General features: G+C 70.3%; 51 protein-coding genes (1 of these 51 running past the window's edge). 29 read left to right on the top strand and 22 right to left on the bottom strand.

The features are described from left to right. From AB0H87_RS00830 to AB0H87_RS00840, 3 genes are all read right to left on the bottom strand, one after another. Positions 1 to 337: VOC family protein (locus AB0H87_RS00830; protein ID WP_360137375.1), on the bottom strand; the 337-nt coding region annotated here is incomplete at its 3' end. A gap of 33 nt (positions 338 to 370) precedes the next feature. Then, positions 371 to 1,102, bottom strand: coding sequence for a dienelactone hydrolase family protein (locus AB0H87_RS00835; RefSeq protein WP_360137378.1), 732 nt, complete (start codon positions 1,100 to 1,102; stop codon positions 371 to 373). Between the two features lie 35 nt (positions 1,103 to 1,137). Next, on the bottom strand, positions 1,138 to 1,632 hold the full coding sequence (locus tag AB0H87_RS00840; protein ID WP_360137381.1) for a MarR family transcriptional regulator: 495 nt from the start codon (positions 1,630 to 1,632) through the stop codon (positions 1,138 to 1,140). Positions 1,633 to 1,733: 101 nt separating this feature from the next. Here AB0H87_RS00840 and AB0H87_RS00845 point away from each other — a divergent pair, with 101 nt between their 5' ends. Together AB0H87_RS00845 and AB0H87_RS00850 are read left to right on the top strand one after the other, a co-directional pair. Then, positions 1,734 to 2,303, top strand: coding sequence for an NAD(P)H-dependent oxidoreductase (locus AB0H87_RS00845; RefSeq protein WP_360137384.1), 570 nt, complete (start codon positions 1,734 to 1,736; stop codon positions 2,301 to 2,303). A 145-nt stretch (positions 2,304 to 2,448) separates the two neighbouring features. Then, positions 2,449 to 2,808 carry an STAS domain-containing protein gene (locus AB0H87_RS00850; protein WP_360137387.1) on the top strand — a complete coding sequence of 120 codons (360 nt, stop codon included), beginning with the start codon at positions 2,449 to 2,451 and terminating at the stop codon, positions 2,806 to 2,808. Here the strand turns inward: AB0H87_RS00850 and AB0H87_RS00855 are convergent. Continuing rightward, positions 2,805 to 4,121 (bottom strand): MFS transporter, encoded by a 1,317-nt coding sequence (locus AB0H87_RS00855; RefSeq protein WP_360137391.1) that lies wholly within the window; start codon positions 4,119 to 4,121, stop codon positions 2,805 to 2,807. The two genes, AB0H87_RS00850 and AB0H87_RS00855, sit on opposite strands and share 4 nt — an antisense overlap. Before the next feature lie 50 nt (positions 4,122 to 4,171). On the opposite strand from AB0H87_RS00855, the gene AB0H87_RS00860 reads away from it, so the two are divergent. From AB0H87_RS00860 to AB0H87_RS00870, 3 genes are read left to right on the top strand one after another with little or no spacing between them, the layout of a single operon-like run. Further along, entirely contained in the window at positions 4,172 to 4,834 is a 663-nt protein-coding gene (locus tag AB0H87_RS00860) for a FadR/GntR family transcriptional regulator (RefSeq protein ID WP_360137394.1), read from the top strand. 8 nt (positions 4,835 to 4,842) lie between these two features. Next, complete coding sequence (gene mscL, locus AB0H87_RS00865; protein WP_360137397.1) at positions 4,843 to 5,292, top strand: large conductance mechanosensitive channel protein MscL; 450 nt, start codon at positions 4,843 to 4,845, stop codon at positions 5,290 to 5,292. A gap of 28 nt (positions 5,293 to 5,320) precedes the next feature. Continuing rightward, positions 5,321 to 5,551 carry a hypothetical protein gene (locus AB0H87_RS00870; RefSeq protein WP_360137400.1) on the top strand — a complete coding sequence of 77 codons (231 nt, stop codon included), beginning with the start codon at positions 5,321 to 5,323 and terminating at the stop codon, positions 5,549 to 5,551. Here the strand turns inward: AB0H87_RS00870 and AB0H87_RS00875 are convergent. Next, on the bottom strand, positions 5,548 to 6,480 hold the full coding sequence (locus AB0H87_RS00875; RefSeq protein ID WP_360137403.1) for an SCO2521 family protein: 933 nt from the start codon (positions 6,478 to 6,480) through the stop codon (positions 5,548 to 5,550). The genes AB0H87_RS00870 and AB0H87_RS00875 overlap by 4 nt on opposite strands. 183 nt (positions 6,481 to 6,663) lie before the next feature. On the opposite strand from AB0H87_RS00875, the gene AB0H87_RS00880 reads away from it, so the two are divergent. Next, complete coding sequence (locus AB0H87_RS00880) at positions 6,664 to 11,001, top strand: HEAT repeat domain-containing protein (RefSeq protein ID WP_360137406.1); 4,338 nt, start codon at positions 6,664 to 6,666, stop codon at positions 10,999 to 11,001. A 25-nt stretch (positions 11,002 to 11,026) separates the two neighbouring features. On the opposite strand, the gene AB0H87_RS00885 is transcribed toward AB0H87_RS00880, so the two are convergent. The 3 genes from AB0H87_RS00885 to AB0H87_RS00895 are packed head-to-tail and all read right to left on the bottom strand — an operon-like array spanning position 11,027 to position 14,741. Continuing rightward, on the bottom strand, positions 11,027 to 11,977 hold the full coding sequence (locus tag AB0H87_RS00885) for an SCO2522 family protein (protein WP_360137409.1): 951 nt from the start codon (positions 11,975 to 11,977) through the stop codon (positions 11,027 to 11,029). After that, positions 11,974 to 12,891 (bottom strand): SCO2523 family variant P-loop protein, encoded by a 918-nt coding sequence (locus AB0H87_RS00890; RefSeq protein WP_360137412.1) that lies wholly within the window; start codon positions 12,889 to 12,891, stop codon positions 11,974 to 11,976. Before AB0H87_RS00890 ends, AB0H87_RS00885 begins: the two co-directional genes overlap by 4 nt. 5 nt (positions 12,892 to 12,896) lie before the next feature. Beyond that, positions 12,897 to 14,741, bottom strand: coding sequence for an SCO2524 family protein (locus AB0H87_RS00895; RefSeq protein WP_360137415.1), 1,845 nt, complete (start codon positions 14,739 to 14,741; stop codon positions 12,897 to 12,899). A gap of 513 nt (positions 14,742 to 15,254) precedes the next feature. Here AB0H87_RS00895 and AB0H87_RS00900 point away from each other — a divergent pair. Then, entirely contained in the window at positions 15,255 to 17,183 is a 1,929-nt protein-coding gene (locus AB0H87_RS00900) for a DVUA0089 family protein (protein WP_360137418.1), read from the top strand. Between the two features lie 49 nt (positions 17,184 to 17,232). Here AB0H87_RS00900 and AB0H87_RS00905 read toward each other — a convergent pair whose 3' ends face one another. The 4 genes from AB0H87_RS00905 to AB0H87_RS00920 all read right to left on the bottom strand — a co-directional run bounded on the left by AB0H87_RS00905 (position 17,233) and on the right by AB0H87_RS00920 (position 20,857). Further along, positions 17,233 to 18,807, bottom strand: a complete 1,575-nt coding sequence (locus AB0H87_RS00905) for an FMN-binding glutamate synthase family protein (protein WP_360137421.1) — start codon at positions 18,805 to 18,807, stop codon at positions 17,233 to 17,235. A gap of 39 nt (positions 18,808 to 18,846) precedes the next feature. Then, positions 18,847 to 19,476, bottom strand: a complete 630-nt coding sequence (locus AB0H87_RS00910) for a hypothetical protein (protein WP_360137424.1) — start codon at positions 19,474 to 19,476, stop codon at positions 18,847 to 18,849. A gap of 80 nt (positions 19,477 to 19,556) precedes the next feature. Next, a complete protein-coding gene (locus AB0H87_RS00915) occupies positions 19,557 to 20,354 on the bottom strand; it encodes a hypothetical protein (RefSeq protein ID WP_360137427.1) in 798 nt (265 codons plus the stop codon). Next, the gene (locus AB0H87_RS00920; RefSeq protein WP_360137430.1) at positions 20,351 to 20,857 is read right to left on the bottom strand and encodes a SigE family RNA polymerase sigma factor; all 507 of its coding nucleotides are present in this window, start codon (positions 20,855 to 20,857) and stop codon (positions 20,351 to 20,353) included. Before AB0H87_RS00920 ends, AB0H87_RS00915 begins: the two co-directional genes overlap by 4 nt. A gap of 106 nt (positions 20,858 to 20,963) precedes the next feature. Here AB0H87_RS00920 and AB0H87_RS00925 point away from each other — a divergent pair, with 106 nt between their 5' ends. Beyond that, positions 20,964 to 21,485, top strand: coding sequence for a SigE family RNA polymerase sigma factor (locus AB0H87_RS00925; RefSeq protein WP_360137433.1), 522 nt, complete (start codon positions 20,964 to 20,966; stop codon positions 21,483 to 21,485). Beyond that, a complete protein-coding gene (locus tag AB0H87_RS00930) occupies positions 21,482 to 22,441 on the top strand; it encodes a hypothetical protein (RefSeq protein ID WP_360137436.1) in 960 nt (319 codons plus the stop codon). The genes AB0H87_RS00925 and AB0H87_RS00930 overlap by 4 nt, the downstream gene beginning before the upstream one ends. Before the next feature lie 2 nt (positions 22,442 to 22,443). Here AB0H87_RS00930 and AB0H87_RS00935 read toward each other — a convergent pair whose 3' ends face one another. Both AB0H87_RS00935 and AB0H87_RS00940 read right to left on the bottom strand, forming a co-directional pair. Continuing rightward, complete coding sequence (locus tag AB0H87_RS00935; RefSeq protein ID WP_360137439.1) at positions 22,444 to 23,067, bottom strand: response regulator transcription factor; 624 nt, start codon at positions 23,065 to 23,067, stop codon at positions 22,444 to 22,446. Next, complete coding sequence (locus tag AB0H87_RS00940) at positions 23,060 to 24,172, bottom strand: GAF domain-containing sensor histidine kinase (protein ID WP_360137442.1); 1,113 nt, start codon at positions 24,170 to 24,172, stop codon at positions 23,060 to 23,062. The genes AB0H87_RS00935 and AB0H87_RS00940 overlap by 8 nt, the downstream gene beginning before the upstream one ends. Before the next feature lie 115 nt (positions 24,173 to 24,287). Here AB0H87_RS00940 and AB0H87_RS00945 point away from each other — a divergent pair, with 115 nt between their 5' ends. From AB0H87_RS00945 to AB0H87_RS00965, 5 genes are all read left to right on the top strand, one after another. Continuing rightward, complete coding sequence (locus AB0H87_RS00945; RefSeq protein ID WP_360137445.1) at positions 24,288 to 24,956, top strand: SDR family oxidoreductase; 669 nt, start codon at positions 24,288 to 24,290, stop codon at positions 24,954 to 24,956. Continuing rightward, positions 24,953 to 25,969 carry an S-adenosylmethionine:tRNA ribosyltransferase-isomerase gene (locus AB0H87_RS00950; RefSeq protein WP_360137448.1) on the top strand — a complete coding sequence of 339 codons (1,017 nt, stop codon included), beginning with the start codon at positions 24,953 to 24,955 and terminating at the stop codon, positions 25,967 to 25,969. The genes AB0H87_RS00945 and AB0H87_RS00950 overlap by 4 nt, the downstream gene beginning before the upstream one ends. Positions 25,970 to 26,012: 43 nt before the next feature. Continuing rightward, the gene (locus AB0H87_RS00955; RefSeq protein ID WP_360137451.1) at positions 26,013 to 27,179 is read left to right on the top strand and encodes a DivIVA domain-containing protein; all 1,167 of its coding nucleotides are present in this window, start codon (positions 26,013 to 26,015) and stop codon (positions 27,177 to 27,179) included. Between the two features lie 33 nt (positions 27,180 to 27,212). Next, entirely contained in the window at positions 27,213 to 27,737 is a 525-nt protein-coding gene (locus tag AB0H87_RS00960; RefSeq protein WP_360137454.1) for a hypothetical protein, read from the top strand. Positions 27,738 to 27,835: 98 nt separating this feature from the next. Continuing rightward, positions 27,836 to 28,708: an alpha/beta fold hydrolase gene (locus AB0H87_RS00965; RefSeq protein ID WP_360137457.1), complete on the top strand. Its 873-nt coding sequence runs from the start codon at positions 27,836 to 27,838 to the stop codon at positions 28,706 to 28,708. Positions 28,709 to 28,769: 61 nt separating this feature from the next. Here the strand turns inward: AB0H87_RS00965 and AB0H87_RS00970 are convergent, their stop codons facing one another. Next, on the bottom strand, positions 28,770 to 29,348 hold the full coding sequence (locus AB0H87_RS00970; RefSeq protein WP_360137460.1) for a TetR/AcrR family transcriptional regulator: 579 nt from the start codon (positions 29,346 to 29,348) through the stop codon (positions 28,770 to 28,772). A 49-nt stretch (positions 29,349 to 29,397) separates the two neighbouring features. Here AB0H87_RS00970 and AB0H87_RS00975 point away from each other — a divergent pair, with 49 nt between their 5' ends. Beyond that, positions 29,398 to 29,742 carry a DoxX family protein gene (locus AB0H87_RS00975; protein WP_360137463.1) on the top strand — a complete coding sequence of 115 codons (345 nt, stop codon included), beginning with the start codon at positions 29,398 to 29,400 and terminating at the stop codon, positions 29,740 to 29,742. Between the two features lie 83 nt (positions 29,743 to 29,825). Here the strand turns inward: AB0H87_RS00975 and AB0H87_RS00980 are convergent, their stop codons facing one another. Next, positions 29,826 to 30,539: a helix-turn-helix domain-containing protein gene (locus tag AB0H87_RS00980; protein ID WP_360137466.1), complete on the bottom strand. Its 714-nt coding sequence runs from the start codon at positions 30,537 to 30,539 to the stop codon at positions 29,826 to 29,828. Positions 30,540 to 30,637: 98 nt separating this feature from the next. On the opposite strand from AB0H87_RS00980, the gene AB0H87_RS00985 reads away from it, so the two are divergent. Further along, entirely contained in the window at positions 30,638 to 31,645 is a 1,008-nt protein-coding gene (locus AB0H87_RS00985) for a class I SAM-dependent methyltransferase (RefSeq protein WP_360137469.1), read from the top strand. A gap of 67 nt (positions 31,646 to 31,712) precedes the next feature. Next, positions 31,713 to 33,029 (top strand): alpha/beta hydrolase, encoded by a 1,317-nt coding sequence (locus AB0H87_RS00990; protein ID WP_360137472.1) that lies wholly within the window; start codon positions 31,713 to 31,715, stop codon positions 33,027 to 33,029. A 15-nt stretch (positions 33,030 to 33,044) separates the two neighbouring features. On the opposite strand, the gene AB0H87_RS00995 is transcribed toward AB0H87_RS00990, so the two are convergent. Next, positions 33,045 to 33,701: a TetR/AcrR family transcriptional regulator C-terminal domain-containing protein gene (locus AB0H87_RS00995; RefSeq protein WP_360137475.1), complete on the bottom strand. Its 657-nt coding sequence runs from the start codon at positions 33,699 to 33,701 to the stop codon at positions 33,045 to 33,047. Positions 33,702 to 33,778: 77 nt separating this feature from the next. Between AB0H87_RS00995 and AB0H87_RS01000 the strand changes: the two genes are divergently transcribed. Further along, positions 33,779 to 34,252, top strand: coding sequence for a hypothetical protein (locus AB0H87_RS01000; RefSeq protein ID WP_360137478.1), 474 nt, complete (start codon positions 33,779 to 33,781; stop codon positions 34,250 to 34,252). Here AB0H87_RS01000 and AB0H87_RS01005 read toward each other — a convergent pair. After that, entirely contained in the window at positions 34,249 to 35,292 is a 1,044-nt protein-coding gene (locus AB0H87_RS01005; protein ID WP_360137481.1) for a LacI family DNA-binding transcriptional regulator, read from the bottom strand. The two genes, AB0H87_RS01000 and AB0H87_RS01005, sit on opposite strands and share 4 nt — an antisense overlap. 145 nt (positions 35,293 to 35,437) lie before the next feature. Here AB0H87_RS01005 and AB0H87_RS01010 point away from each other — a divergent pair, with 145 nt between their 5' ends. The 8 genes from AB0H87_RS01010 (at position 35,438) to AB0H87_RS01045 (ending at position 49,123) form a co-directional block, all read left to right on the top strand. Then, a complete protein-coding gene (locus AB0H87_RS01010; protein WP_360137484.1) occupies positions 35,438 to 37,366 on the top strand; it encodes a beta-L-arabinofuranosidase domain-containing protein in 1,929 nt (642 codons plus the stop codon). After that, positions 37,359 to 38,651 carry a sugar ABC transporter substrate-binding protein gene (locus AB0H87_RS01015; protein WP_360137487.1) on the top strand — a complete coding sequence of 431 codons (1,293 nt, stop codon included), beginning with the start codon at positions 37,359 to 37,361 and terminating at the stop codon, positions 38,649 to 38,651. Before AB0H87_RS01010 ends, AB0H87_RS01015 begins: the two co-directional genes overlap by 8 nt. A 60-nt stretch (positions 38,652 to 38,711) precedes the next feature. Then, positions 38,712 to 39,662, top strand: coding sequence for a sugar ABC transporter permease (locus tag AB0H87_RS01020; RefSeq protein WP_360137490.1), 951 nt, complete (start codon positions 38,712 to 38,714; stop codon positions 39,660 to 39,662). 10 nt (positions 39,663 to 39,672) lie between these two features. Further along, the gene (locus AB0H87_RS01025; protein ID WP_360137493.1) at positions 39,673 to 40,470 is read left to right on the top strand and encodes a carbohydrate ABC transporter permease; all 798 of its coding nucleotides are present in this window, start codon (positions 39,673 to 39,675) and stop codon (positions 40,468 to 40,470) included. A gap of 81 nt (positions 40,471 to 40,551) precedes the next feature. Continuing rightward, positions 40,552 to 41,844, top strand: a complete 1,293-nt coding sequence (locus tag AB0H87_RS01030) for a cellulose-binding protein (RefSeq protein WP_360137496.1) — start codon at positions 40,552 to 40,554, stop codon at positions 41,842 to 41,844. A 22-nt stretch (positions 41,845 to 41,866) separates the two neighbouring features. After that, on the top strand, positions 41,867 to 44,350 hold the full coding sequence (locus AB0H87_RS01035) for a beta-L-arabinofuranosidase domain-containing protein (protein ID WP_360137499.1): 2,484 nt from the start codon (positions 41,867 to 41,869) through the stop codon (positions 44,348 to 44,350). Between the two features lie 14 nt (positions 44,351 to 44,364). Continuing rightward, complete coding sequence (locus AB0H87_RS01040) at positions 44,365 to 45,789, top strand: glycoside hydrolase family 43 protein (protein ID WP_360137502.1); 1,425 nt, start codon at positions 44,365 to 44,367, stop codon at positions 45,787 to 45,789. Between the two features lie 22 nt (positions 45,790 to 45,811). After that, the gene (locus AB0H87_RS01045; RefSeq protein WP_360137505.1) at positions 45,812 to 49,123 is read left to right on the top strand and encodes a discoidin domain-containing protein; all 3,312 of its coding nucleotides are present in this window, start codon (positions 45,812 to 45,814) and stop codon (positions 49,121 to 49,123) included. A gap of 42 nt (positions 49,124 to 49,165) precedes the next feature. Here the strand turns inward: AB0H87_RS01045 and AB0H87_RS01050 are convergent, their stop codons facing one another. After that, positions 49,166 to 49,828 (bottom strand): TetR/AcrR family transcriptional regulator, encoded by a 663-nt coding sequence (locus AB0H87_RS01050; protein WP_360137508.1) that lies wholly within the window; start codon positions 49,826 to 49,828, stop codon positions 49,166 to 49,168. A gap of 135 nt (positions 49,829 to 49,963) precedes the next feature. Between AB0H87_RS01050 and AB0H87_RS01055 the strand changes: the two genes are divergently transcribed. Continuing rightward, the gene (locus AB0H87_RS01055) at positions 49,964 to 51,457 is read left to right on the top strand and encodes an MFS transporter (protein ID WP_360137511.1); all 1,494 of its coding nucleotides are present in this window, start codon (positions 49,964 to 49,966) and stop codon (positions 51,455 to 51,457) included. 57 nt (positions 51,458 to 51,514) lie between these two features. Here AB0H87_RS01055 and AB0H87_RS01060 read toward each other — a convergent pair whose 3' ends face one another. From AB0H87_RS01060 to AB0H87_RS01070, 3 genes are all read right to left on the bottom strand, one after another. Continuing rightward, positions 51,515 to 53,227, bottom strand: a complete 1,713-nt coding sequence (locus tag AB0H87_RS01060; protein WP_360137514.1) for an insulinase family protein — start codon at positions 53,225 to 53,227, stop codon at positions 51,515 to 51,517. Next, positions 53,224 to 54,129 (bottom strand): hypothetical protein, encoded by a 906-nt coding sequence (locus tag AB0H87_RS01065; protein ID WP_360137517.1) that lies wholly within the window; start codon positions 54,127 to 54,129, stop codon positions 53,224 to 53,226. Before AB0H87_RS01065 ends, AB0H87_RS01060 begins: the two co-directional genes overlap by 4 nt. 143 nt (positions 54,130 to 54,272) lie before the next feature. Beyond that, positions 54,273 to 55,298, bottom strand: coding sequence for a LacI family DNA-binding transcriptional regulator (locus AB0H87_RS01070; protein WP_360137520.1), 1,026 nt, complete (start codon positions 55,296 to 55,298; stop codon positions 54,273 to 54,275). Positions 55,299 to 55,450: 152 nt separating this feature from the next. Between AB0H87_RS01070 and AB0H87_RS01075 the strand changes: the two genes are divergently transcribed. After that, positions 55,451 to 56,452, top strand: coding sequence for an ABC transporter substrate-binding protein (locus AB0H87_RS01075; protein ID WP_360137523.1), 1,002 nt, complete (start codon positions 55,451 to 55,453; stop codon positions 56,450 to 56,452). Between the two features lie 64 nt (positions 56,453 to 56,516). After that, positions 56,517 to 57,146, top strand: the 5' end (the start) of a protein-coding gene (locus tag AB0H87_RS01080; protein ID WP_360137526.1) for a sugar ABC transporter ATP-binding protein. It continues 897 nt past the right edge of the window; 630 of the gene's 1,527 nt are visible here — the first part of the coding sequence; it begins with the start codon at positions 56,517 to 56,519; its stop codon lies off the right edge, out of view.

Genomic DNA, 57,146 nt, shown 5'->3' on the forward strand with positions numbered 1-57,146 from the left:
CGCAGAACTCGTTGCCGTCGGGGTCGGCGAGCACTGTCCAGCCGAACCCCTGCGGCATCGTCTGATGGTCGACCACCGTGGCGCCGAGGTCCAGAAGGCGCTGTATCTCGGCGTCGGCGTCGCCGTCGCTGCTCCAGTCCAGGTGGACCCGGTTCTTGACCGTCTTCGGCTCGGGCACGCGTTGGAAGCCCAGGCACAAACCCGGCGTCTCACCGAGAATCAGAAAGTCGTTCTCGTGCCGCCAGGACTCACGCAGGCCCGTCGCGGCCGCCCAGAAGCTGGCCAGGCGCGCCGGGTCGGCACAGTCGATCGTCACCATCCGCGTCTGCAAGGCCATGACCTTATACTTTAGTCCCCTTTTATGGGGCAATCAGGCCTTGTCGTTGATGAAGGTGAGCATCTGGCGCCAGGCGTCGGCGACCTCCGTCTGGTGCTGGCCGAAGGCGCGGTCGAAGAAGCTGTGGCCGACCTCCGGATACACCGTCATCCGCACGTCGACGCCGTGACCGCGCACCCGGTCGGCGAACTGTTCCACCTCCGCCACCGGCGTGAAGTCCTGGCCCGCGGCCAGGATCTGCAGCGGTGCGGCGATCTGGTCGACCACGCTGCTCACCCGCGACGGGATGCCGTAGAAGCCGATCGAGCCACGCAGGTCGTCGCCCGTGGCCGCCTGGCGCCACGACATCGCGCCGCCGAAGCAGAAGCCGACGGTGAACAGGGCCGAGACGCCGTGCGACCGCAACCACGCACCGGCCGCCGAGCCGTCCGCGGCCAGCGTCGGGAAGTCGAGCGCGTCGACGTGCTCGCGATACGAGAAGTCCTCGCCCCGCGTGCCGATGCCGGCCGTCCGGCCGAAGTAGTCGAACGCCAGCGCCGACAGGCCGGCGGACGCGAAGCTCCGCGCCAGTTCCTGGTAGAAGACGTGCAGGCCGCGTACGTCCGGGAAGATCACGATCCCGCGTGCCGCCGGGCCCGACGCGGGGTGCGCGAAGTAGCCACCGAAGGACGTGCCGTCGTCGGACTGGAGAACCACCGAGCCGTGCTCGCCGACCGGGCCGGGGTTCGGCGGTTGCGGCGGGCGGGCGTCGTCGCCATAACACATAGGATCATCGTGTCATGCGCGTCGCCGGCGCGCCGTCAACGCGGTTGCGCCAGGAACGGCGGGGTCTCGCCACGGCAGCCGATCCGGTCCAGCGCCTCGATCAGGGCCGGCAGGTCGGCGTCGGCGAAGTGGTCGATGATGCGGCGCCGGGTCGACCACAGGTGGGTCGGGTACGCGTCCTGGAGCCGCCGCAGCCCCGCCGGGGTCAGCGACGCGAACCAGCCGCGCCCGTCCTCGCCGCACCGGATGCGGACGACCAGTCCCTCCGACTCCAGCCGGGCGACCGCGCGGGTCATCCCGCTCAGTGACAGGTCGCTCGCCGCGGCCAGTTCGTTCATCCGCATCCGCTGGTCGGGCGCCTCCGAGAGGTGCATCAGGATGCTGTATTCGGTCAGCGAGATGGCCGCCCGTTCGCGCAGGTCGTGATCCAGGAGCTTGGGCAACACGATCATCACGCGACCCAGCGTGCGCACGAGCCGCTCTTCGTCGACGTTCAGCGGCGCGTCCCGCTGCTCTGTGACCGGAGGCATAGGCCCATGATACTTGCTCATGCAAGGAACTGTTCGTATGTTTGCTTGACGAAGCAAGGACTTACCCCGAGTCCTCCCCGTGAGCAAGGACCGAACACATCGTGACGACCAGAATCGGAATCATCCTCGGCAGCACCCGCCCCGGCCGCAACGGCGAGGCCGTCGCCAAGTGGGTGTACGAGCACGCCGCCAAGCGCAGCGACGCCGAGTTCGAGCTCGTCGACCTGCTGGACTACAAGCTCCCGCACCTCGACGAGATCGGCCTGCCGAGCATGGGCCAGTACACCCAGCCGCACACGCTGGCGTGGGCGGAGAAGATCGCCTCGTTCGACGGCTTCGTGATGGTGACCCCCGAGTACAACCACGCCACCTCGGGCGCATTGAAGAACGCGATCGACTTCCTGTTCGCCGAGTGGAACAACAAGGCGGTCGGGTTCGTCAGCTACGGCTCGATCGGTGGCGCCCGCGCCGTCGAGAACCTCCGGCTCGTCGCCGGTGAGCTCAAGCTGGCCGACGTGCGCTCGCAGGTCATGCTCTCGCTGTTCCACGACTTCGAGAACTTCAGCACCTTCAAGCCGGGCGAGCACCAGGCCGACGCGCTCCACACGACCCTGGACCAGGTCGTCGAGTGGAGCCGGGCGCTCGCTCCCCTGCGCGGCAAGGCTGCCTGACCGGCAGCGCGCGCAGTCGGCCCGGGGGCCTGCCGAGGGACAGCACAGCCACGGCAGGCACCCGGGCCGTTCACTGTGTGGGGCGAGGCGGGTGCCCTCCTTCCATCCGGTGGAGTACCGTTCCCCCGGATACAGGAGGTCGAGCATGTCGTTGACGGTGGGCACGGAACAGCGCGGCGATGTCGTCGTGGTGTCGGTTGGCGGCGAGCTGGACATGGCCACGGCGCCCGCGCTGCAGGACCAGATCACCGACCTGCTCGACCGGGGCCTGTCACGGCTGGTCTTCGACCTGACCGAGGTTTCGTTCTGCGATTCGACCGGACTGTCCGTGTTCGTCCGGGCGAAGAACAGCACCGACGATGCCGGCGGAGTCGTCCGGCTGGCCGCGCCGCAGCGTGGCGTGCGCCGCATCCTCGAGGTCAGTGGCCTGGTCGAGGTGCTGCACACCTACTCGACCGTCGACGAGGCGGTCGACGCGGACGCCGCCGAGCCCGCCGCCGGCTAAGCGGCCTCGCGCAGCGGCTCGGCCAGCGGGCCCGTCTCGGCCAGCACGGCCGCCGGCGTCGCCTCGACGGCCTCCACCGGCTCGTGCGCGCCCGGCGCGTGCGCCTCGTCCTCGACGTACCGCGGCCGGCTGATCAGCACGCCCGCCGCGCCCTGCACCACCAGCGCCACGGCCAGCACGCCGAGCGGCGCCAGCCACGCGCCGGTGGCCTCGTAGAGGATCCCGACCAGCAGCGGTCCGAGCGCCGCGAGCGTGTAGCCCACGCTCTGCGCGAAGGCGGACAGCGCGACGGTCCCCTCCGGCGTGCGGGCGCGCAGGCCGATCACGACCAGGCTCACCGGGAACACCGTCTGGCCGATGCCCATCAGGGTGACCCAGAGCACGGCACCACCGTGCGGTGCCAGGGCCAGTCCGGCGTACGAGACTCCGGAGAGCACGGTCAGGCCCAGGATCAGCACGTCGACCCGGCGGATCCGGCCCGCCAGCGTGGGCATCAACAGCGCGAACGGCAACGCGAACAGGGTGACCCCGGCCAGCAGCAGGCCGGCGGTCGACGGGCTGAAGCCCGAGTCGCGGAACAGTTGGGCCAGCCAGCCCATCGTGGCGTACCCGGCGATCGACTGCATGCCGAAGAAGACAGCCATGGCCCAGCCGATGCGGGTGCGCGCGGGGCGGATCCGGGCACCCGGGTGGTGGCCGGGCCGCCGCATGGCCTGCTGGCCCCGCCGCAGCGCGGCCGGCAGCCACGGCACGATGGCCACCACGGCGAGCAGCGCCCACACGCCGAGCCCGGCCCGCCACGAGTGGAACGCGTGCGCGACCGGCACGGCGGCCGCCGACGCGGCGGCCGCACCGGCTGACATCGACAGCGTGTAGACCCCGGTGACCAGGCCCGGGCGGTCCGGGAAGTGCTGTTTGACCATCATCGGCAGCAGCACGTTGGACACGGCGATGCCCGCCAGGGCCAGCGCGCTGAACCCGATGAACGCCGCCGCCGAGTCGGTGAGCACCCGCAGCAGCTGGCCGAGGGTCAGCACCGCCATCGCACCGACCAGCAGCCGGGCCGGTGCGACCCGGCGGACCAGCCACGGCGTGGTGGCGCCGAAGACCGCGAACGCGATCGTGGGCACGGTGGTGACCACGCCGGCGAGCGCGCCGGAGAGGTGCAGGCCGTCGCGGACCTCGTCGAGCAGGGCGCCGAGCGAGGTGACCACCGCCCGCAGGTTGACCGCCACGATCACGATGCCGACCAGCACGAGCAGGATGCTGCGGGAGCGGGCGACGGGCTGTGGGGCGGCAGTGGGAGCGGTCACGACCTACAGCCTAGAATCATGGGACGATTTATGGTGGGGTGATGTTACGCATGACACTCAATCCACGCTCGACCCTGGTGCAACAGGTGATCTCGCAGCTCAGCGAGCAGATCCAGGCGGGCGAGTGGCCGGTGGGCGCGAAAATCCCCACCGAGCCCCGGTTGGTGGAGCTGCTCGGCGTCGGGCGCAACACCGTGCGCGAGGCGGTCCGCGCGCTGACCCACGCCGGGGTGCTCGAGTGCGTGCAGGGCTCCGGCACCTACGTGCGGTCGACCGACGAGCTGACCGGTGTCGTCGCCCGCAAGTTCGGGGCCGCCGACGTCGGGCACACCATCGAGGTGCGGCGGGCCCTCGAGGTCGAGGCGGCCCGGTTGGCGGCGCTCCGGCGTACCCCGGAAGACCTGGACCGGCTCGACGCGGCGCTCGTGGCGCGCGACCTGGCCTGGCAGACCGGCCGGGCCGAGGTCTTCGTCGAGGCGGACGCCGACCTGCACGTCGCCGTGGTGGCGGCGGCGCACAACCCGATGCTCGCCGAGCTCTACGCGTCGGTCGGCGCGGCCATCCGGGCGTCCGTCGCGGCGGCGGTCGGGCCGGCGCTGGAGGCGGGCGTCCACATCGATCACGCTCGACTGGTCGCGGCTATCCGGGACGGCAATGCGGACAGAGCCGCACATGAGGCGGGCAAGTTCCTGGAGCCGCCCACCCGGGAATAGGGTGAGCCATGCTTAAGGGCTTCAAAGACTTCATCATGCGCGGAAACGTGGTCGACCTCGCGGTCGGCATCGTGATCGGTGCCGCGTTCACCGCGGTGGTCACGCAGTTCACCAACTCGTTTCTCAAGCCCCTCATCCAGCTGACCGGCGGTGGAGGCCTCAAGGGCGGCAAGGCGACCGTCAACGGCGTCGAGTTCGACTGGGCCGCGTTCATCAACGTCGTGATCACGTTCCTCCTGACAGCGGCCACCCTCTACTTCCTCGTCGTCCTCCCGCTGAACAAGCTGGCCGAGCGCCGCCGCCGCGGCGAGGAGCCCCCGCCCGCCGCTCCGAGCGAAGAGATCAAGCTGCTCACCGAGATCCGTGACGCCCTGGTCGCCGGCGGCCGCGTCCCCGGTCAGTACCGCTCGGCGCTCGACCAGACTCTTGGCAGGGAGAACCCCCCGACCTCGCGATAGTCGAACGTATGTTCGATACTCTCCCACCATGGAGCAGCGAAAGCACTGGTGGAACGGGAAGTGGGGCCGCGCCGCGCGGCGCGACGTCTATCTGCGGATCGACGGTGACACCTGGCACGTCGAGCAGCGGGCGGGCGGCGCCGACGGCGCGTCCCACTTCTACGAGTTCGAGAGCGAGGAGGACGCGTACGACCGCGTGCGTGCCCTCCTCGTCGGGCCGTTCGAGTGGCGGGAGCTGTCGGCCCGCCGGCCTGACTAGGCCGTAGCCGACTCGAGCAGCGCGAGCGTGCCCAGCGTCATCTGGTCGCGGATCCGGCTGACCGAGGCGTCCCATTGCCGGGTGAAGCCGGGCCGGCGTTCCAGCGAGCGCCAGACCGGCAGCACCGCCTCGTCGACCCGGGCGGCCGGCATCCACAGATGCAGCAGGGTGTCGATGGCCGGGCGCAGTCGGGCGATCCGCTGCGCCCGGGTGCCCGGGCCGGTGAGGCTCGACTCCATCAGCCCCAGCAGCGTGGTGAGCAGCCAGTCGTGCAGCGCGAGGTCTTCGCAAAGCTCGACGATCGAGCCGATGTGCTCGCGCGGCACGACCAGCTCCAGCACCCGCAGCGTCGGCGAGGCGACCCGGAACGTGCCGGTCGCCTCGGCGTCGTCGGCGTCGGTCGGCGTCACCACCCAGCGCATGTGGGTGCGCTGGGTGCGGAACGGCGGGTGGCGGTCGAGCCGGGTCGAGCGCTGCACCGCGTCGAGCGTCCGGCCGCTGATCGCGCCGAGGGTGAGCGTGCCCATCGGCTGCGTGGTGCCGGCGAACCCGCGGGCGATGTCGGTCGCGTCGGATTTGCCGATCGCCTCGATCGTGCCGGGCCGGGTCAGGTAGTGCGACCAGGAGAGCCGCCGGTTGGCCGTGCTCTTGACCACGACGGTGTGCCCGGAGCCCTGCGCCACGTGCCCGCCGGTGATCGACGCCCGCGAGACCACCGTGCCGACCCCACGGATGACCTTGCCCGAGGCGGCCGGCAGCCGGCAGTCCACACTGGTCAACAGATTGGGCGAGACGGCGTACGCCATGGGCCGCTCGGACCGCCGGACCTGCTCGCCGACCAGCAGGTTGAGCACCTCGGCGGTGGCGTCCCAGGGCAGCGAGGTCGAGTTCTGCAGTAGTCCGGTGTGGACCTCGCCGAACGTGAGCATCGTTCCGCCTCCGTGAGAGAACAGCGGATGAATTGCATCCCATGGTCGACCTGCGAGGCAAGGCCGCCGCGCGGAATGCCACCCAGACGATATTTTGATCAACCCCGATATACCGGGAGCCCATCGCTTGCCCGATGTTGGTACGGTAACGACGCGTGTCGCTCGCGTAATCGAGGAGCCGCGTTGACCAAGGTCTACGTCTCAGCAACGTTCCGTGATCTCGAAGAGTGCCGGTCAGCGGTCAAGCTGGCACTCCGCCGGTTGCGGGTCGAAGACGTGGCCATGGAGTCCTATGTGGCCGAAGATCGGCGCCCGGTCGAGCGCTGCCTCGAAGACGTCGCCGACTGCGACCTCTACGTCGGGATCTTCGCCTGGCGCTACGGCTTCGTCCCACCTGGCTACGACCGGTCGATCACCGAGCTCGAATACCGCCAGGCCGAGGCGATGGGCAAGCCCTGCCTGATCTTCCTGCTCGACGAGGAAGCCCCGTGGCCGCGCGTCCACATCGACCGCGGCACCGAGGCCGAGCGCATCGAGACCCTGCGCAGCGAGCTGGTCGTCCGGCACATGTGCAGCACGTTCAACGGTCCGGGCGACCTCGCCGCGCTGGTCACCGCCGCGGTCGCCAACTGCCTGGCCGACATCGGCCGCCCGACCGGCCACCTCCAGTCGCTGAGCGCCGAGACGCTCAAGCGCTACTACGACCGGCTGCACCAGCAGTACGGCGGCCTCGACCTCGACGCGCTCACCCCGCCGCAGCGCGACGAATACCTGCAGATGCGGCTCAGCTCGGTGTTCATCGAGCAGTCCGTCCGGGAAGACCCGCCGCCGGTCGAGCTGCCCCGCGAGTGGTGGCAGCGGATGCAGTTCGAGGGCCACCTCGAGACGGAGGACGTGCCCGACGAGGTCGACCCCGACGAGCTGGCGCTGCTGCACAAGGCCTACCGCGCCAAGCCGCTGCGCCGGCTGTTCGACATCATCGCCGCGCCTGACAACCAGGCCATCGTGCTGCTCGGCGACCCGGGCTCCGGCAAGTCCACCGCGGCTCGCTACATCACCCTGGCGCTGGCGCACACGGGCGCACCCGTCGACGACCGCCTCGGCCCGCTCGACGGTCACCTGCCGCTGTTCATCGAGCTGAGGTCCTACGTCGCGCTCTACGCCGAGAGCAGGTGCAGCAACTTCGTCGAATACCTCGACCACCGGTCCGGCCTCGACGGCCTGGGTCTCGAGCGGGCGGCGCTGCTGCGCTACCTGACCGGCGGCGGCCCGGCCGTGGTGATCTTCGACGGCCTCGACGAGATCTTCGACAAGCGCCGCCGGGAGGCGGTGGCCAACCAGATCGCCGCGTTCGCCGGCGAGTTCCCGCACGTGCGGGTGATCGTCACTTCGCGGATCATCGGGTACGCGCGCCGCGCGCTCAGCGAGCTCGGCTTCGCCCACTTCACCCTCCAGGACCTCGACGACAACCAGATCACCGAGTTCCTGGCGAGCTGGTACGACCTGGCGATGCACGACCGGCCGGGCGACTCGGCGGCCCGCCGGGCCCGGCTGCTCGAGGCGATGCGGCACTCACCGTCGATCCGCGAGCTGGCCGGCAACCCGATGCTGCTGACGATCCTGGCGATCATCGGCAAGCACCAGGCGCTGCCCCGCGAGCGGTGGAAGCTGTTCGACCACGCGGCCACCGTGCTCGTCGAGCACTGGGACATCAACCGCCACCTGCAGGACCAGTACGAGAGCCCCGGCTTCATCGACGCCGAGGACAAGAAGGAGCTGCTGCGCCGCCTCGCCTACAAGGTGCAGAGCGGCGACCGCGGGCTGTCCGCCAACTACATCGGCGCCGAGGACCTGAGCGAGGTCTTCGAGGACTACCTGGCCGAGCGCTACCAGAAGAACCCGGCCGAGGCGCGCGAGATCGCCCGCGCGATGATCAACCAGTTCCGCGAGCGGAACTTCATCCTCAGCCGGTACGGCCCACACCTCTACGGCTTCGTGCACCGGACGTTCCTGGAGTTCTTCTGTGCCGAGGCCGTGGTCGGCAAGTTCAAGCACGACCGGGCGTGGGAGTTCGAGCAGCTCAAGGAGCTGTTCGTCGCACACTGGGCCGACCCGTCCTGGCGCGAGGTGCTCCGGCTGGTCGCCGGCGCGCTGCACGAGCGGCACACCGCCCAGCTGATCTCGCTGCTCGCGACCAGCGTCAACCACCCGTGGCCGGCCGGGGCGTTCGCCCAGCCGCCGTGGAACCTCGCGCTGGCCGTGCAGTGCCTGGCCGAGGTGCGCAACCCGCACACCGCGGTCGCCGGGCCCGCGCAGGACCTGCTGCGCCGGATCATCCTGCTGATCGAGCACTGCGTGTCGATCGACGACCGCGACACGATGGCGCTCATCGAGACGGAGATCCTGCCGGCGGCCCGCACGATCGGCTCGACCTGGCCGGGCGGGCAGATCTACCTCAACTGGTACAGGCGCCGCGGCGTCCGGCTGATCTGGAGCTCGGTCTCGGCGTACGCGGCCCAGCTCGCCGCGGTCCTCGCGCCGCCCTCGGAGCACGTCGAAGACCTGTTCAGCACCGTGCTCAGCGCGATCGACGACCGCTGGGCGTCGTACGCGGCCGTCGCCGGCCTGGCCGAGCTGGCCCAGGTCGCCGGCACGGCCGCCAACCGCGCCGCGTTCCAGCTCGCGCTCACCCGGGCCGGTGAGGAGCTGATCCGCCGGGCGCGGGACGACACGTACGCCGGCGTGCGGCTGGCCGCCGTCGAGGCGCTCGGCGAGCGGTTCGGCACCGACGCCCGGGTGCGGGACGTGCTGCTGGAGCGGGCCACCGTCGACGGCTACGCCGCCGTCCGGCTGGCCGCGGTGCGGGCGCTCGGCGAGCGGTTCCGCGACGAGTCGGCGGTGCGCCGCCTACTACTCGACCGCACCCGCCGTGACGGCAACGCGGGTGTGCGCCGGACCGCCGTACTCATGATGGAACGCCTGCCCTATGACGACTCGGTGCGCGGCGCGCTGGTCGACCGGGTGCGGACCGACCGCGACGCCGAGGTGGTGGCGGTTTCGGCGCGCGCGCTCAACGACTGGGGGATGGGCTACGAGCACCTGCGCGAACTGCTGATCGAGCGGATCCGCGCCGAGCCCGAGGGCGTCGTGCGACGGTCGGCCGTGCGGGTGCTGGCCGACCGGCTCGGCTCCGGCCAGCCCGTGAAGAGCCTGCTCACCGCGCTGCTGCACGACGACCGCGACGCGGGCGTGCTCAGCGCCGCCGCGAAGACGCTGGTCGAGCGGTTCGAGGCGGCCGAGACCGTGAAGGGCCTGCTGATCGAGCGGACGGGCCGGGACGCGGACGAGGTCGCCCGCCGGGCCGCCGTGCAGATCCTGCGCGAGCACTTCCGCGGCGACCAGGAGGTGCACGCGGCTCTCGTGGAGTGCGCCCGCCGCGACCACTCCGCGGAGGTGCGGCTGGTCGCGATCCGCGCGTTGACCGCGGCGCTGCCCGGCTTCGCGCCGGCGACCACCGCGTTGACCAGGATCGCGCACTCCGACACGGACGCCGCGGTCCGGCTCGCCGCGACCGAGGCCCTGGTGCGGAAGATCGGCCTCGACGCGACGGTGTGCGCGGTGCTGTCCCGGCTGGTCGGCGAGGACCCGGACGCCACGGTGCGGCGCACCGCGGTCGAGGCGCTGGCCGAGCGCTGCGGCGGCGACGCGCAGGTCCGCCGGCAGCTGCTCGGGCGCGCCCGGCAGGACGCGCACCCCGAGGTGCGGGGTGCCGCGGTGCGGGCGCTGGCCGAGCACGCCGCGCCGCATCCCGAGGTGGTGGCGCTGCTGCTGGAACGCACGCGCGACGATCCCGACGGTCAGGTGTTCGCGGTCGCCGCCCGGGTGGCGGAGGAGGGCACCCGCGGAGTGATCACGGCCCGGGTGCAGAACGACTCCAATCCGCGGGTACGCGAGGCCGCGGCGCACGCGCTGCAGCCGTACGCGGCCGAGCCCGAGGTGCGCGAGATCCTGCTCGACCGGGTGCGCCACGACCCCGACGCGCTGGTGGTCACCGAGGCGGCGGTCGCGCTGGTCGCGGCCGGCATCGACGACGAGCACCGGGACCTGCTGGCGCTGCGGGCGACCGGCGACGACGACACCGTGCGGGCGGCGGCGTTGCGGGCGCTCGGTGAGTCGTTCGGCGGCGACCCGGCGATCCGCGAGCTGCTGATCGAGGCGGTCCGCCGCGACCCGGACCTACGGGTACGCCGCGAGGCGCTGCGGGTGCTGGGCGAGCGGCTCTACGCGTACGAAGAGGTGCGCCAGGTCCTGGTCGACATGGTGCACGACAGCGACTGGTCGATCCGCGAGGCGTCGGTGCGGGCGCTGTGCGAACGGTTCGGCCCGGACCCGGACATCCGTCGCCTGCTGGTCACGCTGGCGAGCGGCGACGACGACCGCAACTTCCGGCGGCTGGCTGGGCAGGCGCTGAGCTGGCTGCCGGGTGCGGACCCCGAGCACCTGCCCGACATCGGCGACTAGCGCCGTGTCGGTCTCACTTGCGCTTTCACTCGCCGATGAAGACGTAGTCGATGCGGTCGACCAGCTCTTTCGGCAGCTCCATGCCCTCGCCGCGCATGCGGGCGAAGACCTGGTCGAGCACCGTCGGGTCGATCGAGACCTGGTTGAGGATGGTCCGCACCGCGAGCTCGACCTGCAGGAAGCGGGAGCCCAGCACCGAGAACGTGCGGTAGGCCGAGAAGGCCGCCGCGCGGGGGTTGAGCTGCACCACCGCCGGCAGCTTGTCCCAGTCGTCGGGCAGCTCCTCGACCTGCCACGGCGTGGTGACCACCTCGCCGTTGTGGCGGAGCAGACCGAGGCGGATCAGCTGCCACACCGCGGCCAGGAACGGGCACGACCAGCGCCGCGAGCCGTTTTCGAGGTCCCACAGCTCCACGTCGACGAAGATCGAGTGTCGGTTGGCGGCGTTCTGGATCGGCGGCAGCCAGCCCTTGTCGGCCATCGCGGGTATCGCGACCGTGTTCGGCGAGCGCTGGCCGTTGCACAGCCAGCCGGTCTCGGTGGTCGGCGGCCGGATGCCGTTGCTGCCGGGCACGGGGTCGGTGACCAGCGCCTGCTCGACGAGCTTGGCCAGCGGCACCTCGTCGGCGACCGCACAGCCGGACTCGCGCGCCAGGTAGTCGATCACCAGGCCGCTCTCTTCGGCGGCCGCCACCAGCATCGGGATCACCTCGCGCGGCGTGCTGAACCGCGAGAAGTAGTCGTCGACGAGGAAGCAGGTGCTGATCCGCGGGCGGTTGCCGCCCGGCTTCGTCTGCGCGGTGCGCGCCGCGGCCTGCGCCCAGGGCGCGACGCGGCGGAAATGCCGGCGCAGCGACTCCATGCCGCCGGCGAACTCTTCCATGTAGAGGTGGCCCAGCTCGATGGAAAGGTGCGACAGCGGAACGCGTTCGACGCTCCGTTGAGCGACCGCCTCTTCGAATGCCACTCCGGTCACAGCGTCTCCCAGGCCGCATCGTCGACGATTTTTTTGGCCAACGAGTCGAACTGTTCCAGCGTCTCACGGTTCGCGATGCGCCGCGACCACACGTCATTATCCGAAATAAGCTGTTCACGCCATTGCAGGACCGGGTCGAGCGGGATCTGGCCGAGCAGCAGCGTGCGGCCCACCTTGCGACTACTGGCCAACTCGGACAGATCGCGGTCGACGTCGCGTAGCCAGGCGACCTGCGCCGGCCGCAACCCTTCCAGCTCGGGCGAGTCCGGGTTGACCACGGCCGTGCGGACGAAGCGCAGCGTGTTGGCCAGCTCCTCGCGGTCGTGGCCCTTGCGTACGCCGGTGTCCAGAATGCCCCGCTCGCCGTAGACCAGGCCGGCCGCCGCGAGCACGTGCTGCCGGGTCCAGCGGTGGAACACCAGCCAGCGGGTGCGGATGTTGCGCAGCGGCTCCATCGCCGTCGCCGCGAGCACCATCTCGGTCGCGTACGACCGGCCGGCGCTCAGGTCGACCAGGCAGAGGTCGAACTCCTCTTCGAGGTGCAGGAAGAGGCGGGCGCACCGCTCAGTGTTCTCCTTGGTGATCGGGAACTCGCCGCCCCCGCTGTCGCCCGGCAGCAGCACCAGCCGGCCCGCCCCCGGCGGACGGCTGCGCAGGCTGGACCGGTCGGACTCCGACCAGATCTCCAACCGCTGTGGGTCGGCGACCACGCCGTGCAGGTAGGAGTGCAGGCCGCCCTGGGTGGTGCCGTGCAGGGCGTTGGGGATGTTGAAGATCGCACCCGAGGTCGGGGACCCGAAGTCGAAGTCGAGGTAGCAGACGTCGCTGCCCTGCAGCGCGCTCCGGTAGAGGACGTTGCTGCTGGTGACGGAGCGACCCGTGCCGCCCTTGTCGGAGGTCGCGAAGATCAGCATGTAGGTCAGCCTGCCTCGGTAACGTCACGCCGCGCGGCGGCCAACTCGTCCAGTGAAATGAGCACCTGGGCAGCGAGGACGGCCGCGGTGCCGGGGCGCTCCGGCAGGATCTCGCGGGCCCGGGACAGGTGGATCTGGGCGACCTTGAGCGTCTCGCGCATGCGCGGGCCGGCGTCGCCGGCGCCGGAGAGCAGCTCCATGTCGTAGAGGTGTTCGGCCTCGGTGAGCAGGTCGAACGCGTAGTTGCCGAGCCGGGGGCTGCGCAGTGGCGGGCGGTTGAGCATGTTGGCCGTGGTGACCAGGCCCTGCACGACGCGCTGGGTGTAGTACCAGGACGGCTTGTCGTAACGGGTGGTGAGCTGGGCGAACGCCGCGACCGGCTGGTCCCACAGGTTGCGGCCGGGGCCCTTGTCGAGCCGGCGCCGGTTGAGGTGCTCCCAGGTGCGGTCGGCCAGGTCGAGCATCCGGCTGCGGCCCTCGGCGTCGCTGATCAGCCCGGCGATCACGGTGGTGCGCTGGAACAGCAGGGCGGCGAACTCGGAGACCGTCCACAGCAGCCGTGCCTCGCCGGCGTCCTCGCTGCCGACCAGCGGCACGAGCACGCCCGGCGCGTGCAGGCTCAACGCCGGGTCGGTGTCGAACGGGCGGCGGGTGATCCGGGCGCGGTTGGCCAGCTCGGCCACGACCTCACCGATCCGGCCGAGCTCGATATCGGTGCCGCGCTCCTGGACCAGGCCTTTGACGGCCAGCGAGGTGACCAGCAGCGTGTAGTAGTCGGACGCGTCCTCGTCAGTGGTGCGCCAGGGGATGTCCTCGACCGGCCAGCGCCGGGCGGAGCCGAACGTCGCCATCGTCGACCAGTAGGAACGGGTCAGCTCCCACCGCAGCTGGAGCGCACGCGAGAGGCGCTGCTGCTCCTCGTTGAGCAGACCGAGAACGCGGGTCCGTTCGGAGAAGAGGTCCTCGATGGCGTCGACCGCGATGACGGTGAAGTAGAGGTAGGGCGCGTCCTGCGCGAAGCCCTTGGGCTGCTGCCCGACCACCTCGTCGGTCTCGATCGGTGGTGCGCCGCTGACGATGCCCCAGGACCAGCCGACCTCGAAGAGCCGGTCGGGACTGTCGATGTCGCCGACCTGGCCGGAACCGATCAGAACCTCGCGGAAGGAGGCGATGGTCTCGCGGAGGTCGCGGCGGATCGCGCTGACCACCTGGCGCTGCGGCAGGTTCTCCTGGTTGATCATGTTGATCAGCGCCTGGCCGTACCCGGAGTCGACGTCGAAGACGTTGACCGTGAAGCTGCGCAGCAGCCCGACCATGGCCGCGCTCAATCGGGTGCTGGCCTGCAGCTCCAGCGACTCGATCTCCTTGCGGTTCTCCTCGCGGCTCGCCACGGAGCGCAGCACCTTGAGGAAACCGAGGACGGCCAGTGACAGGGTGACCGACATGGCGAACGAGTCGACGATGTCGAGCCGGAGCTGCTCCTTGGTGGGCTGCGCCGGGCCGGACGAGCTGTAGTAGGACGAGCCGGAGAACAGTGGCGTGCCGTCGGGCTCGCTGTAGCGGTCGAAGTATTCCCGCAGGACGCCGATCAGCGTCTTGGGGATCTCGGTCGCGTTGCCGAGGGGGCGTAGCGCCCGGATCATGTCTTCGGCGGTCTCGTCCGGACGGTCGAGTTTGAACGCCTCGACCTTGGTCGCCGGGGTCAGGATGCAGAGCAGCTGCTCCGCGTCGCCAATGGAGTTGGGCGCGTCACGCCCACCGAACTTCCACTTCTTCTCCCGGTCCGACCAGGACGAACGCACTGTCGCGTTCCAGATCTCCAGCAGCTGTTGACGAGGCTGCATCCTCATCTGTCGCGCACCACCATCCGCCGCCTGACTCCACTGACGCTAGCTAGCAACCCGAGGGAACACTGTGGACGCACGACGAGATGGCTCGTCAGCACCTCATTCGTCCGCTTCACTCAATGATGGACCACGGGTCAAGGCCGCCGGAAGGCCCGTGGGCAGCGTTCCCGACAGGCGGTCTCCACCTGCGTAAACGCCGGCGGGTGACCCCGGTGACGCGGGATCGCCCGCGTGGTAGGGCCTGCATGATCATCGACTGTGGCCGGACGGGCCGACAAGATCCACTGTGGCCGCTGCCGCCAACATAGCTGTCCGTGACGGATTGGCAACCCCGTCGACAGATGCCGGACAGTGACATTTTTTGATCAGTGTAAATGCCCCGGTTTCAATAGCTATCGTGATGCGTCTATGTGATTCGTCTCGATCCAGGCCTGTTCACGACCTTGGGCGGCTGGATAGCGTCGTGACAGCCATCGATGGCCGGGCATAGGGGCCCGGCCGCAAGGGGGAGGGCTCATGCGTCGAACCATCGCGCTCTTGGCCGGCACCGCCCTAGCAGCAGCGATGCTGCCGGGGATGGCCGCGGCCGACCTCAGTGACGGCTCGGGACCGAGCGCCGCGGACCGTGCCGCGCTGGCCGCGGGCGGGCAGATCGCCGCGAAGGCACCGGCCGGGAAGGCACCCACGGGCGTCAATCCGTATCTGTCGCTCGTACCCGATCCGACGACAATCGACTATGCCGCATGGCGGCAGACCGCGCAGAAGCAGAGCGCGGCCCGCGAGCAGAAGCGCGCGCTGCGCCAGGCCCTCGCCGCGTCACCGATCCTGGTCGACGAGGACGAGCTCGACGGCACGCAGGGCGGCAACGACTCGCCGGCGCTCGCCCAGCCCGTCCCGGGGTTCGGCACCAGGGCCAAGCAGAACCCGCGGGCCCGCATCCTCGGCTCACTCGACCCCGAGACGGTGACCCGGACCACCTTCACCCCCAAGGCCGAGGACGACGGTGCGATTCCCCTCGCCGCCGACACGGGCATCCAGAACCTGCGCAACGGGATCACCGTCAACAGCACGATCGGCGACGGCCCGCACGGCTCGGCCGCCGGCGACACCGGTGACTTCGACTTCTTCAAGCTCACGATCGGTGCGGCCGGCGTCGGCGAGACGATGACCGCTGACCTGGACACCCCGACCGGTTCGCTCGACCCGATGGTCGCGCTGTTCTCGGCCACCGGCGAGGAGCTCGCGTTCAACGACGACTCCGGCGGCCTGGACAGCCTCTTGCTCTACACGTTCACCGCGCCCGGCGACTACTACCTGATGGTCACCGGCTTCAACGCGTTCCCGGCGGACCCGTTCGACCCGGCCAGCGGTGACGGCGCGGCGAGCGAAGGGCCGTACACCCTGCTGCTCGACGTGGCCCGTGCGGACGTCGACTTCTACGCGGTGCAGCTGCGCAAGGGTGACGTGCTCGGCACGTCGGTGACCGGCGCGGCCGCGACCATCACGGTGTACGACCCGGCCGGTCGTGAGGTGCACGGGTCCAGCCAGGACCTGACCTTCATCTACCCGCCGAACAGCCCGCTGCCCGGCGGCGGCAACGCGGTCAGCGAGCACGTGGCGGACGACGACGGCCTGCACTACGTGGCGGTCAGCGAGGGTTCCGGCGACTACGACATCACCGTCGAGGCGTACCGGCCGAACCTCGAAGGCGACAAGATCACTCAGACGATCTTCATCGACTTCAACGGCCAGCGCGTGAACACGGCGATCTTCGGCGGTCCGGGCGTCGTGACGCTCAGCCCGTTGCGCTCCTTCCTGGGCCGCTGGGGCCTGACCACCGCGGACGAGAACGCGCTGATCGACAAGATCGTGGCCGAGGTGACCGAGAACGTGAAGCGGGACCTGGCCCAGAGCGGCTTGAACGACAAGTTCCGCCTGAAGATCCTCAACAGCCGCGACGACGCCGACCCGTTCGGCGAGGTCAACGTGAGCCGCCTGATCGTCGGCGGCACGATCGCGGAGTCGGGTGTCAACACGATCGGCATCGCGCAGTCGATCGACCCGGGCAACTTCGACACGCAGGAGACGGCGCTGATCCTGCTGGACGTGCTCAGCGGCCCGGCCAACGACGACGCGTCGCTGAACTTCTACATCACGCCGGCCAGCGACAAGATCGGCTTCATCTCGCAGGCGGTCGGGAACGTGGTCTCCCACGAGGCGGGCCACTTCTTCGGCAACTGGCACGTGGACCAGTTCAACGACACGCTGAACCTGATGGACCAGGGCGGCAACTTCCCGCTGCTCTACGGCGTGGGTCCGGACGGCGTCGGCGGCACCGCCGACGACCCGGACGTCGACTTCGGTGAGGACGAGTTCAACCCGAGCGAAGGCTTCACCGGCACCGAGGACACGAAGGGCCGCCTCGCGACGGTCCTGACCCGCTGATCCACCACCGGGTGGCGGGGGCGGTCGCCCCCGCCACCCGGGTTGGTCGCTATGCCGCTGTGGGTGACGGGGGTGCGCTCGAGCCCTGTGGCTGCGTGGCGCGCATCAGGTCCGCGATCGCGGCACGGTCGGCCGCGGACGGCAGGCCCCAGCCGGGACGGTAGCCGTACACCTGGTCAAGGCTCGTGGCGGCGGTCCGCCCGTCGAGGATCTCCACCGCGGCGGTGTCGATGAGCCCCGGGTGTTCGACCCCGCAGGCCTCCGCGACCTTGAGCAGGTCCCGCCGCAGGGTCTTCACGTAGTTGGCGGCGCGCACGGACTTCAGTGCGGGGTCGAGCCCGCGGGTCAGCCATCGGTTCTGGGTGGCCACGCCGGTCGGGCACGTGTCCGTGTGGCACTTCTGGGCCTGGATGCAGCCGATCGCCAGCATCGCCTCCCGGGCCACGTTGACCATGTCGCAACCGAGCGCGAACGCGACGATGGCGTTGTCCGGCAGCCCGAGCTTGCCGCCCCCGATGAAGACCACCTGCTCGTGCAGACCCCGCTCGGCGAACATCCGGTAGACCCGCGCGAAGCCGACCTGGAACGGCAGCGACACGGTGTCCGTGAAGATCAGCGGAGCCGCGCCGGTGCCGCCCTCGCCACCGTCGATGGTCACGAAGTCGACGCCGCGGCCGGTGCTCGCCATCAGGGTGGTCAGCTCGTCCCAGAAGTCGAGGTCTCCCACGGCCGACTTGATGCCGACCGGCAGCCCGGTCTCGGCGGCGAGCAGCTCCACCCAGTCGAGCAGGCTGTCGGTGTCCGTGAACTCCGCGTGCCGTGACGGGCTGACGCAGTCGACCCCCTCGGCGACGCCCCTGGTGGCGGCGATCTCCGCGGACACCTTGGCGCCCGGCAGCAGCCCACCGAGGCTCGGTTTCGCGCCCTGGCTGAGCTTGACCTCGAGGGCCCGCACCGGAGCGCCGGCCACCAGGTCTTTCAGCCGGCGCAGGTCGAACCGGCCCTGCTCGTCCCGGCAGCCGAAGTAGGCGGTGCCGATCTGGAAGACCAGATCACCGCCATTCCGGTGGTACGGCGACAGGCCGCCCTCACCGGTGTTTTGCAGGCAGCCGGCCAGTGCCGCACCGCGGTTGAGCGCCTCGACGGCGTTGCCGGACAGCGCGCCGAAACTCATCGCGGAGATGTTCACCACCGAACCCGGCCGGAACGCCCCGGCCCGGCCGCGCGCCGCACCGAGCACCTTGGCGCAGGGCAGATGCGCCTCGTAACCGGAGGCCGGCGACGACCTGGGCACCGCGCGGCCGAACGTGCGGTGCTTGATGATCGGATACCCCGCCGTGTACTCGACGTCGTTGTCGGTGCCGAAGCCGAAGTAGTTGTTCTGCTTCTTCGCGGAGGCGTAGACCCACCGCCGCTGGTCGCGGGTGAACGGTCGCTCCTCGTTGTTGCCGGCGACCACGTACTGCCGCAGCTCGGGCCCGATCGCTTCGATCAGGTAGCGGCCGTGACCGATCAGCGGGAAGTTCCGCAGCAGCGCATGGTCGCGCTGCAACAGGTCCCGCACGCCGACAGCCGCCACGGCGGACAACGCGGCCGCCGCGGCTGCCCGGATGCCAAGCTTCATGGCTTGGTTCTTTGCCGCTGGGCGGTTCGGCCAAACTGCTCAGGCGGGTGCTGGGCGGGTGCGGCGGTTGGTGGTCCAGCGATGGCGGCTGACCAGCACGATCACGATCAGGATGATGGAGAACAGCGGCAACGGGTGGCCGAGCACGAGCGCGACGCTCAGTTCGGCGATGCCGCCCAGGACGGTGGCGGCGAAGATCCAGCCGGGTGCGGTGCCGCGTACGCCCGGGCGGACCCGACCCCAGGGCTTGCGGATGGACACCCACGCCTGGAACGCGATCGCGCTGGCCATGAGGCCCGTGCCGATGACGAGACTCACGCTCGGGCCGCCGGTCAGGGACTTCGTCAGGGCGGGGGAGAGCACGAAGATGCCCGCGTACACCTGGACCATGCTGATCGTGAATTTGGCCAGCACCCACCAGTGCAGGAAGAAGCCCCACGGGGTGGCGGCCGCCAGCACGACGCCGGTGCACGCCGAGACGCCGGCCATCGGGGCGAGCAGGCGCCCGTCGATCTTGTGGGCCATGGCGGTGGCCGCGTCCCGCACGACCGTGTCGTCGGCGGCCAGACCCACGGCGAGCAGCACGCACAGCGCCATGGCCTGGGCCATCCAGCCGACCGACGTCACGATGTGCAGCCACACGGTGAGCTGACGCCAGCGTTTGACCATTGTCCGATCGTCACAGTCCACCGTGCACGCGGACAATTGGCGGAAACCCGGAAATCAACCCAGGGTTCACCCGGACACGGCTACGGGTTGCCGGCCAGTCGTGGGTCCAGGGCCACCGCGGTCAGCTGGGCGAGGGTGATGGGTGCCTCCTCGCCGCTGGCGTTCACCGTCACGAGACGGAAACCCCCGTCCGGGCGCTTGACGACGACGTCGTACCGGATCGCGAACCGCTCGCTCGAGATCGGTGCGGAGGGCGTCGCGGCCGGCTTACCGGGCACGTGCTTCTGCGGCGGCCGTGGTCCCGGATTGCGGGAAGGCGGGTTCCGGTTGGTCCACGTCTGGACCTGCTCGCCGGCTGGTCCCGTGCTGTCGACGCAGCCGCTCCTCGTGATCATCTCCGCGGTGCAGGGTTCGAGGTCCCAGTCCCGCTCCAGCTGCACCATGAGGGTCGCGTACCGTTCGCCGGTCCGGATCGGGCCCTGCAGGAAGTACGGCTCCCCTGAGCCACCGGACACCCAGGACGACGGGTAACCGATCACCGGCATGTCCGCGCTGACCCACTCGACGTCCGGCGCCGCGCGCTCCACCGCCGCGAAGACGGCTTCGTCAGTCGGGGTGAAGGCCGCCCCTGGTGCGGGGACCGGTGCGTTCGCTCCCTGCGGGGTTGGGCTCGGGTTCGGCGACGCCGGCGAGGGTGCGTCCGCCCCGGATCCGGCGACGATCGCGAGCGGGACGGTGAGCCCGAGCACCGCGGCGCCTACGAGGGCCGCCAGCCCACCGCGGCGCCGGCGACGTTGCCGGCGGATGACCTGGTCCACGTCCACGGAGCTGGGCGGAATCTCGCCGACCGCATCCCGGAAGGCCTGCTGAAGGTTCATGCTTCCCCCGGTCGGTCCGACGTCGCGAGCAGACGCAGGCTTTCCAGGCCCCGCGCTGCCTGGCTCTTCACCGTGCCCGTGCTGATGCCGAGCGCCCGTGCCGTTTCCTCGACCGAGAAGTCGCACCAGAACCGCAGGACGACCACCGCCCGCCGGCGTGCGGGGAGCTGCGACAGCAGGACGATCAGCTCTTCCCGGTCGCCCACGGCCGCCTCGGTGGACGACGTCTGGGCCAGGTCGGGCACACCGTCGGTGCTCTGCTCGCGTCGCCACGGGCGGCGACGCTCGTCGAGCCACGCGTTGGTCAACATTCCCCGGACGTACGCGTCGAGGTTCTCCATGGCCTTGACCCGGCGCCAGTGTCGGTAGAGCTTCCCGATCGTGATCGACACGAGGTCGTCGGCGGTGTGCCAGTTCCGGCAGAGGAGGTACGCCGTCACCCGCAGGGTCTCCATGCGGGCCGTGACGAACTGTCGGTACTCCTCCTCGTCGGCGCCGTTCACCGGCCCACGCCCGCAGTCGCTGTCATATCTGGTGAACGGAACGGCCGCCCGGCAAGGTTGCCCGCATGGCGGAACCAATCGGCAGGGCCAGGTGCCTTAGTTAGGTATGGGCTTGCTTCGCCGGGCGGAACCCGCCGGCTATGAGGAATTCGTCGCCAGCCGGTACCGGGAGATCGTGCGGCTCGGTGCGCTGCTGACGGGTGACTCCCGGCTCGGTGAGGACCTCGCTCAGGAGGGGCTGATCGCGGCCTACCGGTCCTGGCAGCGGTTGGGCGGTCCCGACGGGCGACCGGAGGCGTACGTCCGCCGCGTGATGGTCCGAGCCGCGATGCGGGCCAGGCGGCGGCGGTGGCGCGGTGAGGTGCCGACCGAGGAGTTGCCGGAGGCGTCGCATTCCGGGTTCGCGGACCAGGCGGATCTCAGCGTGCAGGTGCTCGCCAGCCTGCGCCGGCTGCCCGCCGACCAGCGGGTCGTCCTCGTGTTGCGGTTCTGGGCCGACAACTCCGAGGCCGAGGTGGCACAGACCCTTGGCGTCGCCGTCGGCACCGTCAAGAGCCGCACGTCCCGTGCCCTCGCGGCATTGCGCACCAGTGGCTTGCTCGTCGAATCGTCGAAGGAGATCCGGTGACTCCCAACCAGGCCAGAGACCTGCTCGACCGTGCCGCCGCGGCCGTGACGCCGGCCGAGACCGACCCCACCACCCGACTGACCGCCCTCGGGAAGCGCAGCGTGCGGCATCGCCGCGCCTGGGGAACGGCCGGCGTCGCTGCCGCGGTCGCGGCCGTCGTTGTCGCCCTGCCGATCGCGACGGCGCCACGGGGTGAACCAGCCGCGTCGCCCGAGACCACGGTGAGCCTCGGCGGGCTGTCGGTCGTCGTGCCGAACGGCTGGCGGACGGTCGAGGTCGAGACCTTCGACCCGTGCGCGGCCGCCCCGCACACGGTCTATCTCGCCGCACGGTGGAGTGCCGGTGGGCCGGGGACCAGACCGGTCAACTGCCCGTCCAAGGACCAGGCGTGGCTGGCTGTCGTGCGTGAGGGTGTCGTCGGATCCGTCAACCCCAGCCAGGTGGTGTTCAAGGACGCGCAGGAGGTCATGGCCGAGCAGCCTTACCAGCACTACCTGCCGGCCTTGTGGACCTACCGCGCCCTCAACGACGAGATCCGGGCGACCACGGCCTTCATCTCCGGCGACCAGGATCTGCTCGCGCGGGTCACCTGGCCGGCGGGTCCGCCCGCCCCGCCCGACGGCGGCCTGGCATTGCCCGACCGCATCAGCAGCGCCACCACCGACAGCGGGCCGCCCACCAACGGCATGGTCGTCGCGACCGACACCGCGACGCTGACCGAGATCCGGAGCAGCCTCGCCGCGCTGCGGGACCCCGTGCCCGCCGGTGAGGAGTGCACGCTACGCAAGCCCGGCTCGGTCGGCATCAGCCTCGGCGAGACGACCGTGGTGCTGGGTGACGCGAGCTGTCCCCAGGCGATCTCGACCGGCGGCGGTCGCGTTCGTGCCCCGGCCGACCTGGGCCAGCACCTGCTCGATCTCATCGTGGCCAGCGACCGCGCCGCGAGCGGGAACTGACCTCAGACCATCCCGGCACGCACGGCGTACAGGGCCGCCTGGGTGCGGTCCTGCACGCCGAGCTTGCCGAAGATCGCGCTGACGTGTGACTTGACCGTCTTCTCGGCCAGGCCCAGCGCCCGGGCGATCTCGCGGTTCGACCGCCCCCGGCCGATCTCCGCCAGCACCTGCCGCTCGCGGGGCGTCAGCCGCGCCGGATCCGCCGTCTCGCCCTCGCTGAGCACCCGGGCCACCTCCGGGTGCAGCAGCGTGTGTCCCAGGTGGACGGACCGGATCGCCGCCGCCAGCGCCGGCGGGTCGACGTCCTTGTAGACGTAGCCCGCCGCACCGGCGCGGACCGCCGGCAGCACCGCGGCCGGCTCGGTGAAGCTGGTGATCACCAGAACCCGGCAGGGCAGCCCGCGGGCGGTCATCTCCCGCAATGCCGCCACCCCGTCGACACCCGGCATCCGCAGGTCGAGCAGCACCACGTCCGGCAACAGCTCCGCGGCCCGGGCCACCGCCTCCGCGCCGTCCGCGGCTTCCCCGACCACCTCGAGGTCGTCCTGGACCTCCAGGAACGAGCGCAACCCCTGGCGCACCATCGCGTGGTCGTCGACCACCAGCACCCGGATCCGGTCAGTCAACGGGCACCTCCACACGGACCGTCGTGCCCTTGCCCGGTCCCGTCGACACCACCAGCCGGCCGCCGGCGGACGCGGCCCGCTCGCGCATCGAGGTCAGGCCCAGCGAGGCCTGGTCAGTCGGTCGCAGGCCCGTGCCGTCGTCGCAGACCTCGATCACCAGAGCGCCGTCGACGAACAACCGGACCTCGACGGTACGCGCGTCCGCGTGCCGCAACGCGTTGTGCAACGCCTCCTGGGCCACCCGGTACGCGGCGTCCTCCCGGTGCGGCGCCACCCGCGGCACCGGCTCCCTGACCCGCAGGCTCACCCGCGCCGCGTGCACCCGGTCCAGCAGCCGCACCTGCTTGCGCAGTGCCGCGTCGAGGCCTTCGGAGACGAGGTCCGCGGGGCGCATGCCGACGACGATCGCGCGCAGCTCGTCCGACGCCTCGCCCGCCAGCCCGCGAACCACCCCCAGTTGCGCCGCCGCCCGGTCCGGGTCGCGGGCCACCAGCGCCGCCGCCGCGTCGGCCGTCAAGCGCAGTGAGAACAGCTTCTGCGCCACCGAGTCGTGCAGCTCCCGGGCGATCCGGTCTCGCTCCTCCAGCACCGACAGCTCCCGGCTCCGCTCGTACAACCGGGCATTGATCAGAGCGATCGCCGCGTGACCGGCCAGAATCCGGAGCAGGTCCTCGTCGTCGCGGTCGAACTCGCCGCCGCGCTTGTTGGCCAGGTAGAGCGCGCCCAGGATCTCGTCACCGTGGGTGATCGGCATGCCGAGGAAGTCCCGCAGCTCCGGGTGGTGTTTCGGCCAGTACTCGAAGCGCGGGTGCGACCGGATGTCGGCCAGGCGCAGCGGGGCCGGGTCGCGGAGCATCACCGCCAACAGGCCGTGCTGGCGCGGCAGCGGGCCGATCGCCCGCCACTGGGCGTCGCTGACGCCGTCGACCACGAACTCGGCGAACGCCCCGGAGTCCGCGTCCGGGACGCCGAGGGCCGCGTACCGGGCGTTCAGCAGCCGGCGGGCCGACGACACGATCGTCTGCAGCACCTCGCGTACCGACCGGCGCGCGGTCACGGCGAGTACGGCCGCGCTCAGCGCCCGCAGTTCTTCGCGCGCGTCCACCTACGCACCGTAGCGCGGGCAGGGGTGCGGATGACCGGTCCTAGGACCAAGGTCCGGGGCCGGGCTTGTCCCTGGTCCGATGGTTTCGACGCGCATCGTTCCTAGCGTCGGAGGCATGACAACAGCGATCATCACCGGCGCGTCCCGGGGTCTGGGGCGCGCGCTGACCGGCGGGCTCGCCCGCGCCGGCTGGAACGTCATCGTCGACGGGCGCGACGGGGCCGCGCTGGCCGCCGTCGGGTTCGGGCCGGGCGTCGTCCCGGTCTCCGGCGACGTCACCGATCCCGCGCACCGGGCCGCCCTGATCGACGTCGCGGACCGGTACGGCGGCGCCGACCTCCTGGTCAACAACGCCGGCATCCTGGGGCCGTCGCCGCAGCCCCGGCTGGCCGACTACCCGGCCGAGGCGTTGCGCGAGGTGTACGAGGTCAACGTGCACGCGCCGCTCGCCCTCACCCAGCTCGCCCTGCCCGGGTTGCGCAAGCGCGGCGGCGCGGTGCTCAACCTGACCTCGGACGCGGCGATCGAGGCGTACGCCGGCTGGGGTGGCTACGGGTCCGCGAAGGCGGCGCTCGAACAGCTCAGCCGGATCCTCGCCGCGGAGGAACCGGACGTCCGCGTGTGGTGGGCGGATCCGGGCGACCTGCGTACGCGCATGCATCAGGAAGCGTTCCCCGGCGAGGACATCAGCGACCGCCCGGAGCCGGAGTCGGTCGTGCCCTCGTTCCTGCGCCTGCTGGCGGCGCGTCCGGAATCGGGCCGGGTCCGGGTGGCGCAGTGGTGAACGCGACCGCGGATCCGCTCGATTTCGTGCTCCCGGACGAGCTGTCGGCGCACGAGCCGCCGGAAGCCCGGGGTGTGCCGCGCGACGGGGTGCGCCTGCTGGTCTCCACCCCCACCGCGCAGAAGCACCAGCTCTTCCACGAGCTGCCGTGCGTGCTCCGGGCCGGGGACGTGCTGGTGGTCAACACGTCGGCGACGATGCCGGCGGCGGTGCCCACGCTTGACGGACATGTCGTGCACTTCTCGACGGCCAACGCCGACGGTTCCTGGCTGGCCGAGCCGCGGGCGGTGGCCGGCTCCGGGAAACCGACGACGGGTCCCTTGACCTCGGCGGCGAAGGGGCAGCGGTTCACGCTCCGCGGCGGTGCCACGGTCACGCTGCTCTCGCCGTACTCCCGAGGTCGGCTCTGGAATGCCGCCGTCTCCGTCGACGACGTCCAGGCCTACCTGGAGAAGAACGGAGAACCGATCCGCTACGGGTACGTGCCGCGACCCTGGCCGCTGGCGTCCTACCAGACGGTGTTCGCGACCCATCCCGGCAGCGCGGAGATGCCGAGCGCCGGGCGGCCGTTCACCGACCGCGTGGTCACCAGGTTGGTCGCCGCGGGCGTGCTCGTGGTGCCGATCGTGCTGCACACGGGCGTGGCGTCGGCGGAGGCGCACGAACGGCCGTACCCGGAATGGTTCTCGGTCCCGTCCGCGACCGCCCGGGTCCTGGCCGACGCCGGCCGCGTGATCGCGGTCGGTACGACGGTGGTGCGAGCCCTGGAGACCACCGGCGGCGCGGCCGGGTCGGGGTGGACGGACCTGGTGGTGACGCCGGAGCGGGGCGTGCGGGTCGTGGACGGCTTGCTGACGGGGTTCCACGAACCGCGCGCCTCGCACCTCGACCTGCTGGCCGCGGTGGCCGGTCGGGACCTGGTCGGGCGCGCGTACCGGGAGGCGCTGTCGTCCGGTTACCGCTGGCACGAGTTCGGTGACGTCAACCTGCTGCTGTCGGAGCGCGCTGGTTGAGCGGTATAGTCCCGCCGATCGAGCGCGTGCAGTGGAGGATGGCATGTCTCAGGGTCAGCAGTACCTCACGCCGACGTTCGACACGTCGATGCGCGGCTACGAGAAGAAGCAGGTCGACCGGCACCTGGCGGACACCGCCGACCGGCTCGCCCAGCTCGCCGCCGAGCGTGAACAGGCGCACAACCACATCCGTGGCCTGAGCGCCAACCTCGAGCAGATGCACGCCGAGCTGACCGAGCTGCGGGACCGGGAGCCGCGCCTCGACCGGGCGTCGTTCCGCCACCTGGGCTCGATGGTCGACGAGATCCTGGCCCTGTCGGAGAAGCAGGGCCAGGCCATCGTCGACGCCGCCGGCGAGCACGCCGCGGAGATCAAGAACGCCGCGGAGAAGGTGCTGGAGGCCGCGCACCAGGAGGCGGAGCGGCTGCGCGCCGAGGGCCAGGCCGCGCGGGAGGCAACCGAGCAGGAGGCGAAGCGCCTGCACGAGGCCAGCATCGCGGCGATCGAGCGGGCGGAGGGTGAGGCGCGGGCCCGCATCGAGTCCGCACACGAGCAGACGCAGCAGGAGCTGGCCCAGTGGCGCTCCGACGTCGAGCGCGAGGTCAACGACCACCGCGCGGCGGCCCAGGAGGCTGACGAACTGCGGCAGGCCGAGTCGGACCAGCAGATGCAGTCGCACCAGCAGCAGCTGAGCATGATCCAGAAGGAGATCGAGGCGCGCCAGCAGGCGCTGTCCCAGCTTCGCAACGCGCAGGAACAGGCACAGCAGCAGCTGGGCCAGCTCCGCCATGACGGCGCGGCGGTCGAGCAGGACCTGGCGCAGGTGACGCACCGGCTGGGTGTCACCCGGCAGGAGCTGAACACCGAGCTGTCGCGCCTGGAACACGCCCGCCAGACGGCGGAATCGGTCGAGCAGCAGACCCTCGAGGCGCGGGTCCGCATGCAGCGGGAGGCCAAGCGCATGGCCGACCGGGCAGCGGCCGCGGTCATGGCCGCGGCGGCGATCAGCGAGCAGACGGGCGAGTTCAAGATGGTCGCGGTACGGCCGGACGTCGTCGCCGCCCTGCCTCCGGCGGAGGAGCCTGTCGAGGGGGAGCTCGTCGAGCCGCAGCCGGCGCCCGGGTCGTTGTTCGAGCCGGTAGCGCCGCCCCGCGAGCCGGCGGCGGAGGAGCCCCGCGCGATCGCGATGCCGGGCCCGGTCGAACAGTGAACGGACGCCGTCGAGCGCTGTTAGCGTCTGACGGTGGCGATCTCCGAGAGCCGTTACCAGGCTCACCGACTGCGCATTCCGGTTGAAGGCCCGTTCGCGGACTTACGCCGCCGCTACGAGACGGCGGTCCCCGCGGTTGACTACGCGACGGTCAACGCGCTGATCGGCAGCAAGGCGGACTGGTCGGAGGTCGCGGCCCAGGTCGACGCCGCGGCGCCGCTGGGCTTCCTGCGCTACTGGTCGAGCGACGACGGCCCGCTGATGCGCCTGGCTCACGACCCGGGCGAGTGCGTGGTCTACCTGATGGGCAACCACGTGCTCGCGGAACGGATGTACCGCCACGACCAGGCGGTGATGATGTACGCGCCACTGCGCCCGATGATCGCCAGCCGAGACGGCGAGACACACTTCATCATCGAACAACCGAGCGCGACGTTCGCCTCGTTCGGCGCGGTCGGCCACGACGACATCGCCGAGGTGGGCCTGGAACTCGACCACAAACTGGCCGCGCTGCTGGACCACCTTGACCTACCCGTGCCGCCGGTGCTGCGCAGCTGAGCGAACAGGATCGCGCGAACCGCGAAGTCGGTGGCAGCGCCGCGGCGCCATCGGGAATTGTCGGCGTTCGTCGGCAGGTAGCCGCTAGTGTGCCCGCCGTGGATGCGTACGAGCGCTTTGTGTCTTCCGGGCCGCTGAAGATCTGGACCGAGCGCGTCGGGGATCCCGGGCTTCCCGCTGTTCTGATGGTCATGGGTTCGGCCGCGCAAGGGATCAGTTGCCCCGATGCCCTGGTCGACCGGCTCGTCGAGCGAGGAGTCCAGGTGATCCGGTTCGATCATCGCGACACCGGCCGGTCCAGCACCGTCGACTTCGATGCGCACCCGTACACGATCGGCGACATGGCTCGCGACTGTCTCGCCGTGCTGGACGGTTATGGACTGGCCTCCGCCCATGTGGCCGGAACCTCCCTGGGCGGCATGATCGCGCAGTGGCTGGCGGTACACGCCCCGGACCGCGTCCGGTCCTTGACCGTGATGTCCAGCTCGCTGATGGGTCATGATCCGAGTTCGGTGTGGGCACGGGCGCGGGCCGGGGAGCCCGCCGACCCTGATGATCTGCCGCCGCCGACCCCGGCGTATCTCGCGCATCTGGATGCCGGGCTGCCGCCGGGTGTGGAGTCTGACGTGTCGTTGTTCCGGGTGTTCACCGGGCCGGTTCGGCCGTTCGACGAGGAGGCCGCCCGGGCGATGCTGGAGCTGGCGTTGTCGCGGGCTACCGACCCGGCGGCCGCGGCGAACCATTTCCGGGCCGTGTGGATGGACGACCCTGGCCTGCTCGCCCCACTGTCGTCGATCACCGCGCCGACCTCGATCGTGCACGGCGACCAGGACCCGGTCTATCCGCTCGGGCACGGCGAGGCCCTGGCCGCTGCGATTCCGGGAGCGGTGTTGCACGTCGTGCCCGGCATGGGGCACGTCATGACGTCACCCGGCCTGCCCGAGGAGGTCGCCGACCTGATCCGGCTGTGACCCGCCGGCGCGCGCGTGCGAGGGTTTCGAGAGTCCGCACTCCGGTCCCTGCTCACCGCGCTCAGCCCGTGGGCATGACTCCGCGCAGCCGGGCGAGAGCGCGCACTATCCGCTCCCCCTCGATGGCCAGGCCGGGGTCGACCAACGCCTGAAAGAGCAGGCCGTCGAAGAGGGCCAGCGCCAGCCCGCCCGCGTCCTCTCCAGCCGCGTCCGCCCCCAGTTCGAGCACTCTGGCAACGTCATCGCGGGTGCGGCGGAAGCCCTCCGCCAGCAGCGCCCGCACGCGCTCGTCGTGCTGCGCCTTTGCCATTGCGCCCAGGAAGGTGCGGGCCAGGCCTTCGTGATCCCGCCGGGTCTGCTCCACCACGGAGATCGCGGCCTGGAAGCGTTCCTGCGGTGTGCCACCCGGAGCCGCCGCGTCGACGAGCCGTCCGATCTCCGCCAGCCACCGGTCGAGCCCGACGATGACTGCCTCGGTGACGAGCTCGTCCTTCGACCCGAAGTGGTAGGTGATCGAGGCGAGGTTGGCGCCCGACTCGTCCGCGATCACCCGGGCGGTGACTCGCTCCGGTGGGAGGCGTTCCAGGCACCGGAGCGTCCCGTCGACCAGCTGCGCGCGGTTGCTTCGTTGGGGGCTCACGGCTAAAATTGTACAAGCGTTTAGATTCGTGACCCAGGGGGGATTGCGTATGTCCATCGCTCTCGCCGCGGTCTCGCTGCCTCTGGGCGCTCTGCTGGTTTTCGCCGCCTTCCGCAAGCTGAGCCATCGCCCAGAGGTCGTCGCGACGTACACCCGCGTGGGCGTTCCCGAGGAGAAGCTCAACCTGCTCGCGGCGCTGCTGCTGGCCGGCGCGGCCGGCTTGGTCGTCGGCCTGTTCGTCACGCCGGTGGGCATCGCTGCCGCGGCTGCGCTCGTCGCCTACTTCGCGTTGGCCATCGGTGCCCACCTGCGTGCCGGCGACGGCGGCAACGCGTTCGTGCCGGCCATATACCTGCTGCTCGCGATCGCCACGCTCGTCCTCTACCTGGCGTAGCCGTGATCCGGGAAGATCTCTGATCCGAAATCTCGGCTTCTGGGCCACCGATTCTCAGTTTCGCGCCTCCGTCGAGAGCGACGTCAGGCTCGTAGATCAACGGCAAGCCGCCCCGAGACGCTGAACTGGGGGCGCGGGTCTCCGGGTGCGGCGCGGACGTTGAGCCAGCGAGGCACCGCGCGCGTCGCCGTGCGGGAGCCGTTGGCGATCAGGTCGCCCGCGCGGACGGCCTCGCGCCAGCTGATTTCGCCGCGCCATAAATGGGTCATGCAGCGCAGTGTCGTCTCGAGCGTCACCGCTACCGGGAGGCCCGGGTCGAAGTCGCAGACGTCCGCGTCATCGGCCGCGAGGACCAGCCACCACCGTTGGCTCTTCGGGTCCACGTCGCCCAGCTGTACGTGCACGACCGTGCGGCCCGGCGGGAGATCCTCGCGGGAGACCTGGCGGCGCATGTCCCAGAAGAGCAAATGTGGGTCCAGGTCCTCGTCGCCCAACTCCGGCAGCCAGCGCAGCGACCAGTCCCCAAGGCCGTCCACTATCTGTTGTAGATCCTTCCCCGCCGGCGTCAGGCGATAGATGACCTTGTTGCCGTCGGGGAAGCGTTCCACCACACCGACCCGCTCCAGGCGTTGCAATCTCTTGACCAGCAACGCCGGCGACATGCGGGGGACGCCGCGGCGGATGTCGTTGAAGTGGCGGCTGCCCATCAACAGCTCCCGGACGATCAGCAGGGTCCAACGCTCGTCCAGGACCTCCAGTGCCTTCGACACCGGGCAGAACTGATAGTAGGTGCCCATGCGCTCACGGTAGGAGCAGGGTTAGTACAGAACTAGAACTGGTTGGCTTCACTTCGTGAACTGACGGACTAACCCGGCCGGGACGCAGCATCAAACACATGACAGATATCAAGGAATCCGTCGGCGGCATGTTGGGGCTGCTCGCCGGCTATGTCGGCCACCGGACCGTGGCCACCGGTCTGCGCAGCGGGCTCGTCGAGGCGCTCGCCCAAGGAGGGCCCGCCACGCCCGACGAGCTCGCCAAGCGTGCCAAGCTCGATCCCTTCTACACCTTCGCCTGGTGCCGCGCCGCGTACGGTGCCGGCGTCTGTGATCGCGACGGCGACGTCTACCGGCTCGCCGAGAACCTCGACACCGTGCTCCTCGACGACACCTCCCCGGCGTACGTCGGTGGCGTTTTCAAGGTCCTCGAACAGCCCGAGATCTTCGACCGCTTCGAGGCCAGCCTGGCCAGCGGCGAGCGACTCTGGTGGGACGGCTGCTCGCCCGAGTTCATCGCGGCCGTCGGCGGCACCGGGCGGCCCTTCTACCGGCGGCTGGTCCCGGACGGGCTCGCCAAAGTCCCCGGGCTCAAGGACCGGCTCGACCACGGCGCGCGGGTCCTCGACACCGCCTGCGGCTCCGGGCACGGGCTCGTGATGCTTGCCAACGCCTACCCCAACTCCACCGTCCACGGCGTCGACGGCGACGCGCACTCGGTCGACGTCGCCTGTCGCACGCTCGCCCAGGAGAACCTCGAACACCGGATCAAGGTCTGGGACAGTCCACTGGAGAAGCTCACCGTCGACGAGCCGTACGACGTCGTCATCAACAACATCTCCATGCACGAGTGCCGTGACATCGACGCGGTCGCGCGTAACGTCAAGGCCGCCCTCAAGCCCGGTGGCGTGTTCGTGATCTCCGACTTCCCGTTCGCCGATGACGACGACGGCCTGCGGACCGCGCCCGGGCGGGTCATGTCCGGCATTCAGATCTTCGAGGCCCAGATCGACGACCAGCTCCTGCCCCGCCGCGTCTATGACGACCTGCTGGCGCGGCACGGGTTCACCGACCTCGGGTTCGCGTCGATCACGCCGATGCACGCGCTGACCTGGGGCTTCGCCTAGGGAGTAGACCGCAGGCCATCGGGCTGCGACGATATCAGCACTCTCAATGCAAAATCTTGGAGGTGCTGTGCGTCGTCTGCTTGCCCTCGCCACCGCCATCGCCGTCGCCACCGCTACCGCCGTCGCCGCGACACCAGCGGCGGCGGCGGCCGGAGGCGGCACCAGACCCGCCGAATACCGGCCCGTCATCTTCGTCCACGGCAGCGCCGGGTCCGCGTCCCAGTTCGACTCGCAGACCCGGCGGCTGACCAGCAACGGCTACCCGATCGAGCGCATCGAGGCACACGAGTACGACTCACCCAACATCGCGACCATCCTCCCCGCCGTGTTCGCCGGCCTGGACCAACGGATCGAGCGGCTGCGGGCGACCACCGGCCAGGACCAGGTCGACATCGTCGGGCACTCGCTCGGCACGTTCGTGATGCAGAGCTACCTGACGAGTTCGCCGGCCCGCGCGGCCCGGGTCGCGCACTACGTCAACCTCGACGGCCGCACCGCGACGGCCTTGCCCGGCGGGGTGCCCACGCTGGCGATCTGGGGTGAAGGCGACCAGACCCGCGCGATCACCGGCGCGACCAACGTCTACCTGCCCGACCAGTCGCACACCCAGACCGTGTCCTCGGCGGAGTCGTTCCGGGAGATGTTCCGGTTCTTCCGCGGACAGGACCCGCGCACCACCCGCATCCTGCCCGATCGCCAGGGCACAGCCCGGATCTCCGGCCGCGCGGTCCTCTTCCCCAGCAACGCCGGCGTCACCGACGCCACGCTCGAGGTCTACCGCGTCAGCCCGCTGACCGGCCGCCGGCTGACCGGAAGGCCCGTGCACACCCAGGCCCTGACCGGCGACGGTGCGTTCGGCCCGATCAAACTCGGCAGCCAGCAGCGGTACGAGTTCGCGGTCGTCCGACCCGGCGCCGCCACGCACCACTTCTACTTCCAGCCGTTCCTCCGCGACGACGCCTTCGTCCGGCTGCTCACGAGCCGCCCCGGCGAAGGGCTCGGCGCCCTCGTGGAGACGAGCGACCGGCACACCGCGCTGACCGTGCAGCGGCAGAAGGAATGGTGGGGTGGCGAAGGTGACCACCTCTGGGTCAACGGCACCGACATCCTCAACGCCGCCAACGCGCCACGGGTCAAGCGGGTGATCGGTATCTTCGCGTTCGACGCGGGCAGCGACCGCCGCACCGACCTCACCGCGCCACTGCCGGCGTTCTTCGCGCAGACCTTCATCACCGGCATGGACGTCTTCATCCCGGCCGCGCCCGCCCACCTGGGCCTGGTCTCGATCGTCGTCGGCCAGCGCGGCGGCGGCTACGACCTCGCCAACGTGCCCAACTGGCCCTCGTCCGAACACCGCATCACGGTCAACATCGACGACTTCTAGCGTCCACGCGACGAGCTACTGGTCCAGCGCCGCGTACCCCGCGAGCAGGATGTCGATCGCCTCCGTGAAGCGGTGGTCGAAGTCGAGCCCTGCCCGGGTCGCGATGATCTCGGTCAGGTTCGGGAACTCCGCCGGGTCCAACTCGTCGGCCCGCTCGTCGAGGTTGGGTTCGGAACCCTCGTGCCCGGGGGTCTGGCCCGCCTCGGCGAGCGTGTGCCCGATCGTGAACGTGGCGATCACGTTGACGACATCCATGGCCCGCCCAAGGGGTACGCCCGCCGCGCGCATCGCAGCCAGCCACCGCTCCGACGTCCGCAGCGCCTCCGGCGAGTTGACCGGCCGGGTGCCGGCCAGCGGCAGCACGCCCGGGTGGGCCAGCAGCGCCGCCCGCAGCTTGTGCGCGAACTCGCGGATCCAGGGCACCCAGTCGCCGGAGACGGGGTCGGGCAACCCGCTGAAAGCGATCTCCATGACCCGGTCGACCAGGCCGTCGAGCAGCGCGTCCTTGTTGGGCACGTAGTTGTAGAGCGTCATCGCCTCGACCCCGAGGGCGGCGCCGAGCTTGCGCATCGACAGGGCCGGCAGGCCATGCCTGTCCAGATAGTCCAGTGCCGCGTCGAAGACCAGCTCCCGACTCAGCCCGGCCTTCGCGCCGACCCGGCGATCAGCCACGCGCAACACCCCTTGACGATTCTTACGGCGTAAGTCAGGCTAGCAGAAACTTACACCGTAAGAATGGAGCCAGCGACATGCTCGCCCTCGCGCTCGTCCTGATCCTCGCCGCGGTCGCCTACTTCCTGGTCATGACGCTGGTCGACGTGTTCCCGCTCAACAACGTCCGCGACGCCACGCGCGCCCAGCAGCGCACGGAGGTCGCGATCAACGCGCCGGTCATGGCCCTGCCGGCGCTGCTCCTCGGCCTGGGCGCGGCCCTGCACGTGCCGGCGCTGGGCTACGCGGCCGGCGGCCTGGCGCTGCTCAACGTCGTCGGCGGCCTGCTGCTCTGGTGGCTGCCCTACCTGGCCGGCGTCAGTGTGCCGTGGGCCACCGCCGGCACGGGTGTGACCTGGGCGGAGCTGCACTCCCGCACGTACGCGCGGACAGTGACCGTCCTCCCACGCATCGGTGACCGGCCGCGCCCCAACCTGGAGCACATGATCCTGCACGCGCTGATGCTGGCCGCCGCGATCGCCACGTTCGCGGCAGCGGCCGCAGCCGCCTAAGCCGGCGGTCGGGGCTGGGGGACCGTCGTGGGCACGGTGGACTCGCGCACGACCAGCCGGCACGGTTGCCGCACCACGCCGGAGGACGGTGTGCCGTCCAGGGCCGCGAACAGGTGGGTCACCGCGGTCGCGCCGAGCTGTTCGAGGTTCAGGTCCACCGTGGTCAGTGGTGGGCGGCAGTCCGTGGCGAAGTCCTCCCAGTTGTCGTAGCCCACGATCGCCACGTCGTCCGGGATGCGGCGGCCCAGGTCGAGCAGGGTCTGTGAGACGCCCGTCGCGATCTGGTCGTTGCCGCAGAAGATCGCGTCGATCTCGGGCTCGGCGCTCAGCAGCATCCGGGCGGCGTGGCGCCCCCAGCGCTGTGACCACTCCCCGAACAGCGGGTCGGTGCCGGCCAGCGACAGCCCGTGCTCGGCGAGCACCGCGCGCATGACGCTCGCCCGGTCGCGCGCCGCCCGGTAGCCGTGGGGCCCGGTCACGTGCGCGATCCGTCGGCGACCGAGCGCGACCAGGTGCTCCACCGCCAGCCGGGCACCGCCCTCGTCGTCGGCCAGCAGTGAGAAGTCGCCCGGGTCGGTGGACTCGCCGTACACGTAGACCACCGGCACCGGAATCTCGCGGGTCAGCGACGGGCGGAGGTCGTTGCTGTCGCCGAGCACGATGAAGCCGTCGACCCGGCGGGCCAGCAGGGTCCGGATGTAGTGCTGGCGGCGGATCGCGTCGCCGCGGGCGTCGCAGAGCAGCACGGACATCTGCTCGTTGCCGAGCGCGTTCTCGGCGCCGAGCAGGATCGGGATGGAGAACCGGCCGCCGAGCTCGTCGGTGAGCAGGCCGATGGTCCGGGTGCGGCCGACGATCAGGCCGCGGGCCAGCGCGTTGGGGTGGAACGACAACTCGCTCGCGGCCTGCAGCACGCGTTGCCGGGTCGCCGCGGCCACCTGGGCGCGGTCGTTGAGCGCCTTCGATGCCGTGGCGACCGAGACGCCCGCCCGCCGCGCGACGTCGGACAACGTCACCGCCTGCGTGCGCTGTCGACCCATGCAGAAAACCTTTCGCCGACGTTTTCTGGTGCTGCCGGCAACGTATCAGCCGGAAGCGGGTTTGCGAGCCAACCGATTTGGCATCTTGCCGAAAAGGTTTTCGGGGTCCAGAGTGAGCGCCATCACGAAACCTGGAGGTAACACGGTGGCAGCTTCCGACCCCACCGGCGGCCGGCCGGTGGACCCGTCCCGAGGTGCGCTGCGCCCGCTCGGCCTGGCCGAGGCGCGGATCACCGCGGGGTTCTGGGCCGACCGGCAGCGCGTCATCAGCGAGGGCAGCCTGGACCACGCCCGGGCCTGGATGGACAAGGTCGGGTGGACCGCCAACTTCACGATCGGCGCCGCCACCGGGCCGGCCGAGCACCGGGGCCGCGAGTTCGCCGACTCCGAGGTCTACAAGCTGATCGAGGCGATGTCGTGGGAGACCGGCCGGCGCGCCGACCCCGCGCGGAAGCGGGAGATCGACGAGCTGGTCGCGCTGGTCGGCGGCGCGCAGGAGGCCGACGGCTACCTCAACACCGCCTACGGCCGCGCGGGCCAGGCACCGCGCTGGAGCGACCTGCAGTGGGGCCACGAGCTCTACTGCGCCGGCCACCTCATGCAGGCCGCGGTCGCCGACACGCGCGTGCACGGTCCGGGCCCGCTGCTCGACATCGCCGTCAAAGCGGCCGACCACATCTGCGAGGTCTTCGGCCGGGACGGCAGCACCGGCATCTGCGGTCACCCGGAGATCGAGCCGGCGCTGGTCGAGCTCTACCGCGTCACCGGCGAACGCCGCTATCTCGACCAGGCCGCCCTGTTCGTCGAGCGGCGCGGGCACCAGAGCCTGCCGCCGCACCAGTTCGGCTGGTCCTACTTCAGCGACGACACCCCGGTGCGCGCGGCGACCGTCCTGCGTGGACACGCGGTGCGCGCGCTCTACCTCGCCTGCGGCGTGGTCGACGTGGCGGTCGAGACCGGCGACGACGAGCTGCTCGCCGCGGTCGCCGCCCAGTTCGACCGCACCTGGGCCCGGCGCACCTACCTGACCGGCGGGATGGGCTCCCGGCACATGGACGAGGCGTTCAGCGACGACTTCGTGCTGCCGTCCGACCGCGCCTACTCCGAGAGCTGCGCCAGCGTCGCCGCCGTCATGCTCGCCTGGCGCCTGCTGCTGGCCACCGGCGAGGCCCGCTACGCCGACGTGATCGAGCGCCTCCTCTACAACGTGGTCGCCACGGCGATCGAGGACGACGGGCGGGCCTTCTTCTACGCACACAGCCTGCACCAGCGCACGCCGACCCGGGCGCTGCCGGACGACGAGGAGCAACTCGGCTTCGGCGGCGGCCCGCGGGCACCCTGGTTCGAGGTCTCCTGCTGCCTGCCCAACGTGTCGCGCCTGCTGGCCAGTCTCAGCAGCTACCTCGCCGCCGGCGACGACGAGGGGCTACGGATCATGCAGTACGCGGACGCGTCGGTCGACACCCGTCTCGCCGACGGCCGCCGCGTGGCGCTGGAAACCAGCACCGCCTACCCCGCCGACGGCGACGTCACCATCCGGATCACCGCGACCGACGGCGGCGAATGGCCGCTGAGGCTGCGCGTGCCCGCCTGGGCGCACGGCGCGACCATCACGGTCGACGGGGTCACCAAGGAGGCCGCGGCTGGCGACGTCGTGACCGTCCGGCGCGCGTTCGCGGCCGGCGACGAGGTCCGGCTGCACCTGCCGATGGCGCCCCGGATCACCACGCCCGATCCGCGCATCGACGCCGTGCGCGGCTGCGTCGCGGTCGAGCGCGGCCCGGTCGTCTACTGCGCCGAGTCGCCGGTGGCCGACCCGCTCGGCGACCTCGACCTGCTTCGGGTCGACCCGGGGCGGGCGCCCGAAGACGCCGGCGACGGCGTCGAGGTGTGGGGCGGGCTCGCCACCGCGGCCGACGCCGCATGGCCCTACGCCGGACCGGCGGGCGACAACCCGCCGCTCGGGCTGATCCGACTGTTGCCGTACCACCGCTGGGCGCGCCGTGGTCCCGCGACCATGCGGGTCTGGCTGCCCACTGTCCAATCCCCTCGCGCAAGGAGTTCGGATGGCTAGATACCGAGCACGACGCGTCGTCGCCGGCATGGCGGCGGCCCTACTGATCACCGCGGTCGCGGCCTGCGGCAACGACGACGCGGCCGGCGGCGGTGGCACCGAGGCCGCATCGGCCGACGACGGCGCCACGTTGACGCTCTGGACCCGGGCCGCGACCGAGTCGGTCTCCAAGGCGTACGCGGAGAAGTACAACGCGACCCACAAGAACCAGGTCAAGGTGACCGCGTACCCCAACGAGGAGTACCCGGCCAAGCTCGCCTCGGCGGCCGGCGCCAAGTCGCTGCCGGACCTGTTCGCCTCGGACGTGGTGTTCGCGCCGCAGTACGCCTCGCAGGGCCTGTGGGTCGACGTGACCGACCGGTTCGGCGCCCTGGACGTCAAGGACAAGGTCGCTCCGGCACACGTGAAGGCCGGCACCTGGGAGGGCAAGGTCTACGCCGTCCCGCACACCATCGACATGTCCGTGATGCTCTACAACAAGGACCTCTACACGAAGGCCGGCCTCGACCCGGAGAAGCCGCCGACGACGCTGAAGGAGTTCGCCGAGCACGCCCGCAAGATTGACAAGCTGGGTGGCGACGTCAACGGCACCTACTTCGGCGGCAACTGCGGCGGCTGCGTCGAGTTCACCTTCTGGCCGTCGGTCTGGGCCGCGGGTGGCGGGGTCCTCGACGCCGAGGGCAACAACGCGAAGATCGACTCCAAGGAGATGGCCGAAGTCTTCGCCCTCTACCGCTCGCTCTACGACGAGGGCGTGGCCGCGCCGGCGTCGAAGGACGAGGCGGGCCCGACCTGGCTCGGCGCCCTGCAGAACGGCAAGGTCGGCATCGCGCCCGGCCCGTCGGTCTGGCTCGGCCTGATCGAGGAGAAGGGCGTGAAGATGGGCGTGGCACCGATTCCCGGTCCAGACGGGGGCGAGTCCACCTTCGTGGGCGGCGACGCGATCGGCATCGGCGCCACGAGCACCAAGGCCGGGCAGGCCTGGGACTTCCTGGCCTGGACGATGTCCGACGAGGCGCAGATCGAGGTCATCGCGAAGAACAAGGGCGTGCCCACCCGCACCGACCTGGCGTCCAACAAGTACTCGTCGACGGACCCGCGGGTCGTGCTGATCAACTCGCTGATGGAGAAGGGCCAGACGCCGTACGCCCGCAACTTCAACGCGTCCTTCAACGACCCGCAGAGCCCGTGGCTGCAGACCGTCCGCGGTGCCCTCTTCGGCGATGCCGCGAGCTCACTGAGCACCGGCAACGCCGACATCACGAAGTCCTTGCAGCAGAGCTAACCCTCCGGGGGCCCTGGTAGGCCGTGCCAGGGCCCCCACCTACCACACAAAAGGACGACGATGACGACCGTGATCTCCCCACACCGGGAACAGCCGGCCGCGCAGGCCAGCCGGCGAACGGTCCGCCGGCCGCGCCGCCGCCAGACGCGGCGCGCCTGGCTCGGCATCGCCTACGCCAGCCCGACGGCGGTCATGGTCGCCCTGTTCTTCCTGGTCCCACTCGTGCTCGTCGGCTGGATGTCGCTGCACAAGTGGCCGCTGCTCGCACCGCCGACCTTCAACGCGCCCGAGAACTTCGCGGACATCGGCGACAACGAGCTCGTCCGGTCCGCGACCTGGTTCACCGTGAAATACACGGTCATCATCACCGTGCTGCTGTTCGCCGTCGCGCTGGGCCTGGCCCTGCTCGTCCAGCACCGCCGGCGCGGCGTCGGTTTCTTCCGCACCGCGTTCTTCCTGCCCATGGCGGTTGGCTTCGCCAACGCTTCCCTGCTCTTCCTCGGCCTGCTCAGCGACGAGATCGGGCCGATCAGCGACCTGCTGCGCGCGGTGGGCCTGGTCGACGGCTACGTCTCCTGGACCAGCGGCAGCGCCCACTCGGCGCTCGGCTCCGCGATCGTGCTGGTGCTCTGGCGGTTCGCCGGCTTCAACATGCTGATCCTGCTGACCGGCCTGCAGGCGATCCCGCCGGAGATCTACGAGGCGGCCCGGGTCGACGGCGCCAGCCGGTGGCAGACCTTCCGGCGCATCACGCTCCCCTTGTTGCGGCCGACGATCGCGCTCGTCCTCACGCTGATGGTGACCGGGTCGCTGCTGGCCTTCGACCAGTTCTGGATCCTGACCCGCGGCGGGCCCGACAACAGCACCACCTCGCTGGTCATGGTGATCTACCGCGAGGCGTTCATCCGCCTCGACCTCGGGTCGGCGGCCGGCATCTCCGTGGTGCTGCTCGTGGTCCTGATCGTCTTCAACGTCATCCAGCTCGGCGTCCTGCGCCGCCGGTCGAACTGAGGGTGCAGCGATGAACCGTTCCCGGTTGGGCTGGTCGGTCACCAGCGGCGCCCTGGCCATCCTGTTCCTGTTCCCGTTGCTGTGGAGCGGCTGGGCCTCGTTCCGCACCGGCTCCGGCTTCGGGCTCGAGAACTACGACCGGCTGTTCACGTCTGACAACGGCATCCGACCGATGCACGTGGTCAACAGCATCGTGGTCAGCGCCCTCACGGTGGGCGGGACCCTGTTCGTCGCGACGCTCGGCGGCTACGCCTTCGGGCGGTTCCGGTTCCCCGGCCGGGACGTGCTCTTCCTGATCACCCTGGCGATCCTGATGGTCCCGTACGCGACGATCCTGATCGCCCTCTACGTGCTGCTGGGCTGGCTCGGCCTCGAGGACACCCTGATCGGGCTGAGCCTCGTGCTGATCATGTTCCAGCTGCCGTTCTCGATCTTCATGATGCGCAACTCGTTCGAGGCGGTGCCGCGCGAGCTCGAGGAGTCGGCCCAGATGGACGGCTGTGCCAGCGTCGGCACGCTCGTCCGGATCATGCTGCCGGCAGTGCGGCCGGGGCTGATCACGGTCGGCCTGTTCGCGTTCCTCACCTCGTGGAGCGAGTTCTTCGCCCCGCTCATCCTGCTCAACTCGACGGACAAGTTCACCACCACCCTCGCGGTGGTCAACATGCGCACGGCGAGCCACGGCTCGATCGACTACGCGGCGCTCGAGGCCGGCGTGGTCTTCATGGCCGTGCCCTGCCTGATCCTCTTCGCGTTCATGCAGCGCAGCTACGTCCGGGGCTTCACCTCGGGCGCCATCAAGGGGTAACAACCCGGATTCGCCGCGGCTCCACGGGCGGACTCCGGTCCAAGAAATTGATCTTCATCAATGTACGGAGAGGAGTCCTCCATGAACACCCGAAAAGCCCTGGCCAGCACAGCGAGCATCCTGGTGGCGGCCGGGCTCGCTCTCGTCGCGGGCGGCGGACCGGCACACGCGGCGCCCGGCGACAACCTGGCCTGGACGGCCACGCCCAGCGCGTCCTACACCTCACCCTGGGAGAGCGTCGCCGCCATCCGCGACGGCATCGACCCACCGCGGTCCAACGACACCGCGAACCCCCGCTGGGGCACCTGGCCCAACCAGGGCGCCCAGTGGGCCGAGCTGACCTGGACCAGCGCCCAGACGATCCGCGCGGCCGAGGTCTATTTCTTCGACGACGGTGGCGGCGTCCGGCTCCCCGCCTCCTGGCGGGTGCAGAGCTGGAACGGCAGCGGCTACGTCGACGTGTCCGGCGCGAGCGGCTATCCCGTGGCCGCGGACCGCTACAACCTGGTGACCTTCAGCGCGGTCAGCACCACCCGCCTGCGCATCGCCCTCCAAAGTGGAGCTGGCTCGGTCGGTCTGCTCGAGGTCAAGGCGCACGCGAACCCGCCGACCACGCCGCCGCCGACCAGCGGCTGGAACCCTCCGGCCAACCTGGTGGCCCCGCTCGACCAGGTCTGGCAGCACCAGGAGCAGACCTACAACAACGGCAACCTGTACGCGTTCCGCAACTACGGCTGGGACCAGCTGTTCGCGAACCGCGGATCGATCAACTACTGCGTCCGTTGGGACTCGTCGGCGCCGGTCACCGCCGCACAGCGCGACCAGATGCACGCCGCACTGGCGCGGCAGTATCGCAAGTGGATGGACGTGATGGTGGGCCACAACAACTGGCCCTACACGGACGTCCCGGTGCGGGTGGTCGGCTGGGCCGTGCGTGACCGCGCGCAGCTGCAGTGGAGCGACAACTCCGTCGACATCTACGTCGGCGACATCCGTGAGAACGCGCCGCAGTGCTCCGCGCCGTGCGGCCGCTTCTTCAACCAGAGCGGCCAGTACCCGAACTGCCCGGGTGGTGCCGCGCGGCACTACGACCACTCGCTCTGGTTGACCGACGGCTTCGGCGGCGGCGCCGGCGGTGACTGGGGTCAGCGGATGGGCCGCGAGTACTTCATGAACAACCTCAACACCGAGAACATGACGATCCTCCTCCACGAGATCGGTCATACCTACGGTCTCGACGATTTCTACGACTGGACGCCCAGCGGTGTCGGCGGCTTCATCATGCGCGCCGGCAGCGCTTCGTCGATCACCGAGTTCGACCGGTGGATGCTGCGCGACTGGTGGCGCCATCTCAAGAACCGGTACGGCTACTAACTTCCAGCGAAAGGTGCCGCGCATGCACAGACCCCCGCTGTCGCGCCGGACCGTCCTGAAGGCCGGCGCGGCAACGGCGGTGGCCACCACCGCCGTCAGCGCCCTACCGAAAGCCGCCGCAGCCGCCCGCCCGGACACCGGTGTCTCGGCGTACCCCTTCCCGCTCTCCGCCGTCCGCCTGCTCTCGGGCCCGTTCCAGGCTAATGCCGGCCGGACCATGTCCTACCTGACGTTCCTCGACGGGGACCGGCTCCTGCACATGTTCCGCGTCAACGCCGGCATCGCCTCGTCGGCGACACCGTGCGGCGGCTGGGAGTCGCCGACCACGGAGCTGCGCGGCCACTCGCTCGGCCACGTGCTCAGCGCGCTGGCCCAGGCGTACGCCAGCACCGGTGACACCTCGTACAAGACCAAGGGCGACCTCATCGTCACCCAGCTCGGGCTCTGCCAGGACCGGGCCACCGCCCGCGGCTTCAACACCGGCTACCTGTCGGCGTACCCGGAGAGCTTCATCGACCGGGTGGAGACCGGCCAGTCGGTCTGGGCGCCCTACTACACGCTGCACAAGATCATGGCCGGCCTGCTCGACATGCACCTGCTGGCCGGCAACGCCCAGGCGCTGACGATCCTCAACCGCAAGGCCGCCTGGGTGCAGTTCCGCAACAGCCGGCTGACGCTCAGCCAGCGACAGGCCATGCTGCGCACGGAGTTCGGCGGCGTCGGCGAGACCCTCTACAACCTCTACCAGTACGGCGAGAACGCCGCACACCTCACCACGGCGCAGTATTTCGACCACGCGCAGATCTTCGACCCGCTCGCCAACAACGTCGACCAGCTCAACGGGTTCCACGCCAACACGCAGATCCCGAAGGCGCTCGCGGCGATCCGTGGCTACCACGCGACCGGCACGACGCGTTACCGCGACATCGCGTCGAACTTCTGGAACTTCGTGGTCAACCAGCACTCGTACGCGATCGGCGGCAACTCCAACGGCGAGTACTTCCAGCCGCCCAACGCCATCGCCAGCGAGCTGTCGGACTCGACCTGTGAGTGCTGCAACTCGTACAACATGCTGAAGCTGACCCGGCAGTTGTTCTTCACGTTCCCGAACCGGGCCGCCGAGCTGATGGACTTCTACGAGAAGACGCTCTACAACCACCTGCTCGGCGCGCAGAACCCGAGCTCCTCGCACGGGTTCCACTGCTACTACGTGCCGTTGCGGGCCGGTGGCATCAAGACCTACAGCAACGACTACAACAACTTCACCTGTTGCCACGGCACGGGCATGGAGACCAACACGAAGTACGGCGACAGCATCTACTTCACCAACGGCAACACCCTGTGGGTCAACCTGTTCATCGCGTCGACCCTGACCTGGCCCGGGCGCGGCATCACGATCCGGCAGGACACCACCTACCCGGAGTCGCCGACCAGCCGGCTCACCATCACCGGCTCGGGCACCATCGACCTGCGGGTGCGCATCCCGGCCTGGACCTCGGGCGCGCAGGTGCGGGTCAACGGCGTGCTGACCGGCTCGCCGACGCCCGGCAGCTACCTGGCCATCAACCGCACCTGGGCCAGCGGCGACACCGTCGACATCAGCCTGCCGATGCCGCTTCAGACCGAACCGACGCCCGACAACTCCGCCGTACGCGCGGTCAAGCACGGGCCGATCGTGCTCGCCGGCCAGTACGGCTCGACGAACCTGAGCGGCCTGCCCACGCTCAACGCGAGCTCGCTTGCCGCAACCAGCACGCCGTTGCAGTACACCGCGACCGCTTCGACGGGCACGGTCACGCTGCTGCCGTTCTACAAGACGCATGGCGTCCGCTACACCGTCTACTGGAATGTCACGTCCACACCGCCGCTGCCGGCGTTCGTCGCGCACTACCCGTTCGACGAGTCGTCGGGCACCACCGCCGCCGACGCGACCGGCAACGGCCGCACCGCCACCCTGGCCGGCGGTGCCGGCCGAACCACCGGGCGCACCGGCAACGCGGTCAACCTCAGCGGCTCCAGCCAGTACGTGAGCCTGCCGTCCGGGATCCTCGCCGGCGCGACCTCGTTCACGATCGCGACCTGGGTGCGGGTCACCACGCTGGCCAACTGGGCCCGGCTGTTCGACTTCGGCAGCGGCACGGGCACCAACATGTTCCTCGTCCCGCGCAGTGGCAGCGGCACCGCCCGTTACGCCATCACCGCGGGCGGGGCCGGTGGCGAGCAGCGCATCGACGCCCCCGCCGCGCTGCCGGCCGGCGTGTGGACCCACGTCGCCGTCACGCACACCGGCAACCTCGGCGTCCTCTATGTCAACGGCGCGGAGGTCGCGCGCAACTCCGCGCTGACCACCCGGCCCTCGAACCTCGGCACGACCACGCAGAACTGGATCGGGCGCTCGCAGTACAGCGGCGACCCGTACCTGAACGCCGCCGTGGACGGCTTCCGCGTCTACAGCCGCGCGCTGTCCGCCAGCGAGATCGCTGCCCTTAACTCCTCCGGCCAATGAGGGAGGCCTGCCCGATGAGGAAACGTCTAGCGGTGACCGCCGGGGTGGTGACGCTGGCCGCCGCGACTCTGTTCGGCGCGGCGGCCGCGCAGGCCGCCAACCCCGTCATCACCAACATCTACACCGCCGACCCGGCGCCGCTCGTGGTCGGCAACACCATGTACATCTACACCGGTCGCGACGAGGCCTCGACCAGCCAGCAGAACTTCGTCATGCGGGAGTGGCACGTGCTCTCGTCGACGGACGCGGCCACCTGGACCGACCGCGGCGTGCGCGCCAACATCGCCACGTTCCCGTGGGCGGGGGCCGACGCCTGGGCCAGCGAGGTCGAGCCGCGCAACGGGCGCTACTACTGGTACACGTCGGTCAACGGCAACGGCGCGGGCTGGATGAACATCGGCGTGGCCGTCGGCGACAGCCCGCTCGGCCCGTTCACCGACGCCAAGGGCGGCCCGCTGATCAGCGACAGCACCGCCAACTCGTCAGGCCTCAACATCGACCCGACCGTGTTCGTCGACGACGACGGCCAGGCCTACATGTACTGGGGGGGCTACTGGGCGCCCCGCGCCGTGCGGCTCGCGGCCAACATGATCGACACAGTCGGGTCGGTCGTCACGCCGCAGGGGCTCACGAACTACTGGGAAGCCCCGTTCATGTTCAAGCGCAACGGTCTCTACTACATGATCTACGCGGCCAACGACACCAACGGCTGCGTGACGTCGTCCAGCTACGCCTGCCAGCGCTATGCTACGGCGACCAACCCGATGGGGCCGTGGACCCACCGCGGCATCGTGCTCGGGCAGGTCTCGTCGACCACCAACCACGCCGGCGTCGTCGAGTTCAACGGGCAGTGGTACATGGTCTACCACAACGCGGACGCGCCCGGCGGCGGCAACTTCCGCCGGTCCGTGGCGGTCGACCGGATGTACTTCAACTCCGACGGGACGATCCAGCGGGTGGTGCAGACCACCACGGGTCCGCCGGCGAACCCGGGCGCCGGCGGCTCCGGGACCAACCTCGGGCCGAGCGCCACCGCGTCGACCTCGTACGTCTCCTCCTGGGAGTCGTTGGCCGCCGTCAACAACGGTGGCACGCCCGCCAACTCGCAGGATCGGTCCAACCTCGCGTACGGCAACTGGCCGCAGCAGGGCACCCAGTGGATCGAGTACCAGTGGCCGTCGGCCCGGTCGATCAACCGGGTCGCGACCTACTGGTTCGACGACAACCAGGGCATCGACCTGCCCGCCTCGTGCCAGGTGCAGTACTGGAACGGCAGCGCGTACGTGGCCGTACCCGGTCAGTCGGCCTGCGGGGTGGCCGGCAACACGTTCAACTCGACGACCTTCAACACGGTCAGCACGACCCGGTTGCGGCTGTCGATCACCTCTCGCTCCGGCCTTTCCACCGGCGTCCTCGAATGGCAGGCCTTCCAAGCCTGATCGCGTAACAGGAGGTGAACCCATGTCCCCACTACGCACCAGACGCCCGCGGCTGGCCGCCGGCCTCGTCGCAGTCCTCACCGGCAGCCTGTTGAGCGTCATCGCCGCGAGCCCCGCGGCCGCCGCTCAAACGATCGGTTACCCGTCCTTCGGCAACAGCGGCTCGATACCGCAGCCGCCGGTCGGCTACAACGCCAACAGCACCATGCAGGCCATCTACGACGCGGAAAGCTCCGGCACCGACTTCTGGATGGACCGGCTGCTCGGCCGGTCGGGCAACGACCCGGCCGGGAGTTGGCTGATGACCCGCGGCCGGGGCGCGTACATGTACACCCACACGCCCTCGGTCATCGGGTTCGGCGGCAACGCCGCCTACTGGGACAACATCAGCAGCCAGGGTGCCTACACCGTCACGGCGTCGCCCGGCACGTTCACCGAGCAGCCGGCGCAACGGTTCCAGGCGCCGAGCTACTGGCGCAGCGTGCACACCAGCGGCTCGATCCGGATCACGGTCACGAAGTTCATCACGCACAACAACGTGCTCGTGACCAACATGGACGTCGCCAACACCGGCTCGGCCTCGGCGACGGTCTCGCTGCGGGCGACCTCGTCGTACGCGACGACCGCCAGTGGTTCGGAGCTGACCGGCAGCCGCGCGGTGAAGAACAACCTCACCACGCTGTTCCCGCGGTTCTCGGGTGACAGCTTCACGGTCAGCAGCGGCGGGCTCAACCGCTCGGTGACCGTCGGGGCGGGCCAGACCGTGACCGCGAAGGTGCAGCTCGGCTTCGTGACCAACGAGATACCGGCCTCGCTGACCGAGTACAACAGCTACCGGGGCTTCACGCCGGCGACCGCGTTCGCGACGCACGTGCGGGCGTACAACCTGTGGTGGGCGCAGAACCTGCCGTACATCGACGTGCCGGATGCCGCCATCAAGAAGAACATCTACTACCGCTGGTGGCTGATGCGCTTCAACTACCTCGACGTCGACATCCCGGGCCAGGACTACCAGTTCCCGCAGTCGATCGAGGGCGTCACCGGCTACAACAACGCGATCGTGCTGACCCAGCCGATGCACATCGACGACCTGAAGTATTTACGAAGCCCCGAGTATTCCTATGGCCCCTGGCTGTCGATCGGCCAGTACTCGGCCAACGGGCGGTTCGTCGACAACCCGGGTGACCCGGAGAACTGGTCGAACTCCTACACGCAGTACGTGTCCGAGGCCGCCTGGAAGGCGTACCAGATCCATGGTGGACAGCCGGGGCTGCTGCAGAACTTCGCGCGCTACGCCGAAGGGGACGCCAAGGGCCAGCTCGCCACCTACGACACCAACAACAACGGCGTCATCGAGTACGACTGGGGCGCGATGACCGGCAACGACGCCGACGCGGTGTCCTTCCACTGGCGCTCCGGCAACCTCGACCGGGCGGAGACCGCCTATGTGTGGGCCGGCGCCGTCGCTTCCCAGCAGGCCTATGCGCTGCTCGGCAACACCGCCAAGGCGAACGAGATGCAGACGCTCGCCGACCGGATCCGCAACGGCGTCATCAATACGCTGTGGAACCCGTCGCGGCAGCTGCTGGAGCACAAGCACGTCAGCACGAACGCGTTCGTGCCGTGGAAGGAGATCAACAACTACTACCCGTACTCCGTGGGCCTGATGCCCAACACCGCGCAGTACCGCGAGGCGCTGCGGCTGTTCGCGGACCCGGCCGACTACCCGATCTTCCCGTTCTACACCGCCAACCAGCGTGACAAGGCGGCAGCGGCGGCGGCCGGGCAGCCGGGCAGCAACAACTTCTCCACCATCAACTCGACGGTGCAGTTCCGGCTCTACTCGTCGGCGTTGCGCAACTACCCGAACTCGTGGATGACCACCGAGGACTACAAGAAGCTGCTCTACTGGAACGCTTGGGCGCAGTACGTCAACGGCGACACCCGGTATCCGGACGCCAACGAGTTCTGGGCCGACTGGAACGGCAGCAGCATCACCTACCGGTCCTGGATCCACCACAACATCCTGGGCAGCAGCAACTGGACCGTCATCGAGGACGTCGCCGGGCTGCGGCCGCGGACGGACACCCAGATCGAGCTGTCGCCGATCAACATCGGGTGGACGCACTTCCAGGTCAACAACCTGCGCTACCGCAACGCGAACCTGTCGATCGTCTGGGACGACCCGGCCGACGGCGTGACCCGCTACAGCGGCGTGCCGCAGGGCTACTCCATCTTCCTCAACGGCACGCGGGTGGCCACCGTCGACCGGCTCACCCGGGTGCTCTACAACCCGTCGAACGGATCGGTCACGTTCCCGTCCGGCTCCGGCGTGGTCAACTTCAGCACCTCGTTCTCGGGCCTCCAGGCGCCGCAGAACGTCAACCTGTCCAGCGCCCGGATGGTGGACGTCGCCGCGAAGGCCGGCGTCGACCTGACGTCGACCCTGCCGAACCTGGCGTCCGGGGCCTCGGTGTCGGCGTCCTACACGGCGTCCGGCACGTCGACGGCCGGCGCGGTCGACGGGTTCCCGACCAACGCCCCGATCTGGGGTGCCTACGGGAGCCCGAACAGCAGCGACTGGTACGAGGTGAACTTCGGCACCAGCCGGGCGGTCGACGAGGCGCGGATCTACTTCCGCAACGACCGGGCGACCAACCGCTACCGGCCACCGGCGTCGTACACCGTGCAGTACTGGAACGGCAGCGCGTTCGTGGCGGCGGGCAACCAGGTCAGGACGCCGGGATCGCCGCAGTCCAACTACAACAAGGTGAGCTTCACGCCGGTCTCCACCACCCGGCTGCGGATCTCGTTCACCCACGCGAGTGGGTCGGCGAAGACCGGGTTGACGGAGCTGAAGCTCTACAACCGGGGCGGCACCAACCCCGACCCTGATCCCGATCCGGATCCCGGTGGGAACCTCGCTCTCTCCGCCACACCGTCCGCCTCGTACACGTCGTCGTGGGAAAGCGTCGCCGCTCTCAACGACGGGATCGACCCGCCGTCGTCCAACGACACGGTCAACCCGCGGTGGGGAACCTGGCCCAACACCGGTGCGCAGTGGGCGGAGCTGACCTGGTCGACAGCTGCGACGCTGCGGTCGGCACAGGTCTACTTCTTCGACGACAACGGCGGCGTACGCGTCCCGGCGTCCTGGACCCTGCAGTACTGGAACGGCAGTTCCTACGTGAACGTGCCGTCGCCCAGTGGGTATCCGGTGGCGCTCAACGCGTACAACACGGTGACGTTCGGACAGGTGAGCACGACCCGGCTGCGGGTCGCGCTGCAGAGCGGCGCGGGCTCGGTCGGGTTGCTCGAGGTGAAGGCCTTCTAGCGTCGTTTCATGGCGGGCCCCGTGCCGCGGGGCCCGCCATCTTCAGGTGAGGCGGGTGGCCAGTCCGTCGAGGACGACGCCAAGGCCGTAAGCGAACTTGTCCTCGCGGATCTTGGCGGGGTCGAGGTCGCCGGCCGGCTGACCGCTCAGCCGCTCGACGAGCCCGGCTTCCGTCTCGCCCGAGCGGGCGACCGTGGCCAGCCAGGCCGCCTCGGTCGTGCTCATGCCCATGACGTACGACAGCAGGGTGTCCAGGGCGCCGATCGGCTCGGGATAGCCGGCCGCGGTGAACAGCCCGACCAGGCCGTTGCTGAACGCGCCGAGGTTGGGGCCCAGATGCGCCATGCCCACCTGGCCGAGGACCGAGCCCAACCACGGGTGCCGCAGGGTGGTCGCCCGGTAGGACCAGGCCGCCTCGGTGGCCGCGGCGCGCCAGTCCTTGCCCGCGGGCGGGACCGTGATTTCCCCGTACACCTCGTCGACGGCCAGTTCGATCAGCTCGTCCTTGGTCGCCACGTGCCGGTAGAGCGAGGTGGCGCCGGCGTTGAGCTGCGCACCGAGCTTGCGCATGCTCAGCGCCTCGGCACCGGCGGCGTCGAGCATGACGATCGCCTCGCGGACGATCGCGTCGCGGCTGAGCGCGGGCTGCTCGGGCGCCGCCTGCTGCCGCGCCCAGACGGACGGCGCCTTCTTCGTCGGTGGCATGCGGGCTCCCTCTTGTGCGTACGTCGTTCGCAGTCAGCGTACAGCATTCGCCTCTTGCGCACGCCGTGCGCTCATGCGTACAGTGTTCGCAGCACGGGAACAGCGTGCGCAGCCCCCTTCGAAAGGACGCCCCTGATGGACAGCCGCAACCCGCACCGCTGGTGGATCCTGGTGGTGCTGTGCCTGAGCAGCCTCGTGCTGGTCGTCGACAGCATGGCGCTCACCGTCGCCGTGCCGCACATGACCGCCGACCTCGGCGCCAGCGCCCAGCAGACACAGTGGATCCTCGACTCCTACATCCTGGTTTTCGCCGGGCTCCTGCTGACCTCGGGCAGCCTCGGTGACCGGTTCGGCCGCCGCAAAGTGATGATCATCGGGTTGGTGCTCTTCGGTGCGGCGTCACTGGCGGCGGCCTACGCCAGCAGCCCGGCACAGCTCATCGCGGTGCGGATCGCGATGGGCGTGGGCGGTGCGCTGATCATGCCCTCGACGTTGTCGATCCTGATCACCGTGTTCGACGCGACCGAGCGGCCGAAGGCCATGGCGGCGTGGGGTTCGGTGTCGATGCTCGGCCTGGTCGGCAGCCCGGTGCTCGGCGGCCTGCTGGTCGACCGTTTCTCGTGGCAGTCCATCTTCTGGGTCAACGTGCCGATCGTCGCCCTGGCCATCGCGGCCGGCATGCTGCTCATGCCGGAATCCAAGGCGCCGTGGCAGAAGCCCGACCCGCTGGGCGCCGTGCTCTCGGCGGCCGGGATGACCGCGCTGGTTTGGTGGATCATCGAGCTGCCGCACCACGGCGCGTTCGGCGACGGCTCGGCCGTGGCGCTGGGCGTCGCGGTGTTCGCCCTCGTCGGGTTCGTGGTCTGGGAGACCGTCACCCCGGCCCCGATGGTGCCGCTGGCACTGTTCAAGGCCCGCAAGTTCAGCGGCGGCTCGCTCTCGCTGTCGCTCGTGCAGATCGGCAACGGTGGCCTGCTGCTGGTGCTGACGCAGTACCTGCAGTTCGTCCTGGGCTACTCGCCGCTGAAGGCCGGCCTGGCCTTCGTCCCGCTCGCGGTCGCGGCCCTGGCCGGCAACGGCCTGGGTGTGCAGCTGGTGGCGCGCATCGGTGAGCGCTACGTGATGCTGGTCGGCATGGTGGTGATGGCGGGCTCGTTCGTGCTGCTCACCACGGTCTCGACCACGAGCGGCTTCACCACCCCGGCGGTCGCCCTCGGCCTGCTCGGCCTGGGCGCGGGCCTGGCGATGCCGGCGGCGGTCGGTGCGCTGATGGGCACGATTCCGCCGGAGCAGGCCGGCGTGGGTTCGGCCCTGAACGACACGATCCAGCAGGCCGGCACGGCCCTCGGCATCGCGATCCTGGGCTCGCTGCTGACGAGCGGCTACGCGACCCGCATGCCGGCCGGCGCACCGGCGGAGGCCAGGCACTCGATCGCGGAGGCCCTCATGACCGGCAACGCGGGCGTGGTGTCCGCGGCCCGCGAAGCCTTCGTCGGCGCGATGTCCACGACCCTGACGATCAGCGCCCTCGGCGTCCTCGCCGCCGCGCTGGTGGCCACGCTCATCATGCGCGACCGCAAGCCCACCGCGCCCGCGGTCGAGAAGAAGGAACTGGAACTCGCCGCGTGACGCTCCCGATTGAGAAAGGCCGGCGCCCTACCGGGGCGCCGGCCTTTCGTCGGGGGATCAGCCGGCCTTTCGGCGCCGGCCCAGGCGGATGGCCAGGATGACGAGTGCGATCGTCGCCGCGGCCGCGACGCCGAACATGGTGTAGGCCACCGGGTCGCGGAGGACGTCGTCGTCCGGGTTGTTGGGGTCCGCGGTGAAGACGATCGCTCCGCACAGGCAGGACAGCACGCCCATGATCGAGGCCAGCACGATCAGCGTGATGAAGCCCGCCGTCGCGACCGGGCCGCGTGTCGCCGGGGCGGCGCCCGCCGACGGCGCGGGTTTCGGTTGCGGGATCGCGGACGGCTCGCGCGGCGGCTGCCAGACCAGGCTGGCCGGTGGAACGCCGCGGTCGATGCGGGCGATCACGTCCGGACCGATCGGGTGCAGGGTGGGTTCGATCCGCACCGAGATGCTGTCCAGGCCGATGAGCTGCCGGCCGCCGTCCGGCCAGGCCATCGCGACGGCGCACTCCGCGTAGCGCACGGTCACGGCATGACTGCTGTCGACGAGGCTGACACCGGTGTCGCCGACGACGAGCGTGAGCCCGCCGTCCTGTGTGGACGCATAACGCAGGCCGTCGACCGCCGCGGGCGAGAACGTCGGTGCGGGCACGTAGCCCGCCCACTCGGCGTCCAGGCCGGCCGGCACCAGCAGCAGCGCCGTGCCCGTCGCCTCCGTGGCCACCGCCTGGATGTCGTCGACGGTGACCGCGCGTACCTCGTCGAGGAGCGCTTCCGCGGTCTGGTTCGGATGCCCCGTCAACGCGTTCACCGCCGCACCCGGGAGGCGGGCCGCGTCGCGGTCCTCGTGGCGCAACGCCTCCTCCGCCTGCGTGCGCACGCTGGCGACGTCCGCCTCGTCGACCCGGCCGACGCGGAGCTTCGCCAGCACGTCGACGAAGCCGCCGAGCACCGCGTCCTGCTTGTCGGGCAACGCGTCCGCGAACGCGGTCACCGTCGCGAAGTCGTCGCCGCGCGGGTCGTAGGACGTGCTCGCCTGGTACGAGTAGCCGCCCTCCTGCCGCAGGCTGCGGTACATCTCCCGCTCCAGCACCGCCGAGAACACCGAGGCGGCTGCGCGCCGGCGGACGATCGCGTCGAAGACGACGCCGTTGACCCGGTCGCTGAAGTACGCCGGGGTCGTGGGCAGCGCGGACGAGGGTCGCGGCACCGGCCGGCGGGTCCCTTCGGGCAGGCGCAGGCGCAGCCCCGCGGGCACCCGGTCGGAGGTGATCCACAGGACCGCGTTCTGCCGGGTGAACCAGGTGGCGGCCCAGCGTCGCAGGTCGTCGGGGCTCAGCCGGGGCAGGCCCAGCTCCTCGTAGCTGAGGAGGCCGTAGCTCTGCGCGCCGTAGCGCCACAGCGGCATCGAGTCGCCGACACCCATCTTGCGGCTGGCGGCCTCCGTACGCAGGATGCCCTTCTCGGTCTCGAGCCTGTCCAACGGCAGGTTGGCGAGCGCGTCGCACACCCCGACGAGGTGCTTGACCACGTCGTCCTCGGAGCCCTGCAGATGGAAGTGCGTGACGACCGAGCCCGTGGCGCCGTTGTAGTGGTAGTCGCTCAACCCGCTGTGGTGCAGCGCGAGATGCTCGAGCAGATGCGTGATGCCCGCCGTGGCAAGGGTTTCGTCCGCGCGGCCCACCCGGAAGGTGAGCCCGGCGACGAGCGGGCCGCTCTTCGGCGCCAACAGCGTCTGCACACCGTCGACTTCTGTCTCCCGGATCACCGGCCGAAACCCTTCTGGAACGCGCGGTCGCGATGGGCGACGAACTCCTGCTCGGCGTCGCCGAGGTACTGCCACCACGACTTGCTGGCGAGGTTGCCGCCGGTGAGCAGGGCGTTGAAGTGTGCCGCCGCGGCGGGGTAGTTCTCCGCCAGGCTGAACGCCATGGCGAACGCGCAGTGGGCGGCGACCCAACCGGGTGCCGGCCGGAACGCCGGGTTGAACACCGAGTGCTCGGCCGCCCACCGCAGCTCCTGCTGCACCTCGGGTCGTTTGAGGTAGGCCACCGCGGCGCGCTCGCCCTCGTCGCGGTCGATCAGCAGCCAGTGCTCGATGTGCGCCGCCGGCACCATCCCGCCGTTGACCGAGCCCGGTGGTGACGTCTTCGTGCACTCGACGGCGAAGGAGTGCATCGCGTCGTACGAGCCGCCCCACTTGGGACACAGCTGCTGGATCATCGCGTCCTGCGCGCCGTAGAACTGCGGCGTCGCCCGGCTGAGCCGCTCGTAGCGCCGCCGCGCCTCGGCCTGGCCCAGGCTGAGTCCCCGCGCGGTGTGCAGCCGCTCGGTCCACGCACTGGTGTAGCCCGGTTGGCGTGCGGTCACCTCGATCAGGATCTGCTCGGCCCGGTGCAGGTGCTCGTTGAACGCCTTCCACTGCACCTGGCTGACGTTGCTGCCCCACGCGCCGGTGCGGATGTTCCAGCCGTCGTGGACGAGCCGCCGCGCCAAGAGCGTCTGTGGCAGGGCCGCGGTGGGGCTGGCGGCGGCGACCGACTCCAGGAAGCCCCGCTCCAACGTCTCGCTGACCTCGCTGACGGCGGTGAGGTGCACGCCGGGGTCGGCGATCCGGCCGAACCCGGCCTCGATCGCGGGCCAGTCGCCTGCCTTGGCAGCCTCCCGCAACGCACGAACGTCGGGAAATGCCGCAGCTGGATCCAAATTGGGCGCCGGCAGGGCGCGGGCGGGGGCTGGCACAGCGCGCAGCCTACGGCAGGCCGGACGCCCGCTCTGCTCCTCCGATTGGCCGATCCTGGACGCAGCGGTGGTCAGCGCGTGATGGGGCCGGTGCTGGCTCGGGAGACCAGGGCCGGTGACACCCGGGGAATCGCCTCGCCCGCCAGGTCGGGTGGTGCGTCGAGGAGGTCCAGCAGCATCGCCAGGCAGCGGCGGCCGACCTCGTCGAAGTCCTGCCGGATCGTGGTCAGCGGCGGCGACATGAACTCCGCCTCGGGGATGTCGTCGAAGCCGACCACGCTCACGTCGTCGGGCACGCGGACGCCGCGCTCGTGAAACGCCCGTAGCAGACCCAGCGCCTGCTGGTCGTTGGCGCAGAACACCGCGGTCACGCGCGGGTCGCCGGCCAGCCGGAGGCCGGCCTCGTAGCCCGAGCGCGCGCTCCAGTCGCCGTCGATCACCGGCGGCACGGCGGCGCCGGCCTCCTCCAGGGTCGACCGCCACGCCGACTCGCGGTCGCGCGCCTCGAGCCAGTTCTGCGGGCCGCGGACGTGCCGGACCGTCTCGTGGCCGAGCTCGAGCAGGTGCCGCACGGCCAGGCGGGCGCCGGCGACCTGGTCGACCGAGATGGCCGGCAGCGCGCCGCTGGTGCCGGCCTCCACGACCACGGCGGGGATGCCGGTCGGCAGCGACCGCAGCGCGGCGGCCGCGTTGGTGAACGGCGCGATGATGACGACGCCGGCCACGGACTGCTCGGCCAGCGCGCTCAGCGCGTCGCCGACGCCGTCGTGGTCGAGCTGCTCGAGCGTCACGATGCTGACGCCGTAGCCCGCGGCCCGGGCCGCCCGCTCGACGCCGAGCAGGGTGGCCGCCGGTCCATAGAGGATGGTGTCGAAGCTGACGACGCCCAGCACCCGCGAGCGGCGGCCGGCCAGGCCGCGGGCCAGCGCGTTGGGGCGGTAGTTGAGCTGACGGACCGCGGTCAGCACGCGTTCGCGGGTCTCGGTGCGGACGCTCGGATGTCCATTGAGGACGCGCGAGACGGTCTGGTGCGAGACGCCGGCCAGTCGGGCGACGTCGATCATCACCGCCGGTCGCGGCGGAGACGGCTGATCCATGGCAACTCCTCGGCCGACACTCTACCCGCCTTGTCGATCATAACGTTGCTGTGAACGCTAACAATCGTCCTTTCGGAGCTATTGACGTCGATTATGAGAACGCTAACATTCACGCAACACGCGAGCCATCGACGTACGTGAGGAGGAAAGCCGTGCTCAGAAAGGTGTCCGCGGTAGTGCTCGGTGGCGTGCTCGTCGCAGCCACGCTGGCCGCCTGTGGCGGCCAGGATCGGGATGGCGGCAGCGGTACCGGGTCCGGGGCCGGCAAAGACGACGGCCAGATCGTCATGGGTTTCTCGCAGGTCGGCGCCGAGAGCGGCTGGCGCACGGCCAACACGAAGTCCGTGCAGGAGGCCGCCGAGGCGGCCGGCATCAAACTCCAGTTCTCCGACGCGCAGCAGAAGCAGGAAAACCAGATCAAGGCCATCCGGAGCTTCATCTCGCAGAAGGTGGACGTCATCGCCTTCTCGCCGGTGGTCGAGTCCGGCTGGGACACCGTCCTCAAGGAGGCCAAGGACGCCGGCATCCCGGTGATCCTGACCGACCGGGCGGTTGACTCACCCGATAAGACGCTCTACAAGACGTTTATCGGCTCCGACTTCGTGCTGGAGGGCAAGAAGGCCGGCGAGTGGGTCAAGCAGGAGTTCGGCAGCGCGAGCGGGACCGTCAACATGGTGGAACTGCAGGGCAACACCGGTGCGGCGCCGGCCATCGACCGCAAGGAGGGCTTCGAGTCGGTGATCGGCTCGGACCCGAAGTTCAAGATGCTCGCCTCACAGCCGGGTGACTTCACCCGGGTGAAGGGCAAGGAGGTCATGGAGGCCTTCCTGCGGGCCAACCCCAAGATCGACCTGCTCTACGCGCACAACGACGACATGGGTCTCGGCGCCATCGAGGCGATCGAGGCGGCCGGCAAGAAGCCAGGCACCGACATCAAGATCGTGACTGTCGACGCGGTGAAGGACGGCATGCAGGCCCTCGCCGACGGCAAGATCAACTTTATTGTCGAGTGCAGCCCGCTGCTCGGCCCACAGCTCATGGACCTGGCCAAGAAGGTGGTCGCCGGTGAGACGGTGCCCGAACGGGTGCTGACCGAGGAGACCACGTTCACGCAGGAGCAGGCCAAGACGGAGCTGCCCAACCGCAAGTACTGACAACGGTGTGGCCCCGGTTCCACAGACCGGGGCCACCCCTTCCCGTAACAGCCAGGAGAGGGCCATGTCGGAAAGGGAGCCGGTGCTCGTCATGCGGGGCATCGGCAAGCGGTTCCCGGGCGTCGTCGCGCTCGACGGCGTCGACCTGAGGTTGTTCCCGGGCGAGGTGCACGCCCTGATGGGCGAGAACGGCGCGGGCAAGTCCACCCTGATCAAAGTGCTCACCGGCGCCTACCACCACGACCAGGGCGACATCACGCTCGGCGGCGAGCCGGTCGCGTTCGCCGGGCCGCACCAGGCCCAGCAGGCCGGCATCAGCACCGTCTACCAGGAGATCAACCTCTGCCCCAACCTGTCCGTGGCCGAGAACGTGCTGATCGGGCGCGCGCCGACCCGGTTCGGCCGGATCCGCTGGTCGGCGATGCGGCGCCGGGCCGAGGAGCTGCTCGCCCGGCTCCAGCTCTCCATCGACGTCGGTTCGGACCTGGGTGCCCATTCGATCGCCGTACAACAGATGGTCGCCATCGCCCGTGCCCTTGACGTCGACGCCAAGGTGCTCGTGCTCGACGAGCCCACGTCGAGCCTCGACGCGTCCGAGGTGGACCAGCTCTTCCGGGTCATGCGCGGGCTCAAGGACGACGGCATCGCCATCCTGTTCGTCACCCACTTCCTCGACCAGGTGTACGAGATCGCG

This window comes from Asanoa sp. NPDC050611, from assembly GCF_040654855.1.
Taxonomy (GTDB): Bacteria; Actinomycetota; Actinomycetes; order Mycobacteriales; family Micromonosporaceae; genus Asanoa.

What these genes read in the sequence shown, in the direction of transcription:
- AB0H87_RS00850 (WP_360137387.1), top strand. Translation starts at nt 2,449, where the DNA reads ATGTCGTTGACGGTGGGCACGGAACAGCGCGGCGATGTCGTCGTGGTG.
- AB0H87_RS00985 (WP_360137469.1), top strand. Translation starts at nt 30,638, where the DNA reads ATGACAGATATCAAGGAATCCGTCGGCGGCATGTTGGGGCTGCTCGCC.
- AB0H87_RS00890 (WP_360137412.1), bottom strand. Translation starts at nt 12,891, where the DNA reads ATGCTGATCTTCGCGACCTCCGACAAGGGCGGCACGGGTCGCTCCGTC.
- AB0H87_RS01050 (WP_360137508.1), bottom strand. Translation starts at nt 49,828, where the DNA reads ATGCCACCGACGAAGAAGGCGCCGTCCGTCTGGGCGCGGCAGCAGGCG.
- AB0H87_RS00835 (WP_360137378.1), bottom strand. Translation starts at nt 1,102, where the DNA reads ATGTGTTATGGCGACGACGCCCGCCCGCCGCAACCGCCGAACCCCGGC.
- AB0H87_RS00905 (WP_360137421.1), bottom strand. Translation starts at nt 18,807, where the DNA reads ATGAAGCTTGGCATCCGGGCAGCCGCGGCGGCCGCGTTGTCCGCCGTG.
- AB0H87_RS00900 (WP_360137418.1), top strand. Translation starts at nt 15,255, where the DNA reads ATGCGTCGAACCATCGCGCTCTTGGCCGGCACCGCCCTAGCAGCAGCG.
- AB0H87_RS01030 (WP_360137496.1), top strand. Translation starts at nt 40,552, where the DNA reads ATGAACACCCGAAAAGCCCTGGCCAGCACAGCGAGCATCCTGGTGGCG.
- AB0H87_RS01025 (WP_360137493.1), top strand. Translation starts at nt 39,673, where the DNA reads ATGAACCGTTCCCGGTTGGGCTGGTCGGTCACCAGCGGCGCCCTGGCC.
- AB0H87_RS01015 (WP_360137487.1), top strand. Translation starts at nt 37,359, where the DNA reads ATGGCTAGATACCGAGCACGACGCGTCGTCGCCGGCATGGCGGCGGCC.
- AB0H87_RS01045 (WP_360137505.1), top strand. Translation starts at nt 45,812, where the DNA reads ATGTCCCCACTACGCACCAGACGCCCGCGGCTGGCCGCCGGCCTCGTC.
- AB0H87_RS01020 (WP_360137490.1), top strand. Translation starts at nt 38,712, where the DNA reads ATGACGACCGTGATCTCCCCACACCGGGAACAGCCGGCCGCGCAGGCC.
- AB0H87_RS00875 (WP_360137403.1), bottom strand. Translation starts at nt 6,480, where the DNA reads ATGCTCACGTTCGGCGAGGTCCACACCGGACTACTGCAGAACTCGACC.
- AB0H87_RS00870 (WP_360137400.1), top strand. Translation starts at nt 5,321, where the DNA reads ATGGAGCAGCGAAAGCACTGGTGGAACGGGAAGTGGGGCCGCGCCGCG.
- AB0H87_RS01005 (WP_360137481.1), bottom strand. Translation starts at nt 35,292, where the DNA reads ATGGGTCGACAGCGCACGCAGGCGGTGACGTTGTCCGACGTCGCGCGG.
- AB0H87_RS00945 (WP_360137445.1), top strand. Translation starts at nt 24,288, where the DNA reads ATGACAACAGCGATCATCACCGGCGCGTCCCGGGGTCTGGGGCGCGCG.
- AB0H87_RS01040 (WP_360137502.1), top strand. Translation starts at nt 44,365, where the DNA reads ATGAGGAAACGTCTAGCGGTGACCGCCGGGGTGGTGACGCTGGCCGCC.
- AB0H87_RS00915 (WP_360137427.1), bottom strand. Translation starts at nt 20,354, where the DNA reads ATGAACCTTCAGCAGGCCTTCCGGGATGCGGTCGGCGAGATTCCGCCC.
- AB0H87_RS01000 (WP_360137478.1), top strand. Translation starts at nt 33,779, where the DNA reads ATGCTCGCCCTCGCGCTCGTCCTGATCCTCGCCGCGGTCGCCTACTTC.
- AB0H87_RS01055 (WP_360137511.1), top strand. Translation starts at nt 49,964, where the DNA reads ATGGACAGCCGCAACCCGCACCGCTGGTGGATCCTGGTGGTGCTGTGC.
- AB0H87_RS00975 (WP_360137463.1), top strand. Translation starts at nt 29,398, where the DNA reads ATGTCCATCGCTCTCGCCGCGGTCTCGCTGCCTCTGGGCGCTCTGCTG.
- AB0H87_RS00860 (WP_360137394.1), top strand. Translation starts at nt 4,172, where the DNA reads ATGACACTCAATCCACGCTCGACCCTGGTGCAACAGGTGATCTCGCAG.
- AB0H87_RS00910 (WP_360137424.1), bottom strand. Translation starts at nt 19,476, where the DNA reads ATGGTCAAACGCTGGCGTCAGCTCACCGTGTGGCTGCACATCGTGACG.
- AB0H87_RS00895 (WP_360137415.1), bottom strand. Translation starts at nt 14,741, where the DNA reads ATGAGGATGCAGCCTCGTCAACAGCTGCTGGAGATCTGGAACGCGACA.
- AB0H87_RS00840 (WP_360137381.1), bottom strand. Translation starts at nt 1,632, where the DNA reads ATGCCTCCGGTCACAGAGCAGCGGGACGCGCCGCTGAACGTCGACGAA.
- AB0H87_RS00925 (WP_360137433.1), top strand. Translation starts at nt 20,964, where the DNA reads ATGGGCTTGCTTCGCCGGGCGGAACCCGCCGGCTATGAGGAATTCGTC.
- AB0H87_RS00955 (WP_360137451.1), top strand. Translation starts at nt 26,013, where the DNA reads ATGTCTCAGGGTCAGCAGTACCTCACGCCGACGTTCGACACGTCGATG.
- AB0H87_RS00980 (WP_360137466.1), bottom strand. Translation starts at nt 30,539, where the DNA reads ATGGGCACCTACTATCAGTTCTGCCCGGTGTCGAAGGCACTGGAGGTC.
- AB0H87_RS01070 (WP_360137520.1), bottom strand. Translation starts at nt 55,298, where the DNA reads ATGGATCAGCCGTCTCCGCCGCGACCGGCGGTGATGATCGACGTCGCC.
- mscL (WP_360137397.1), top strand. Translation starts at nt 4,843, where the DNA reads ATGCTTAAGGGCTTCAAAGACTTCATCATGCGCGGAAACGTGGTCGAC.
- AB0H87_RS01035 (WP_360137499.1), top strand. Translation starts at nt 41,867, where the DNA reads ATGCACAGACCCCCGCTGTCGCGCCGGACCGTCCTGAAGGCCGGCGCG.